The following is a 57,671-nucleotide window of genomic DNA, read 5'->3' on the forward strand; positions in this document are numbered from 1 at the left end:
GCTTTATGCTTTGGGGAAAGGTTCACATGGCTCAGTTCTCAGTGAAAATAATGCGCCTTAACGGCTCAGTTCTGGGTGCAAATCAACATACGCGACTCTACGGCGGCTTGTTTCAAACACGAGCCAAGCTTCCACCGGTGCCTGACCCAGCACATAAGGTGCCTGACCCAGCACATAAAAACGGCCAAAGCCACAAGATGTACAGATACGCGTTGGCATCGGCCAGGTCACGACAATGCCGGAAAAACCGCGTCAGGTGCGGTAAGGCGTGATGTCGTCAGCGGACAGCGCGTAACCGACCTCTGCCAGTTGGGTTTGTGTCGCGGCGGCGCCGAACATGCCTGTCACTGTGATCGGCGCAAACAGCCGGTCGGATTCGAACGGTCGTTCAGTCGTCACCAGCACAAGCTGGTTTGCAGGGGGCGGCGGCACATGAATGCAGGCGCCGACAAACGGAACCAGCATGAAAACCGTGACCCCCTGACCATCGAAATCCAATGGGATGATAAAACCGGACAGCCGCACAATGCGCCCGTTCCAATCCGACCGGATCCCTGACGACGCCGGCTGCTGGCTGGCCATCGCCGTTTCGTCATGCGGTCCGAATCCCTGAAGTGCGGGCGGGATGTAGTCTTGATTCTCCGGCACCAAATCCCGCCATTGCAGGTCCACGATGTCGTCCGCGCGCAACCCGGTCGCTCGCAAACCGGCCAGTCCAGCAAGTCCAAGGCACAGCCCGCGCCGGGTGATCGGCAGTGTCACCATTCGTAGATTTCGATGTTCAGGGCCGCCAGTTCGTAACCGATGTCGCCCAGATCGGTCGATCGCAGGTTGGTGGACATTTGCCCGGTGACCCAGATCGCGTCCCACAGGTTGTCGCTGGGCCATGGATTTTTGGCCGTCACGAACACCAGCTGGTTGGGCGGCGGCGGTGGCACATGGATGCAGGCACCGACATAAGGCACCAGCACAAATTCCGTGACACCATCGGCCACGGTTTCGAGCGGAATGATATAACCCGGCATCCGGATCACCTGACCATTCAGCGCGGTGTTCAGCTTGACGCCGTTTTCGTCAAAAATCGGGGACCACGTGTCGTTGACTTCGTCCTTTTCGCCGTCGGCGATGATTTCCGAATACGGCACGCCGGGCGGGATCAGATCATCCCATGTGATTTCACGATAGGGCTGCGCAAATCCGCGCGCGGGTGCCACGATGCCGGCGGCGGCCAAAAGCCCGAAGTGCCGGCGCGTCAATGTAAGGTTTTTCATCATATCCTCACCATCATGCCATCAGCGAGCGACAACCGATAGGCCCGTATTGCCGGAAACAGGCTAACAACAGCCGCAGCGACCATCACAATGCCGAGAACCCATGCCTCGCGCAATGTCGGCGGGGCAATCGGCAGCCAGATGCCGAACGCGGCATCGATCCAAGGCTGGCCCACAAACAAGCTGACATACAGTAATATCAGGCCCAGCGCCCCACCCAGGGCCGCCATCAACACAGCCTCTGTCACCAATAAGCCAAGGATCGTTGCGGGCCGCGCGCCCATCGCGCGCCAGATTGCCATTTCCCGGCGTCGTTCATTCAGACTGGAAAAGATCATCGCCATCATGCCGATCAGCGCGGTCACGACCACCAGCGCCGATACCCCGATCAGGGCGGTTTCCGCGATGCCCACGATCTGCCACAGTTCTTGCAGGGCGACACCGGGCAGCACGGCAAGCAACGGTTCTTCGGGATATTCGTTGATCCAGCGTTGCAGGCCAAAGATTTGCAATCGCGATTCCACACCGACAAGGGCGGCGGTAATTGCGGTCGGTGTCAGGTCCATCTGGCGGATGACATCGACCGGGGTGCTGCGACCGGTGTTGCCGCCGTTCTGCCAATCAACGTGAATGGCCTCTATCGCCTGCAGCGTGACGATCACGGTGCGGTCCACGGGCGTTCCCGTCTTTGCGATGATCCCCGCCACCCGGAACGGCTGATCCGTGTGGTCGGTAAACGACGCCAGCCCGTGCGACACGATGATCGGATCACCCACGGCATACCCCAGTGTCGCCGCCACATCGGCACCGATCACCGCGTCGTACAGGTCGTCCAGCCCATGGCCTTCGGCAATGTCCAATGACCGCCCGCCGCGATACTGGTAGTGGTCGAAAAACGCAGGCGTCGTTCCCATCACCCGGAACTGACGATGACTGTCCCCAAGCGAGATCGGGACAATCCAGTCCACCTGTGGCCGCGCGGCGATGTCCTGATAGCTTTCCCATGTCACGTTGTTGGTGGCATTGCCGATCCGGAAGACCGAATACAGCAACAGTTGCACCGACCCCGACCGCGCGCCCACGATCAGATCAGTGCCCGAAATCGTATCGGCAAAGCTGGCCCGCGCACCGGTGCGCACCTTTTCCACCCCCAGAAACAGCCCCACCGACAATGCGATGGCCAGAATGGTCATACCGACGGTCAGCGCGCGCGCCATCAGCGATTGGCTGGCAAGACGCAGGATCATGCGGCGGTCCTTTGGGTTTTGATGATCTCTTCCAGCCGGATGACGCGGTCGAACCGCTGGCCCAGCCGTTCGTCGTGACTGACCATCAACAGCGTGGACCCTGCCCTGGTCACCTGATCGAACAGAAGATCCAGAAAATTGCCCTGCGTCGCGGCGTCCAGCGCCGATGTCGGTTCATCCGCAACGATCAGCGCGGGCGCACCGATCAGCGCACGCGCCACGGCGACACGTTGCTGTTGCCCGACGCTGAGCCGTCCCGCCTGTGTCGTCAACACATCGACCGGCAGGCCAAGCGCCGCACACAGCCGGGCCGCCTCTGCACGGGGATCACCTGTGCGGGCGCGGCGCCCCGGCGCAAAGCGCAGGGGCAACAGAATGTTGTCGATCACGCGGGCATAGGGCAGCAGATTGAACTGCTGAAAAATCACGCCGATCCGTTCCGCACGAAGCCTGTCCCGCGCACCGGCCCGAAGGGCACCCAGATCGTTGCCGTCGACCATGACCTGCCCCGATTGCGCCGTAGCGATCCCGCAGACCAACGACAGCAGCGTCGATTTACCGGACCCGCTGGCCCCCAGCAGCAGCACGCTTTGCCCCTGCGCGATCTGGAACGCCGGGCAATTCAGCGTAAACCCGCCCTGCCCCGGCCAGGTAAATGTCACATCGGTCAGGGCAAGGGCGGGTACGGTCATGCGTCGTTCAACACCAGTTCTGCGGTATCACGGTCGATTTCGGCGGCACTGGCACCGGCATCGGTCACAAACTGCGCTTCGATTTCCTGCGCGTTCGGGAATTGATCGAAGAACGGCAGGCCGATGCGGGTCAATGCGGCAGGATCGCCGCAGTCAAAGCCATAGGTCGCATGAAATTCGGTGTGTTCAGCGCTGTCGGCGTTTTCAGCGTCGGCATTGTCATGATCGTCGTCGTGGTTATGCGCATCATCGCCATGGTCGTCATGGTGTTCATCGTCGTCAGCGTTCAAATTCACCGCGACATCGGTCAGGCGACATTGCGCCGCGTCGGGCAAAGACACGATATTTTCGGTGACCAGCATGGCGCGGAGCGCTTGTGCAATGGCGTCCTTGTCCGCGTCGCTGCTTGCCGCGTATTCAAAGCCGACGATGTTCACGCCGGGCGATGTAAGCTCGATTTCAAGCCTGTCCCCTTCGACCACCAGCGTCATGGTGCTGACACCATGCACATGGCTGTCCATTTCGCGGGTCTCCTGCGCCATCACGGGTGCTGCGGCCACAGCCGCCAGAATCGCGAGTCCATACGTTTTCATAATGATTCCCTTTATTCGTATCTGATCGTTGTTCAGAGGGCCAAGGCAACGCCTTTGCGCCGCATTGGCCCGATGTTCAAAGCTGAATGACCGTTAGAGACAATCCGCCAGAGCGGTCGCCAAATTCCGCAGCATGTCAGGATAGAGCGCGGCACCCGGTTCAAGGTCGGACCCCAACGGATCAAGCACACCGCTGCGCGCGGGAGACCCATCCATGACGGCGGCCATGATGCCAGGATTGAACTGTGGTTCTGACAGCACGCAGGTCACGTCTTGCTGTGCGACACGCGCCTGAATTTCAGCAACCCGCGACGGACTGGGATCGGTCGCGTCCGACACGGAAATCGCGCCCGATGACGGGAAGTCGAATGCGTTTTCAAAATATTGAAAGGCATCATGAAAGACGATGAACTGAGCGTCGCGCACAGGGGCCAGAATGGCGTCAATCTCTGCACGCAGGCTATCCAGTTCCTGCTGTCCCGCATCGGCGTTGGCGGTATAGGTCGCGGCATTTTCAGGGTCCGCATCAGACAAGGCCCGTGCGATCACATCCAGCCAGACCGACGCGTTGTCTGGGGATAGCCACGCATGCGGATCATGGTCGCCGTGATCGTGTTCGGCGTCGTCACTGGCGTGATCATCTGCGTGGTCGTCATGACCTGCGGCGTGATCATCTGCGTCGCCTGCATGATCGTCAGTATGTTCGGCGTCATGATCATCATGATCGGCGTGATCTTCGCTGTGTTCGGCAGTGTCGTCGTTTTCATGCGCGTGGACTTCGAACAGGGCACCCTCGCGGACGGGCAGTTCTGTCGTGCCCTCTGTTTCCAGCAGTTCGAACACAGCCGCATTGGTGGCCAGCGTGCCGATCGCGTCACCCAACCAAGGCGTCAGGTCTGCGCTGACCCAAAATACAAGGTCAGCCCCCTGCAATGCTGCGGCTTCTGACGGGCGCAGGCTGTATTCATGCGGGGTTGCACCGGGGGCCACGATCAACGACGGCGCACCGACACCATCCATGACGCGGGCCACCAGCGAATGAACCGGGGCGATATCGACCGCGACAGCGGGCGCATCCGCAAGCGCTGTTCCTGCCAGCAGCGCGGCCGCAGCAGTCAGGGGGGCAAGGTTTCTGGACAAGGGTGTCTCCATGTGATTATATAACGTTACAAATTTCTTACAGGAAATGTAATAACATGACAAGCGGCACGGGAACCGGATCTTTGTCCCCTACCGATCCAGTCGGGTTCGACACGCATGATCACGATGACTGCATCAGCACCGCCGTCGCGTCGGCGGAGGCGTTTTGCACAGGTAACAGCCTGCGGTTTACCCCGGTGCGCCGCAAGGCGCTTGAAATCCTGTTGCAGGAACATCGTGCACTGGGCGCTTATGAAATGCTGGACCGCTTGCGCGATGCGGGGTTCGGGTCACAGCCGCCCGTGGCCTACCGCGCGCTGGAATTTCTGGTGGCGAATGGCTTCGCCCACAAGATCGAACGCCTGAACGCCTTTATCGCCTGCGCCCATCCCGGCGCCAACCATTCCCCTGCCTTTCTGATCTGCCGGTCCTGTGACAACGTCGCAGAGGCACAATCCGCACCGGCCCGTGGCAGTCTGGGCGATGCCGCCCGCGCGGTCGGCTTTCAGATCGAACGCACCATGGTCGAAGCGGTGGGGCTGTGTCCCTCTTGCGCGAAATCGCCCACCCCATGAATCTGGTATCCGTTGAAAACATCAGCGTCGGCTACGGCGCGCAAAAGGTGTTGCGAAATGTATCCTTGGCCATCGCGCCGCGCGAGATCGTCACCATCGTCGGGCCGAACGGTTCCGGCAAGACAACGCTGCTGCGCGCCCTGATCGGTGCCGCACGCCCATCGCAGGGGCATATCCGCAAAAGAACCGGGTTGCGCGTCGGCTATGTGCCACAAAAGCTGCATATCGACCCGACGCTGCCCATCACCGTGGAACGGTTCCTGCGGCTGCCCGGTGGCATTGCACGCAGTGCCTGCGCACAGGCGTTGCGCCGCGCCGGTGTGCCGGACCTGTCGGGACGGCAGATGTCGGACCTGTCCGGGGGCCAGACGCAACGCGTCCTGCTGGCGCGCGCCCTGATCAACGAACCCGAACTGCTGCTGCTGGACGAGGCGACGCAAGGGTTGGATCAGCCCGGGTCAGCCGCATTCTACCGCCAGATCGAGGATGTGCGCCGGACCACCGGTTGTGCCATCCTGATGATCAGCCACGAATTGCACGTCGTGATGAGCGCGTCCGACAGGGTCATTTGCCTGAACGGTCATGTCTGCTGCGAAGGGACGCCCGACATCGTATCGGCAGCCCCCGAATATCGCGCGCTGTTCGGCACCGGGACGGGCGGCGCGCTGGCGCTGTATCGTCACGATCACGACCACGCCCATGACGACACCTGTGACCACGCCCACGGACATGATGCGCACGCGCATCCGACAAAGGCGGCTGAATGATGCTGGATGATTTCATGACCCGCGCCATGCTGGCGGGTGTCGGCGTGGCCTGTGCTGCCGCCCCGCTGGGCAGCTTTGTCGTTTGGCGGCGCATGGCCTATTTCGGGGATGCAACGGCGCATGCCGCGATCCTTGGCGTTGCGTTGTCGCTGGCGCTGAACCTGTCGATCTTTGCGGGCGCGGTCGCTGTTGCACTGATCATGGCGCTGACAGTGACGCTGCTGACCGGGCGCGGCTATGCAATGGATACGCTGCTGGGCGTCCTGGCCCATTCCGCATTGGCATTCGGGCTGGTGGCGGTGTCGTTCCTGTCGGGCGTCCGCATCGACCTGATGGCCTATCTGTTCGGTGACATTCTGGCCGTGTCGCGCGGGGATCTGGCCGTGATCTGGGCGGGTGCGGCACTTGTCGTCGGGTTGATCGCATGGCGTTGGTCCGCCCTGCTGACCGCCACCCTGAGCGAGGAACTGGCCTATGCCGACGGTATCGATCCGCGGCGCGAACAACTGGTTCTGACCGTGGCGCTGGCGATCACGGTGGCCGTCGCGATCAAGGTTGTGGGCGTCTTGCTGATTGCCGCCATGCTGATCATTCCCGCCGCCGCAGCGCGCCCGCTGTCGCGCACGCCCGAACAGATGGCGCTGATTGCGGCGCTGATCGGTGCGGCGGCGGCGGTCGTGGGGCTGCGGGCGGCCTATACGTTTGACACGCCTGCCGGGCCGTCCATCGTCTGCGTCGCAGCGGTCGTGTTTCTGGCGACCAGTCTTTTGCGGACGCTGCAAACACGGGATCGCAAACCACGCTAGGCATATCGTCTAGCGGGGCAAAGGTCGCGCGATGTCTGATGGCACCTTGCGCGGCGGGCTTGCATGGGGTGGCGAAAACGACAACAACTGCCGGACCTGACACGGCCAATGGCCGATCAACGCCTGACCAATGGACACCTGCCATGGCCAACCCGCTTTATGACGCATTGTTCGGCCGCCATGCAGGCAGGGACACACCGTTTCTGCATGTCCCCGATGGCAGCACGATCACGCATGACGCATTTCTGCGGCTTGCCGCGCGCTATGCCCATGCGATCACGGACGCGGGCCTGCGCCCCGGCGACAGGCTGGCGGCACAGATCGACAAATCACCACATGCCTTGGCCGTTTATGCCGCATGTGCCCAGTCCGGCGTTGTCTTTTTGCCATTGAACACCGACTACACACCCGCAGAGCTGGATTATTTCATCGGCAATTCCGGTGCCCGGCTGGTGCTGGGCACCACCCGCGCGGCGGACGCGCTGACACCGATCGCAACCGCCCATGACGCAACCTTGATGGCACTGGACGCGGATGGATCAGGCAATTTCGCCGCCGCCGCCGCCCACCGGCCCGAAAGCTTTCCCACGGCAAAACGCAGCGGCGACGATCTGGCGGCGTTGCTTTACACCTCTGGCACGACGGGGCGATCCAAAGGCGCAATGCTGAGCCAGGACAACCTGTTGTCGAATGCCCGTACCCTGACGGATTATTGGCGTTTTACGGCGGACGACGTGCTGCTGCATGCCCTGCCGATCTTTCACACGCACGGGCTGTTCGTCGCCACCAACATCACGCTGCTGGCGGGCGGCGCGATGATATTCTTGCCGGGGTTCGATCTGGACCGGATGATCGCTGAACTGCCGCGCGCCACGGCGCTGATGGGTGTTCCGACATTCTACACCCGGCTGCTGGATGATCCCCGGTTCGACGCGGATCTGGTGGCAAACATGCGGCTGTTCATTTCCGGCTCTGCCCCGTTGCTGACTGAGACGCACATGCATTTCGAACGCCGCACCGGGCACCGGATTCTGGAACGCTACGGCATGACCGAAACCAACATGAACACATCCAACCCCTATGATGGCGAACGGCGGGCGGGCACCGTGGGGTTCCCCCTGCCTGACGTCGCGCTGAAAATCACCGATCCCGCAACGGGCCAAACGCTGCCGCAGGGTGACATTGGCCAGATCGAGGTGCGTGGCCCCAATGTGTTCCAAGGCTACTGGCAAATGCCCGACAAGACGGCAGAGGAACTACGCCCCGACGGGTTTTTCATCACCGGCGATCTGGGGCAAATCGATGCCGACGGCTATGTGACCATCGTGGGCCGCAACAAGGATCTGATCATTTCGGGGGGATACAACGTCTATCCCAAAGAGGTCGAACAGGAACTGGATGCCCAGCCCGGCGTCCTGGAAAGTGCCGTGATCGGCGTGCCGCACCCCGATCTGGGCGAAGCCGTCGTTGGCGTGCTGGTCGCGCAACCGGGTCAAACCCTTGACCCTGACGCGATCCGTAATGCCATCGGGGACCGGCTGGCGCGTTACAAACACCCCAAGCGGTTGATCCCGGTGACAACGCTGCCGCGCAATACGATGGGCAAGGTGCAGAAAAACCTGCTGCGCACCCAACATGCAGATCTGTTCACCTGACGCCCCGCCCCGTCACCATATCAGGACATAATGCCATGCTGGACCCGATCCGGGACTGGGACGATGCCTTTGCCAATATGGCGCATATACCGGGGTCGGATCGTTTGCCCGACCAGTGGACACAGGCGGCAGCGGCCTACCGTGCCAGCGGCGTGCGGATCGATCAGGGTATCGCCTATGGCAATGCCGAACGCGCACGGCTTGATCTGATATGGCCTGATGGTCCGCCGCTAGGGTTGGCGGTGTTCGTGCATGGCGGCTACTGGATGCAGACCGACCGGCAGACATGGACCCATCTGGCGGCAGGCGCCGTGGCGCGCGGCTGGGCAGTCTGCCTGCCCGGCTACACACTTGCCCCTGACATAGCCATCGCAGGCATCACGCAACAGATTGGTGCAGCGATTGCCTGTGCTGCCGGGATGGTCACAGGGCCATTGCGGCTGGCGGGGCATTCTGCAGGCGGCCATCTGGTGACACGGATGATCTGCGACGATACCCCGCTGCCGCGCGCCGTGCTTGACCGGATTGCCGGGGTCGTGTCGATCAGCGGCGTCCACGATCTGCGCGCCCTGTGCCACACGCGGATGAACACGACATTGAAGCTTGATCAGGCCACAGCACAGGCCGAAAGCCCCGTGCTGCACCGCCCGGCCCGCGCTGTGCCATTGACCTGCTGGGTCGGTGGCGGCGAGCGGCCAGAGTTCATCCGCCAGTCGCGCCTGCTGGCGGCGATCTGGAACGGGCTGGACCTGCCGACGGATTGTATTCTGGACGGCAACCACGATCATTTCAGCGTATTGGATGGTCTTTGCACCCCTGACAGCGCGCTGGTGCGCCGCTGGTTGGCCGACGACACAGCCCCCACAGATACGCGAAAGGACACCGCATGACGACATTCGACGAAGATCTGTTCCTGAAGGGTCTGGAACGGCGCAGGGCCACACTGGGGGCCGACTATGTCGACCGCAATCTGGCGGCTGCCGATGATTTCACGCGCCCCTTTCAGGACGCGATGACCGCATGGTGCTGGGGGTTCGGCTGGGGCGACGACGTGATCGACGCCAAAACCCGCAGCATGATGAACCTGTCGATGATCGGCGCATTGGGCAAGATGCACGAATGGGAACTGCACTGTCGGGGGGCCATCGCCAACGGCGTGACCCGTGACGAGCTGCGTGCGATCATCCACGTGATCGGCATCTATTGCGGCGTGCCGCAAGCGCTGGAATGTTTCCGCGCCGCCCGCCGCGTGCTGGACGACATCCCGGCCAGTGACGCGCCCACACAAACGCCGCCTGACGCAACGGCGGACTGAACCGCGATGCATTGCGCCCATGCCGCTTCTGCGGTTTGCTGACCGCAGGTTTCGGGGGGGCACTGCAGGCATGACACAGGATACGCAAACGCTGGATCTAGATGCGGTCGAACGCTATCTGACAACGCATCTGCCCGGCTTTCAGGGGCCGGTGGCGGCTGAAAAGTTTCAGGTCGGCCAGTCCAATCCGACGTTTCGGCTGGATACGCCGAAACGGCGTTATGTGCTGCGGCGCAAACCCCCCGGCGTCTTGCTGAAATCGGCCCATGCGGTTGATCGCGAATTCAGGGTGCAGCGCGCGCTGGCCGATACCGATGTGCCGGTCGCGCAGGTGCATCTTTTGTGTCAGGATCCCGCAATCATCGGGTCCGATTTCTATGTGATGGACCATGTGGATGGGCGGAATTTCAACGAACCGACGCTGGACGGACTGACGCCGCCCGACAGGCGGGCGCTGATGGACGACTGGAACCGCGTGCTGGCTGCCCTTCACAACGTGGATATCAACGTGGTCGGGCTGGGCGACTACGGCCCGCCGGGCAATTATCTGGAACGCCAGATCGGGCGCTGGACGCAGCAGTACAAGGCGGCGGAAACAACCCCGCTGCCCGCAATGGATGCGTTGATCGCCGCGATGGCGGACCATCGTCCCGCCGACGACGGCCAACGCACGCTGGTCCACGGGGATTACCGTATCGACAACATGATGTTTGAACGGGACGGCACCCGTTGTCTGGCCGTGCTGGACTGGGAGCTGTCGACGACCGGCCACCCCTATGCCGACCTTGCTGCCGTTCTGATGCAATGGCAGATGCCCCCCGGCCCCGATACGCGTGGCCTGATGGGGGTGGACCGGGGCGCGCTTGGCCTGCCGTCGGACGACGAATTTGTTGCGCGATACTGCGAAGGCCGCGGGATCGCACGCATCGACAATCTGGGGTTCTACGTCGCCTTTTGCTTTTTCCGGATGGCCGCGATCCTGCAGGGTGTGTTCCGCCGGTCGCTGGATGGCAACGCGTCCAACCCCGAAGGCGGGCGGCGGGCAGAGCAACTGGTTCCGCAATTTGCCAAAGGCGGGCTAGCCGCGCTGGAAACCTAATCCTGCGTCGCGCCACGCGGCAAAACCACGCTCACTTGCAAACCGCCGGTCGCGCGGTTGGCCAGCGTCACGGTGCCGCCGTGGGACAGGATGATATTGCGCGCAATCGACAGGCCAAGACCCGCCCCGCCGGTATCTGCGCTGCGGCTGTCATCGCCCCGCACGAACGGATCGAACATCGCGTCCAGCCGGTCGGGTGCGATCCCCGGACCGTCATCCGTGATCGTGACCGTGACCAATTGCGCTGACGCATCGATGGCCACCGCTGCCGATCCCGCATAGCGCAGCGCGTTGTCGATCAGGTTGCCCAACGCACGGCCCAGCGCCACGGGACGCCCGCGCACCCGCACCGGGCCGGACGTGGTCAGCGTTGCACCGCGTTCGTCGGTCAGGCGGGTCAGCAGCGCCGACAGGTCCAGTGTCACGGTCTGTTCCGCCTCTGCCGATCCTTTGGCAAAGGCGACAAGACCGTCGGCCATCACTGTCATGTCGTTGAGCGTGCGGATCATCGGGGCCGCGTCGACGGGGTCCAGCATTTCGGCCCTGATCCGCAGCGACGTAATGGGCGTGCGCAGGTCGTGCCCGACGGCCCCCATCGTGCGCATCCGTTCCGCGTCGAAACGCGCGATGCTGGACTGCATCGCGTTAAAGGCCGCCGCGACCTGCCGCAACTCGCGCGCGCCCTGCTCTGGCACACGGGCGCTGCGGTCACCGCGCCCGGCGGCGCGTGTGGCCGCCGCCAGATGTGACAAGGGTCGCGTCAGTCGGCGCAGAAACAGCGCGCTGACCCCCAGCGTCGACACCAGCGACAGGCCCAGCAGCATAAAGAACATCCGGTCATCGAACCCCGGCGATCCCGGTGGCACGTTGCGGGTCGCAAGGTTCATCCACTGCCCCCCGCCACCGCCCAGACGGATCGAAATTGCAATGGCACCACCACGGCGGTGCATTCCGTCACGCCCGTCACGCCCCAGCGGCAGGATCGCGCCCCGCACATCACGGTCCGGCAACCGTTCCGACAACGCGCGGGTCAACGCCTGTGCCTGCGGTGCACGTGCCGCGATGTCACCGACCAGCGGGACAGGCGTGACGCTGACGCGTGAAAACCGGGTCGAGGCGTCGCTTGCGATTGTCATACGCGCGGCAGGTGGCACAGCCTCCAGTGCCGGAACCAGCGACAGGACGCGTTCGATTTCACGATCGACAATGGCTGCCCGGTCCATCTTGTCGCGGTCCATCGCCAGCAGGATCAATGCCGCGACATTGGCCGCGATCAGTGCTGTCGCCAGCAACAACAGAAACCGTCCCGCCAGACCGTCGGGGATCAGGCGCATCATACGGTGTCCACCGTGGCCACCAGACGGTAACCGCCGCCCCATTCCGTGACGATCAACGCAGGACGCGCAGGGTCGTCTTCCAATTTGCGGCGCAGGCGGCTGACAGCGTTGTCGATGGCGCGGTCATAGGCCTTTGTATCGCGGCCTGCGGTCAGGTCCAGCAGGCGCGACCGGTTCAGGACAGTGCCGGGATGATCCAGAAAGATGCCAAGCAACCGGTTTTCCCCCGATGTCAGACCAACGGCACGTCCGTCTTGATGGATTAGCGACAGTGCGCCGGGGTCGTGCACCCAGCCTGCGAACCGCCGCCGGTCGGTGGGCACCGCGGGCGCGGGTTCCGGCACACGGCGCAGCACCGCGCGGATGCGCGCCAGCAGCTCGCGCGGGTTGAACGGCTTTGTCATATAGTCGTCGGCGCCCATCTCCAGCCCGACAATCTGGTCGGTGCCATCGGCCATCGCGGTCAACAGGATGATCGGCGGCCCCTTATGTTCGACCAGCCAGCGGCACAGGCTTAGCCCGTCTTCGCCCGGCATCATGACGTCCAGCACCACCAGCGCGATCCGCGAGTCGTCCAGCACGCGGCGCGCGTCACCGGCATTTGCGGCCAGTTGCGTGCGAAATCCCTGTTTGCGCAGATATTGCCCCAGCGGCTCGCGGATATCGCGGGCATCGTCCACGATCAGGATCTGGGGCGTCTCTGCGTCGCGCATGGCTGTCATCCGGTCTGGGTTGCCCCGTGATAGCGGGCTTGGCATGTCCCGATCCAGTGCCGAGTCGATCATTTCGCACGAAGTTTGTCGCAAGATGTGTCAGCGTCCGATGTTGTGACAATTGGCGACAAAGACACCGGCGCGCTGACACACATCAATGGTCATGGGTCGGTAAATCAGGGTCAGCGCGGGACAGATCGTCCCGGCGGACATCGATCTTGAAAGGATCACGCGATGACACACACAAAACTTTTGCCGATGACATTTCTTGCCGTGGCCCTGGCGGCGAGTGGCGCGATGGTCGCCACCGCACAGGAAACCACACCCGATAGCCAGAGTGTGCAGACCGCCCCCGCCGCTGATGGCGTTCGTCACGCACGCCATGGCGGCGGTGGCAAAGCGGGCCACCGTGGGCGCATGGGTGGCGGTCGCGGCATGATGGGCGAAATCCTGATGCAGGCCGACGCCAACAGCGACGGCACGCTGACCGTGGACGAATTGCAGGCGTTCCGGGCGGCGCGTGTCGATGCCGCCGACACATCGGGCGACGGTAACCTGAACCTTGAAGAATTTCAGTCGCTTTACGCAGAAATGATGCGCAGCCGGATGGTTGACATGTTTCAGGAACTGGACGCCGACGGCGACGGGTCCGTCACTGCAGAGGAAATGGACACGCGCATGAACCTGATGACACGCCGGATGGATCGTGACGGTGACGGCACCATCGACATGGGGCGCCACAACGGCGGTTAAGTCTGTGCCGGGGCGGTGCCACGTGGCCCGCCCCAAACCGCGCTACAGACGGCGCAGCACCTCTTGCAGCAGGCGCTGTGCGATTGGTGTCAACGGACGGTCCGCAGTCTGCAAGACAAGGAACGGTGATACGGTGATCTCCTCTGCCACCTCTATGATGCCCAGACCGGAATTGCCCTGTGATAGCATCTGCGCCACTTCTTCGGTTTGCGGTGCAATCGCGTGAGAACTGGTAATCAGACTGAGCGCGACCAGCAGGGACGAGCTGTTGGTCACCCGGTCGGGCGTCGGCAGACCGCTTTCCAGAAAGCTGCGTTCCAATGCTGTACGGATCGGTGATCCCGGCTCTTGGATCACGAAATCATAAGCCAGTGTGTCGGCCAGACCGACCTTGCGCCCGGCCAGCGGGTGATCGCGCCCGGCCAACAGCAAAATACGTTCCGTGCGGCCGGAATGGGCGTGCAGATTACGCGGGTCGCGGTCGGCCCCGATCCGGGCAAGGACAAAATCAAAACGGCCTTCTTCCAATCCGCGCAACAGCACGACGGACGGCGCGACCTCGACCGTGGGCTGGATGTCGGGGGCGATATCACGCACCGCCAGCAATGCCGGCACCAACGCGCTGACCGCAGGCCCCGTGACAGAGCCCACCCGCACAGTCCCGGCCTGCCCGCCTTGCAGCTTTGCGATGTTGTCCGACAACGCATCGAATTCGGACAGGATCACGCGGGCATGGCGTAAAAACGCATCGCCCAAAGGCGTCGCCGACATGCCGCGCGGCAACCGTTCGAACAGCGCGCCACCAATTTCCGACTCGATATCGGCCAGCAGTCGGGACGCGGCTGGCTGGGACATGGCGACGGTTTCTGCCGCCAGTTGCAGTTTGCCGGTATCCTGAATCGCGCGGATCAGACGCAAATGGGCGGGCTTCAAACGACTGGCGAATTGGAATGACATACCGGACCCATATCATAATCTATATGCTTGTCGCACAAAAACGAATTGGAATGGTATCACAATTGTGCTTATCCCATCGGCAGTAATCTGCGGCGGGGAACGCCCAGATCCCGGGAGGAGAAAACGATGACCCTGAAATCTATCCTTGTCAGCACGGCACTGGTATCGACCTTGGCCACCGGCGCGATTGCCGAAGGTCTGGTTGGCATCGCAATGCCCACCAAATCATCCGCGCGTTGGATTTCCGACGGCGAGTCGATGGTGCAGCAGTTCGAAGAAGCAGGCTACGACACCATTTTGCAGTATGCCGAAGACGACATTCCAAACCAGTTGGCCCAGATCGAAAACATGATCACCAACGGCGTTGACGTGCTGGTGGTTGCGGCCATCGATGGCACGACCCTGTCGAATGCGCTGGAAAACGCCAGCTTTGCCGGGATCGAAGTCATTGCCTATGACCGCCTGATCCGTGACAGCGAGCATGTCAGCTATTACGCGACGTTCGACAACTTCCAGGTTGGTGTGCAGCAGGCCGAAACGCTGGTGTCGGGTCTGGAAGAACGCTTTGCCGATGCCGAAACGTGGAACGTTGAATTGTTCGGCGGTTCGCCCGACGACAACAACGCCTATTTCTTCTACGATGGTGCGATGTCGGTGCTGCAACCACTGATCGACGATGGCCGCGTCAACATCGTGTCGGGTCAGACCGGCATGGATACGGTTGGCACGCTGCGTTGGGACGGTGCTGTTGCCCAGTCCCGCATGGATAACCTGCTGTCCGCCCATTACACCGATGCACAGGTGCACGGTGTGCTGTCGCCCTACGATGGTCTGTCCATCGGTATCCTGTCTTCGCTCAAGGGTGTGGGTTACGGTTCCGGTGATACACCGATGCCGATCGTGACCGGCCAGGACGCAGAAGTCCCGTCGGTCAAATCGATCCTTGCTGATGAACAGTATTCGACGATCTTTAAGGACACCCGCGAACTGGCCCGCGTCACCGTAGGCATGGTAAATGCCGTGCTGGAAGGTAGCGAGCCAGAGATCAACGACACCGAAACCTATGACAACGGCGTCAAGGTCGTCCCGGCCTATCTGCTGGAACCGCTGAAGGTCACGAAGGACAACTGGGAAGAGCGTCTGATCGACACCGGTTACTACACGATGGACCAGATCCAGTAAAACATTGGCGCGGCGTCGTCTGACGCCGCCCACCGGCGGGCCGGTCCAACGTTTGGACAACGGCCCGCCGCCTCGGCATTCGCCGTCAATCCATTCAAGTATCAAGGATGTTGCCGTGCAGGACATGCTGCTGGAAATGCGATCTATCACCAAGACCTTTCCGGGTGTTAAGGCGCTGGACGAGGTATCGCTCAAGGTGCGCGCTGGCGAAATCCACGCGATCTGTGGCGAAAACGGTGCGGGCAAATCCACCTTGATGAAGGTGCTGTCCGGTGTTTATCCGGCGGGATCATACGAAGGCGAAATCCACTATGACGGCAGCGTCGCCGCGTTCCGCAACATTTCAGACAGTGAAAAACGCGGAATCATCATCATTCATCAGGAACTGGCGCTGGTCCCGTTGCTGTCGATTGCCGAAAACCTGTTTTTGGGCAACGAAAACGCCAACAAGGGCGTGATCGACTGGCGCGAAACCAACCACCGCACTGAATCATTGCTGCGCAAGGTCGGGTTGAGCGATGCGCCGACCACGCTGGTCGACAAGCTGGGCGTGGGCAAACAGCAACTGGTGGAAATCGCCAAGGCCCTTGCCAAGGACGTGCGCCTGCTGATCCTGGACGAACCGACGTCTGCCCTGTCGGAAAGCGACAGCCAGACCCTGCTGGATCTGATGCTGGAGCTGAAAGCCCAAGGCATCACCCAGATCATCATCAGCCATAAACTGAACGAAATCAGAAAGATCGCGGACACAGTTACCGTCATCCGCGACGGACAGTCGGTGTCCAGCTTCGATACGACCGACGGCATCACCGAAGATCGCATCGTGCGCGACATGGTCGGCCGGTCGATGGAAAACCGCTATCCCGTCCGCACGCCAAAGATCGGCGAGCGTATCATGCGCGTGACGAACTGGTCGGTGCATCACCCCGAACATGCCAACCGCCGCGTGATCCACGATATCGACTTTGACGTGCGCGCGGGTGAGGTCGTGGGAATCGCGGGCCTGATGGGGGCCGGGCGCACAGAACTTGCGATGTCGATCTTTGGTAAATCCTGGGGTCAGGGTATCAGCGGCCAGATCGAAATGAACGGCAAACCTGTGGATGTATCCACCGTCAGCCGCGCCATTGCCAACGGGCTGGCCTATGTGACCGAAGATCGCAAAAGCCTTGGCCTGATTCTGGATGACACCATCCAGCGCAACATCACATTGGCCAACCTGCGGGAAGTGTCGAACGGTGTCGTGCTGAACGAACATGCCGAAACGCGCGTGGCGGAAAAATACCGCACCGATCTGGCGATCCGCACGCCCGGCGTGTTCCAAAAGGTCGGCAACCTGTCGGGCGGCAACCAGCAAAAGGTCGTGCTGTCGAAATGGCTGTTCACCGCGCCAGAGGTGCTGATCCTGGATGAACCCACGCGCGGCATCGACGTCGGCGCGAAATACGAAATTTACGGCCTGATCAACGACCTTGCCGCAGCCGGTAAGGGCGTCGTGATGATCTCGTCCGAAATGCCTGAACTGCTGGGCATGTGCGACCGGATCTATGTCATGAATGAAGGCGCCTTTGTCGGCGAAATGCCGGCGAAAGAGGCCAGTCAAGAGCGAATTATGTCGCTTATCGTCAATCACTAGGGGGAGGCCCGCGGCATGACCATCGCCGAAGACAAATTGGAAAGCCCGCAAGGCCGGGGCGGCATCGGTGCCTATCTGGCAGCCAACTTGCGCGAATACGGGCTGCTATTCGCCCTGATTGCCATCATGGCGTTCTTTCAGGTGGTCACGGGCGGCACGTTGCTGCGTCCGATCAACCTGACCAACCTGTTGTTGCAGAACAGCTATATCATCATCATGGCGCTGGGGATGCTGATTGTCATCGTCGCGGGCCATATCGACCTGTCTGTCGGGTCGGTGATGGGGTTTGTGGGTGCCCTGGCGGCCGTGATGATCGTCAATTTGGAATTTTCCATCGGGGTCACGATGGTCGCCTGCATCATCGTCGGGGCCATTATCGGTGGCGCGCAGGGCTATTGGATCGCCTATTGGAAAATTCCGTCCTTCATCGTGACGCTGGCAGGGATGCTGGTATTTCGTGGTCTGTCATTGTGGCTGCTCGAAGGCCAATCCGTCGGCCCCTTTCCGCGCGAATTTCAGCTGATCGCAACCGGCTTCGTGCCCGATCTGCTGCCCGGTGGTGAAGCCTTGGCCGCCGTGCTGGATGTGCGCAACCTGAACATGCTGGCGCTGGCGACCGGGATCGTTGCCGCCGCATGGGTCATCTGGTCTGGGATGCGCCAACGCGCGCGCAACCAGTCCTACGGGATCGAAGACGAGCCGCGCGCCTTTTTCATCGCCCGGATCGCCATCATCTCGCTGACGCTGGTTTTCATTCTGTACAAACTGTCCACCTTCAGGGGACTGCCGAACGTGATGATCACGATGGGCGTGCTGACCGTGATCTATGCGTTTCTGACGGAACGCACCGTTGTCGGGCGCCGCATCTATGCGCTGGGTGGCAACGAAAAGGCCGCCAAGCTGTCGGGGATCAAAACCGAACGGTTGACGTTTCTGGCCTTTGTGAACATGGGCATCCTTGCAGCGATTGCCGGTCTGGTCTTTGCGGCTCGCCTGAACACGGCCACGCCAAAGGCCGGTTTCGCACTGGAACTTGACGTCATCGCTGCCGTGTTCATTGGCGGCGCATCCATGTCCGGTGGCGTCGGCAAGATCGTCGGCGCGGTCGTAGGTGCCTTTCTGATGGGGGTGCTGAACAACGGCATGTCGATCATGGGTATCGGCATTGATTACCAACAGATGATCAAGGGTCTGGTGCTTTTGGCTGCCGTGATCTTCGACGTCTACAATAAACAAAAGGGCTAACCGCATGACATTCGAACCCGCCCAATGGCCCCGCCGCCTGCGGTCGCAAGACTGGTACGAAGGTTCCAGCCGCGACGTGATCTATCACCGGGGCTGGATGAAAAATCAGGGCTATCCGCATGACAGCTTTGACGGGCGTCCGATCATCGGCATCCTGAACACGTGGTCGGACCTGACGCCCTGCAACGGGCACCTGCGTGAACTGGCCGAAAAGGTGCGCGCAGGTATTCTGGAAGCAGGTGGTTTCCCGGTCGAAGTGCCCGTGTTTTCGGCGTCCGAAAACACGTTCCGCCCAACCGCGATGATGTACCGCAATCTGGCTGCCATGGCGACGGAAGAGGCCATTCGCGGCCAGCCGATGGACGGCTGTGTTCTGTTGGTGGGCTGCGACAAGACCACGCCCAGCCTGATGATGGCCGCCGCATCCTGCGATCTGCCATCCATCGTGGTGACCGGCGGTCCGATGCTGAACGGCTATTTCCGTGGCGAACGCGTCGGGTCCGGCACGCACCTGTGGAAATTTTCCGAAGCCGTCAAAGCCGGAGAAATGAGCCCGGAGGATTTCCTTGAAGCAGAGGCGTCGATGTCGCGGTCCACGGGCACCTGCAACACGATGGGCACCGCCAGCACGATGGCCAGCATGGCCGAAGCACTGGGCATGTCCCTGTCGGGCAATGCGGCAATCCCTGCTGTCGACAGTCGCCGCCGCGTGATGGCGCAGATGTCGGGCCGCCGCATCGTGCAGATGGTCAAGGACGATCTGAAACCGTCCGACGTGATGACGAAACCCGCGTTTGAAAACGCGATCCGCACCAATGCCGCCATCGGCGGGTCGACCAATGCGGTTGTGCATCTGCTGGCGATGGCCGGACGTGTTGGGCTGGATCTGACGCTGGACGACTGGGACCGCTGCGGACGCGACGTGCCGACGATCGTCAACCTGATGCCGTCTGGCAAGTATCTGATGGAAGAATTCTATTACGCCGGTGGTCTGCCCGTCGTGCTGAAACGTCTGGGCGATGCGGATCTGCTGCACAAGGACGCGCTGACGGTGTCGGGTGGGCCGATCTGGGACGAGGTAAAGAACGTCCAGAACCACAACGAAGACGTGATCCTGCCCGCCGCAAAGGCACTGACCCAATCGGGTGGTATCGTGGTGCTGCGTGGCAACCTTGCCCCCAGCGGTGCGGTGCTGAAACCGTCCGCCGCGACGCCCGCGCTGATGCAGCACAAGGGCCGCGCCGTGGTGTTCGAAGATATCGACGACTACAAGGCGCGGATCAACGACGATGCGCTGGATATCGACGAAACCTGCGTCATGGTCCTGAAAAACTGCGGGCCAAAAGGCTATCCCGGCATGGCAGAGGTCGGCAACATGGGCCTGCCGCCCAAGATCCTGAAAAAAGGGATCACCGACATGGTCCGCATTTCCGATGCGCGCATGTCCGGCACCGCCTATGGCACTGTCGTCCTGCACACCTCGCCAGAGGCGGCGGCAGGTGGGCCGTTGGCTGTCGTGCAATCGGGCGACATGATCGAATTGGACGTGGCGAACCGCCGTCTGCATCTGGATATCTCTGATGCGGAACTGGCCGAACGGCTGGCGGCATGGGCCCCATCGCACGAAGTGGCGACATCCGGTTACCTGATGTTGCACCAGACCCATGTCGAAGGCGCCGACACGGGCGCCGATCTTGATTTCCTCAAAGGATGCCGCGGCGCACCCGTCGGAAAGGACAGCCATTGATGAAGATCGCACTCGTCGGGATCGGCAAGATCGCGTTGGATCAGCACGTGCCCGCCATTGCAGCCAGCCCCGATTGGGAACTGGCCGCCACGGTCAGTCGCCACGGGTCCGTCGACGGTGTCGACGCCTATACCGATCTGGGCGACATGCTGACGGCGCGTCCCGATATCCGGGTCGTGTCGCTGTGCCTGCCACCCGTCCCCCGCTATGCCTATGCGATGCAGGCGCTGGCGGCAGGCCGTCACGTGATGCTGGAAAAACCGCCCGGCGCCACGCTGGCCGAATGCCACGCCCTGACCGCCAAGGCGCGTGCCGACGGTCTGTCACTGTATGCGACATGGCATTCGCGGCAGGCCGATATGGTTGGCGCGGCCAAAAACTGGCTAGCGGACAAGACCCTGAAAAGCCTTCAGGTCACGTGGAAAGAAGACGTGCGCCGCTGGCACCCCGGTCAGGACTGGATCTGGGAACCGGGCGGGCTGGGCGTGTTCGATCCGGGCATCAATGCGCTGTCCATTGTGACCGAAATCCTGCCGCACGACATCCACGTCACCGGCGCCACACTGAAGGTGCCGGAAAATCGCCAGACCCCCATCGCCGTCGACATGACGTTCCACCATCCGCAGGGCGCGCAGGTCGGTGCTGTCTTTGACTGGCGGCAAGAGGGCGACCAGATCTGGACGATCGAGGCAGAGACCGATGCAGGAACCCTGTCGCTGACCGATGGCGGTGCCCGCATGCAGATCAACGGCGAAACCACGGGTACCGCAGCCCCGCTGGGCGGTGAATATCCACGTCTATATGCGCAGATGGCGCAGCTGGTCCATGCAGGCGGCGTTGATATGGACCTGCGGCCGATGACGTTGGTGGCCGATGCCTATACCTTGGGCCGCCGCACGACCGTCGCCGCTTTTGAATCCTGAAATAATGACGCGGTCCCACCGCAAGGAGACACGATGAAAACCCCATTGACCGGAATACTGCCCGTCGCCCCCACCCCGTTCCATGACAATGGCGCGGTGGACGAAGACGGGATGCGTCGCGTGCTGGACTGCATGATCGATCAAGGCGTCGATGCGATCTGCATTCTGGCCAATTATTCCGAACAATTCGTCCTGTCGGACGCCGAACGCGACGCGCTGACCCGCGTGTCGCTGGAACATGTTGCAGGCCGGGTGCCTGTCATTGTCACCGTCAGCCATTTCAGCACACAGATCGTCGTGGACCGCGCCCGTGCTGCCCGCGACATGGGTGCTGCGATGCTGATGATGATGCCGCCCTATCACGGTGTCGGCCTTGCCCCGGCAGAAGCGGGCGTTTTTGAACATTTTGCCGCTGTGTCTGACGCCATTGATATTCCGATCATGGTACAGGATGCACCGCTGTCTGGCGTCACGCTGCCTGTGCCGCTGCTGGTGCGCATGGCCCGCGAAATCGAGAACGTCAGTTATTTCAAGATGGAGATGCCATTTGCAGCCGATAAGCTGGCGGCCCTGATCGACGCGGGCGGCAGCGATATCGTCGGCCCCTTCGATGGCGAAGAAGCGGCGACGCTGCTGGCGGATCTGGATGCCGGCTGCACCGGCACCATGACGTCGGCGCTGCAACCCGAATTGATCCGGCCCATCGTGATGAACTATTTGGCAGGCGACATCGACGCGGCCCTGTCGGGCTGGCGCGATGCGCTGCCGCTGATCAACCACGAAAACCGCCAGTGTGGCCTGCGCGCCGCCAAGGTGGTGATGAAGGAAGGCGGCGTGATCGGGTCCGATCACGTGCGTCATCCGCTGAAACCCATGACACAACGCACCCGCGACCGCCTGCTGCAACTTGCGGCGGAACGTGACGTGATCGCGCTGCGTTGGGGCAAATAAGGAGAATTACAATGACTTACACACCACACGGCAAGCACCTGATCGCAGGTGAATGGGTCGGCAGCGATGATACGTTTACGTCCCAGCCTGTCACGGGTGACGCTGTCACCTATGCCTCTGGCGGCGCGGCAGAGGTCGACCGCGCGGTCACAGCCGCAGAGAATGCATTCACGACATATGGCTGGACCACGCGCGAGGATCGCGCGGCGTTTCTGAACACCATCGCTGACGAAATCGACGCCCGCGGCGATGATATTACGCGTCTGGGCTGCGCCGAAACCGGCCTGCCAGAAGCCCGCCTGCAAGGCGAGCGGGGCCGTACCACCGGCCAGTTGCGTATGTTCGCGGATCACATCCGCAAGGGCGATTACCTTGACCGCCGCCATGATGCGGCCCTGCCCGACCGCGCGCCACTGCCCCGCCCCGATCTGAAGATGGTGCAACGTCCCATCGGTCCGGTCGCGGTCTTTGGTGCGTCGAACTTTCCGTTGGCGTTTTCGACCGCAGGCGGCGACACCGCAGCGGCCCTGGCGGCAGGCTGTCCCGTCGTGGTCAAGGGCCACCCGGCCCACCCCGCGACAGGCGAAATCGTGGCCGATGCGATTCATGCCGCAATCCAGAAATGCGGGATGCCAGCCGGGACGTTTTCCCTGATCCAGGGCACGAGTCACAATCTGGGCGGTGCGCTGGTGAAACATCCGCTGATGCAGGCCGTCGGCTTTACCGGATCGCTGGGGGCCGGTCGTGCGCTATACGATCTGTGCGCCGCGCGCCCGACACCGATCCCGTTCTATGGCGAACTGGGATCGATCAACCCGGTGTTCGTCATGCCTGCCGCGCTGTCCGCACGCGGCGCCGATCTGGGCACCGCTTGGGCCGGGTCGCTGACCATGGGCGTCGGTCAGTTCTGCACCAATCCCGGCGTTGTCGTAGCGCAGGCCGGGGATGATCTGGAAAGCTTTGCACAGGCCGCGACCGATGCGCTGTCTGGCGCGGGTGAGGCGGTGATGCTGAGCGAAGGCATCGCCGACGCCTACCGCAAGGGGGTCGCACAGGTCGCAGCGGCGAATGGTGTGCAGGAACTTGTCGCCGCCACCTGCGACCGCCGGAACGCGTCGCCCGCGGTCTACCGCGTCAGTGCAGAAGACTGGCTGGCCAACGACAATCTGGCGGAAGAGGTCTTTGGTCCGTTGGGGATCATCGTGTCCGCCTCTGGTCCTGATCAGATGCTGGACATCGCGCGCCATCTGCACGGGCAATTGACCGCGACCTTGCAGATGGACGACGCCGATACCGAAGCGGCAAAGCCATTCGTGCCGGTGCTGGAACGCAAGGCGGGTCGTTTGCTGGTCAACGGGTTCCCCACCGGGGTCGAAGTTGCGGACGCAATGGTCCACAGCGGCCCCTACCCTGCGTCCACGAATTTTGGTGCGACATCAGTCGGCACGCTGGCGATCCGTCGCTTTACCCGGCCTGTCTGCTATCAGAACATGCCCGACGCGCTGTTGCCCGTCGATCTGTAAGCGCGTCAACACTGCAGGTACGAAAAACGCCGCCCTTCGGGGCGGCGTTTGGCGTTTTACGACCTTGCGTGGCTATTTGGCGTGGTGCGCGATGCCATCCGCATCGAACAGGTGCAACTGGGTGGTGTCGAAATCCAGATGCACCGTGTCGCCCGACCGGATCTGTGACCGCCCGCTGTCCAGCGCGACCAGCGCGCTGCCGTCATCCAGATGCAAATGCACCAATGTGCGATCGCCCAGCCGTTCCACGACCGCCGCCTTGCCCGTCGTCGCGGCAGGTGTCTGGCTGACCTGTACCGCCTCTGGCCGGATGCCCAGTTCATAGGTGCCGGGCGGCAGGTCGATCTGCAACGCGACTTTGGACCCGTTGCCCAACGTGGCCACCTGCTGCTCCCCCTCGCCCGATAGTTCGGCCTTGATGAAATTCATGCCCGGACTGCCGACAAACCCCGCCACGAACCGCGACGCGGGTTTCAGGTAGACGTCCATCGGCGAACCGATTTGTTCGATACGGCAGTTGTTCAGGATCACGATACGGTCAGCCAGCGTCATCGCTTCCGTCTGGTCGTGGGTGACGTAGATCATCGTGGATTGCATACGCTGGTGCAGTTCGGCCAGTTCGACCCGCGTGCGGACCCGCAGGGCTGCATCAAGGTTCGACAGCGGTTCGTCGAACAGGAACGCCGCGGGTTCCTTGACGATGGCGCGCCCGATGGCGACCCGCTGGCGCTGACCGCCCGAAAGCTGCGCCGGGCGCCGGTCCAGCAGCGCATCCATTTCCAGGATACGCGCCGCATCCTGCACCCGGCGCGCGATCTGCGCCTTGTCCATGCGGATGTTTTTCAGGCCGAACGCCATGTTGTCGCGCACGGTCATATGCGGGTAAAGCGCATAGTTCTGGAACACCATCGCCACGTCGCGCTGACCGGGGGCCAGATGTTCGGACCGTTTGCCGCCGATGGTCAGGCTGCCTTCGTCGATGGTTTCCAGCCCTGCAATCATGCGCAGCAACGTCGATTTTCCGGACCCCGATGGCCCAAGGAACACGACAAATTCACCCGATGGCACATCAAGCGATATGCCGTCGATGACCCTGACGCCGCCAAAGGACTTTGACACGGAATTGAGCACAATATCAGACATCGTCTGCCCCTTTGGTCGTTGGCTGGGCGGTCATCCCTTGATTCCCGCGCTCAGCGTGATGGCCTGCGTGACGCGACGCTGGAACAGCAGATAGGCCAGTGCCACGGGCACGCCCGCCAAGACCGCTGCCGACAGCTGCCGCGCATAATAGACACCGAAAGCATCGAACACCTGCGTGATGCCCACGGTGATCGTCATCATTTCCGTCCGTGTGACGGCCAGAAACGGCCACAGGAACGCGTTCCAGGCCCAGATAAAGGTCACGATGGACAGGGCCGTGGTCACGCCCCAGTTCATCGGGATGTAGATCTTGAACAGCACGTTCCATTCGCTGGCGTTGTCCATTGCCGCAGCTTCACGGTAATCCTTTGGCACCTGATCGAAGAACTGTTTGTAGACGATGATGATGACCGGGTGGATCAACTGCGGCAGGATGATCCCGGCCCAGCTGTTCAGCAGGCTCATGTTCGCCATCAGCACGAAATGGTTGATGATCAGCACCTGCGTCGGGACCATGAAACTGGCCAGGATCAGCCACCACAGGACCGTGCGGCCCGGAAATCGTAGTTGCGACAGGGCATATCCCGCGAACATGGACGTCGAAACCGTCAGGACCGTCACACCCAGCGATGTCACGATGGAATTGATATACCATGTGCCGATCTGCGTCTCGGTCAGCGCGAACCAGTAATGTTCAAAGGTCAGGGTGTCGGGCCACAGTTCGATGTAGGGGCGCACGACCTCGTTCTCGGGCTTCAGCGAACTGATGATCCCCCAATACAGCGGGAACGCCCAGATCACTGCGATCACAACGGTCAGGACAGTCACGATACCGCCCGCCCAGTTGATGCGTTTGATGGTGTTCGGTGTCATTTGCGTCGCTCCGACATGCGCATCAGTTGAAAGTTCAGCGCCGCGATGATGATGACCATGATGAACAGCACCACGGCGATGGCCGCCGCCCGGCCACCCTGATTGTTCACAAAAGCGCGCTGAAAGATGTAGTAAACCATGACAAGGTTATCGTTCGGGCGTCCGCCCTGACTGAACAGATAGACCTGATCGAAAATCTTGAGCTGCAGGATCAACTGGATCGTCAGCACCAGCGCCGTGATCGGCCACAGCAGCGGCCATGTGATATGCCGAAAGGTCCGCCAGCCCGACGTGTTGTCCAGCGATGCGGCCTCGTAGATGTCCTGCGGTATGGCACGCAGTCCGGCCAGAAACAGCAGCACGGAAAAACCGCAGGTCCACCAGATCGTGACAAAGGCCACGGCAGGCATGAACCATGTGCTGGTCTGGAACACCGGCACGCGGTCGATCCCCAATGTATCAAGGACGTGCATGGCGATCCCGAACTGGAAATTCATCGTCCAGTCCCAGATGCGGTAAACCACGGACACCGGCAGGATGTAGGGCAGGAAAAACAGCGCAAGCACCAGCGACTGGATGCGCCCCGACAACCGCGTGACACCCATCGCGATGCCAAGTGCGACAAACGTTCCGGGAATGACGGTCAGCACAACAAAATAGACGGTGTTCCAAAAAGCGGTATCAAAACGCCGATCGCTTGGCAGCCGGGTATAGTTATCAACCCCGACATATGTCCCCGCACCGATCAGCGGCGCGTCCTGAAACGACAACAGGAACATGTCGATGGTCGGATAGACAAAGATCAGCCCGTAAATCGCGACAAAGGGCGCGACCAGAATATAGCCGATCAGCCATTCTTTCTTGGTATTCCGCAGCACAACGCAATCCCTTTTTACCCCAAATTGACCGGGGCGCGCGTATCACGCCCGCCCCGGTCGATCCGCCAGCTTACATGTCGTTGAGTTCGAGAACGATTTCCTCGACCGCTTCGGCCGGGTCCATTTCGCCGTTCAACGTCGGGACAAAGTAGGTCGACATCACGTCAAACATCGGACCGGCGACACCTGCCATCGGCGTCTTGGGGTCGTAGATCATGTTTGCGGTCAGCGACGAATAGGTCGCATTGGGTTCCATGGATTGGTATTCGTCCATCGCGGTGATGTTGCTGTTCGCCGGGATGTGGCCTGCGGTCGCCCAGAACAAAGAGTTCTTCGACATCCACGACATCACTTCCAGCACCGCCGCGCGCTTTTCTTCGGTCATGTCGTTGCCTTCGGGAATGGCAAAGACATGGCTGTCCGAATAGGTCGCGGGACGGTCAAAGATCACCGGCAGTTCCACAGCACCCCATTCGAACAGGTTACCGTTTTCCTGAAGGTCGATCATTGTCGGGACTTCCCAGACACCGTTGATCATCATGGCCGCTTCACCGTTGGTGAACAGCGCGACCGTGGCCGGATAATCGGTATAGGTCGATTGCAGGCCTTCGTTCGTCCATTCCTGCAAGACCGACAGTGCGTTTTCCAGCTTGGCGGGATTGTCACCGGCCAGGAATTCGCCGTCGGTCATCAATTCCCCGTCCTGCTGACCCATCAGCGAATAAATGGTGCGGAACATGAAATTGCCGTCCGCCGTCACCGATGCCAGCGGGAAGTTCACGGCATCGCTTTCTTTGAGCGTTTGAAGCGTTTCGGTAAAGCCTTCACGCGAATCAAGACCCATCGGCACGCCGTCTTCGGTCAGCAGGCCAGCTTCGGCCAGGATGTCTTTGTTGTAGTACAGGACGATGGGGTGCGTATCCAACGGCACGCCATACTGTGCGCCGTCCGCCGTGACAGAATCCCAGATCGACGGGGCAAAGTCATCCTCGCCCAGACCCATCGCGGCGAAATCGTCTGCCGTCAATTCCTGCAACAGGTTCTGCTGGACCCCCAGCGGGATACGACTGGCGTGATAGGTCATCACGTCGGGCGCTTCTCCTACCGCGACAGAGGTCTGCACTTTGGTATAGAACGGCACGCCCCATTCCAGCGTCGTGCCGTCGATGACGATTTCGCCTTCGTGTTCGGCGTTGAAATCGGAAATCATCTGTTTCATGCGCACGCCGTCACCGCCGGCAAGAAAATCCCACCAAACGACAGTTTCCTGCGCCTGCGCTGTGGACGCCACGATGCTGGCCGCCACGATTGCTACGAACTTATTCATGTTATTTCCTCCCATGTGTTGGCCCTCCCAGACCGTCTTTAAAGCTACACGCTCAGGCGATTCGCACCAAGATAATACTGATACGTACCCGACATATGGATATGAACGTCAAAGCTGAACATTGAACATCGAATAGCTGTAGGGCGGCAAGGTCAGCGTCAGCTTGCCGTCGTCCAGCCGCGCGCCGTCACCGTTTTTCGGCGTCACAGTGTTCGGTGCCGCCTGCGTGTTCACAGCGTTCAGATCGTCGTGTTTGATCAGCGTATGCGTGACCGATTTGACCGTTCCAAACCCATCAATGGCGACGTCGACATCCAGCGCTTCATCGCCATGACGGTTGATCGCAAAGAACGTCAGCGTTCCGGCATCCGCATTGTGCACGCCAGAAATGTCCAGATAGGACACATTACTGGCGACGTCCGACGCATAGCCCGCGCAGTCGACATCCAGCCGCAGCGCCGTGCCACGCCCGTGCGCCGATGCAAACTGGAACGGATAGAAAATCGTCTGCCGCCACGCGTCCCCGTTAGGCGCGGTCATGATAGGGGCGATCACATTGACCAACTGTGCAATGCAGGCCACCCGCACCACATCGGACCGACGGATAAACGTGTTCAGGATGCAACCGACCTGCAGCACGTCTTCAAAGTTGTAGACATCTTCCAACAGGGGCGGCGCAAACGGCCAGTCCCAAGTGGACAGCTTTTCCATGTCGTCCTTGCGGTTGTGATACCAGACGTTCCATTCGTCGAACGAGATTTTGACGTCGTTCTTGGCGCGGTTCTTTGACTTGATGAAATCAATGACGCCCGAAATCGTGCCGATGTAGCTGTCCAGCTTTTCAGGCAGGGCCAGATATTCCGCCGTGTTCTTTTCATAGTTTTCGAAATACATATGCAGCGAAATCAGATCGACGTTTTCATAGGTGTGTTCCAGCACCGTCGATTCCCACTGGGGATAGGTCGACATGCCCGGCCCCGACGATCCGCAAACCACCAGTTCAAGGTCTTTTTGATACCCGCGCATCGCTTTGGCGACTTCGTTCGCAAGATGCCCATATTGATCGGCTGTCTTGTGGCCAACCTGCCAGGGGCCATCCATTTCGTTCCCCAGACACCATGTTTTCACGTTCCACGGCTCCGCGCGGCCATTGTCGCGGCGCAGGTCCGACCAATAGGTGCCGCCCGGATGGTTGACATATTCCAGAAAAGCCCGCGCTTCATCCAGCCCGCGCGAGCCTAGGTTCACGGCCAGCATCATTTCGGTGTTGGCTTTTTCGGCCCAGTCCGCGAATTCGTGAATGCCAACCTGATTGGATTCACTGGTACGCCAGGCCAGATCCAGACGCGTCGGGCGCTGGTCCTTTGGGCCGATCCCGTCTTCCCAGTTGTAGGCGGACACGAAATTGCCGCCAGGATAGCGACAGATCGGTGTATCCAGTTCGCGCACCAGTTCCAGCACGTCCTGACGCATCCCTGTGTCGTCCGCCTGCGGATGGCCCGGTTCGTAAATTCCGGTATAGACCGCCCGCCCCATATGTTCGAGGAACGAACCGTAAAGCCGCTTGTCGATATCCGCGATAATATAGCGCGCGTGCGCTGTGACCTTGGCCTTCATGACCTCTCCCCCCTGTTCATACCCGTATATCAGATTTATACCGGACTTATGGGTATCCTTATCCTTCGGGGGCCACCTGTCAATGACGAAGTTCAGGTGCGCAGACGCATGACGATCTCTTGGTCATAGTTGCCGAAACCACGGCCAAAGATGTTGATGCCGCCGGGATGATCGGCATCAGGGCGCACGCCGATCCGCATCCGGATGGACCGATGATCGTCGATGCCAAGATCATCGAGCGTGACGTCGGACACCCGCACACCATCAACGAAACTGCCTGTTCCGTTGATGCGCCAGTTCTTTAGCTTGCCATATTGCGACCCGCTCAGCTTCCACCAGTCTGGGGTGAATACACCGCGCTTGTCGCCAAAATCACCAGGAGAGGTCCAGGTAGCGACGTCGATCCCGTTGACCGACAGGGAAATATCGGACGGCCAGTCGGCGCTGGTGCCCGGCACCTCTGATGACAGTTCCAGCGAAAATTCCAGCGCGCTGGGTTTCTGGCCCGAAATCTTGAGGTTGTTGGGAAACTGGTATTCGACAAACCCCCGCGTGAACCACAAAAGCCCAGCTTTCATGCGGTCGGGTTCCAGAAATGTATCGGGCACGTCCAGCAGACCGATCACACCGTCGGGGCTGCACAGGCCGCAGGGGGCAGACACCTCGCACCGGGTATATAGCCCGATCGGCATCGACACCTCGACACTGTTGTCTTCGCGTTCGGCTTGTAAGTCATTGAATGCAATCAGGATTTCAGAAAACATCGACCGGCATATCTTTTGGCTGCCCTTGCGAGCCTTTTCTGTATGCGTCTTGACCAGATTGACCTTTTCCAGAATCTGCAGGTTTGCAGAAATCGTCGACTGTGGCAGCGACAACTCCTCTGCGATCCGGTTGACGTTCAGCGGTCCCTTGGTTTCCAAAAGCCGGATGATCCGCACCCGCACCTCACTGGCCAGCCCCTTGATGACGTCGAGTTGGTTCACAGGGTCGAGAACCAAGAATTTATTCGGCATGAACAGTCTAACCCTATTGTGTGGTTAGATGCGTATCAGAATATCGGGTATGGAAAAACGAAAATCTTTCGCCGTGCAGTGACCGCCGCGCAGGATGATTGAATCCGCGCGGATCAGCGCTGCTGCAAATAATCTTCGGCCACATATCCAGTCAGGCTGCGATGATCGCGCAACGCGACGTTGCACCAGCGCTGACCCAGTTCGGTGACGCAGTCGCGCCGCGTCAGCGCGGTCCCGTCGGGAATCCCGACGATCACCGCATAACCCAGACCCGGCCCTGCACGCAGCTTCAGCAGATCATCTGATCCGACGCCGCGGACGACCGTGGATGCGCCGGACATTGCGCAGCCTGCCAATAGCAGGGCCATAAAACCGACGATGGCTGCATTTCTAAACATGGGTGCGCCCTTTGGTTGTTTGTTCTTATGTGTCAGCCGCAACGGGCAAGCGCAACACGCGCGCCCCATGACGTCGGGCGCTGTGGCCGATACGTCGTGGATGTTGCAGCCTGCCGGTCCAGAAACCATTATCGCTGAACAGCACAACGATAGCGTCATCCACACCGGGTTTTTTATAGGAATCGATCACATGGGCAGCATTCTTCTTCGCGATCTGGACACGGACGGCGTCTTGCGCCTGACGCTGAACGACCCCGGCAAACGCAATGCCCTGTCCGAAGCGATGCTGACAGCGCTGGGGGATGCAGTCACGCAGGCCGGAACGGATACGGCCGTGCGGGTTATTGTGCTGGCGGCCAATGGTCCCGCGTTCTGCGCGGGTCACGACCTGAAAGAGATGACCGCCGGACGGCAAGGACCGGACCGGGGGCGCGCCTATTTCACACGGGTCATGACGCAATGTTCCGGGGTGATGCAGGCCATCGTGAATTGCCCGAAACCCGTCATCGCCGAAGTCACCGGCGTTGCCACAGCCGCTGGCTGCCAGTTAGTCGCAAGCTGCGATCTGGCCGTCGCCGCCGACACCGCAAGGTTCAGCACGCCGGGGGTGCATATCGGGCTGTTCTGTTCCACCCCGATGGTGGCCCTGTCGCGGAATGTGGCAGCTAAACACGCGATGGAAATGCTGCTGACAGGCGATATGGTCCCTGCCCCGCGTGCGGCTGAAATGGGCCTGATCAATCAGGCCGTCCCGGTGGATGATCTGCACAAAACGGTGATGGATATGGCACGCAAGATCGCGTCGAAATCCGCCATGACGCTCGCAACCGGTAAGCGCGCTTTTTATGCCCAGCGCGACATGGATCTCGCGGATGCCTATGCCTATGCAAGTCAGGTGATGGTGGACAATATGCTGGCCCACGACGCCGAAGAGGGAATCGGTGCCTTTATCGAAAAACGCGCGCCGCGCTGGCAGGATTCCTGAACGATGACAAACCCTTATAACATCGACCTTGACCGCAATCCGGCCAATCACCAGCCGCTGACCCCGCTTGGGTTTCTGGAACGTGCCGCCAGCGTGTTTCCGGATCATGTGGCCATCGTGCACGGCCCGCTACGGCATGATTATGCCAAGTTCTATCGGCGGTCGCGGCAGTTGGCGTCCGCGTTGACCCAGTCAGGCATTGCGCGTGGCGATACCGTATCCGCGTTGCTGGCGAATACGCCCGCGATGCTGGAATGCCATTACGGCGTGCCGATGTGCGGTGCGGTGCTGCATTCGATCAACACACGGCTGGATGCGGCCATCATCGCGTTCCAGCTGGATCACGCCCGATCGCGGCTGGTCATCGTGGACCGCGAATTTCTGCCGCTGTTGCAGGATGCGTTGCAGATCGCGACCTGCACCCCCACCGTGATCCAGTATGACGATCCGATGTTTACCGATGCCCCTGCCCCCACTGATGCGGGTTTCACGGACTATGACGCTTTTGTCGCGTCGGGTGATCCCGATTTTGCATGGCTGATGCCGCAGGACGAATGGGACGCCATTTCGATCAACTACACCTCTGGCACAACAGGCGACCCCAAAGGCGTCGTATCGCACCACCGTGGCGCCTATCTGCTGGCGCAGGGCAATGCGCTGACCATGTCGATGCGCAAACATGCGGTGTATCTTTGGACCTTGCCAATGTTCCATTGCAACGGCTGGTGCTTTCCGTGGACGTTGTCCGCGATCATCGGCACGCATGTCTGTCTGCGACAGGTCCGCGCCGAACCGATTTGGGCGGCATTGGCCGACGAAGGTGTCACCCACCTGTGCGGTGCACCCATCGTGATGTCGCTGATGATTTCCGCCCCCGCGGCGGTAAAGCGCGATCTGGATCATGCGGTGCAGTTTCTGACCGCTGCCGCTCCGCCCCCCGAAAAACTGCTGGCCGACATGAAAACCGCAGGCTTTGACGTCACGCACCTGTACGGGCTGACCGAAACCTATGGGCCTGCCGTGGTCAACGACTGGCATGACGATTGGTCCAGTCTGGATTCGGCCGCACAGGCCCGGCTGAAGGCACGACAAGGCGTGCGTTATCTGCCGCTGGAAGGTCTGGACGTGCTGGACCCCGACACCATGATCCCCGTGCCCCGCGATGGCACCACAATGGGAGAGGTCATGTTTCGCGGCAACGTCGTGATGAAAGGCTATTTTCGTAACCCGACGGCCACGCAAACAGCTTTTGCGGGTGGCTGGTTTCATTCCGGCGATCTGGGGGTCATCCATCCCGACGGCTACATCCAGCTCAAAGACCGGTCCAAGGACGTGATCATTTCGGGCGGCGAAAACATCTCCTCTATCGAGGTCGAGGAGGTGCTTTATGCCCATCCCGCCGTGGCTGTGGTGGCCGTTGTCGCAATGCCGCATGACCGCTGGGGCGAAACGCCCTGCGCCTTTGTCGAATGTGCCGATGGGGTGCAGGTGGATGCCGATGACTTGCGGGACTGGTGCCGGGACCGGCTGGCGCGGTACAAGGTGCCAGCGACCTTTGTGTTTGCGCCGATCCCGCGCACATCGACGGGCAAAATCCAGAAATTCGTTCTACGCGAACAGGCACGCGTCATGGCGGGCGAATGATATGCCGCACTGACGCGCCGCGCGGTTCACCAGCGCAACAGGATGCTGCCAGCGACAGCCCCGACAACGGCGACCCCGATGATCGCAAGGCTATACCAAATGCCGTAAAATAAGGCAGAGTTTTCAACGCAGTAAAGCGAATAGATCGTGGTCGCAAAGCCTGCCGCAGCCAGTCCCCCCACCGCGCCGCATGTTGCGGGGTGTTCCGGCGCACCGCGTCGCAGGGCCAGCAGGATCAGGGCAAGGATCGGGGCCGACAACAGCGGGATCGACAGCAGGCAGGTCGTGATGGATTTCCCCATGATCGCCATCTGCCATCCCGCGCTGGGTGTGACGATCAGGGTCGCCAGCATATAAATTGCCAGCACGGCGGGCACCAGCCAGATCGCGCGGCCTGCCCGACTGCGCCCCGCCGGACGCGCCTTGGCCAAGGTCAAAGCCAAGGCCGCCAGCCCCAACGCCAGTGGCAGCACCGATTTGGCAAACAAGGATACGTCCTGAAGGATCACACCGGGGTCGGACCGGATACCCCAGAACAGCCCGAACGATGCAAGCGCCGCGACACAGCCGCCGCCCAGTGCCAACAGAACACCGTTGGTCAGTTGACCCTGTCGCACAGGCGTCAGTTCAGACCCCAAGCCGGTAATCAGATCATCCGTATTCATTTTCTGGCCTTCTTCTTGTTCTGGGTCTTGTTTTGGGTCGATTGTTGCCTGTCATGCGTCACCAGTGCGGTCAGCCGTCCCAGCGCACGATGCAACGCCACGCGGATGGCACCGGGGGTCATCCCCACTTGATCGCCAACCTCTTCGGCGGTTGACCCATGCAGCTTGATCTGGCGGACGATCGTGGCCGATGTGGTGTCCAGTTGATCCAGCAGGCGTTCCAGATCGCCCACGACGGTTGGATCATGCACTGTGTCGTCCGGGTATTCAGTTTCCGCACCATCAAAAGCCACCAGACGGCTGCGCCCGGTCTTGCGCAGCGCATCGACGGTTTTGTACCGCGCAATCGCATAAACCCACGCCGTTGCCGGTTCCGTGTCGCGCCACGTGTGCCGTTTTTCATGGATGGCAATCAGGACGTTTTGCAAGATGTCTTCGCATTCGCTGTTCTGGCCGCCACTGCGCGCGACAATGACGCCACGCAGGACAGGCGCGATTTCTTTCAAAAAGACGACATAGGCTTTGCGGTCGCCACCATTGGCTTTGCGCAGCAGCTCCGACCACCGGATGTCTTTTGTCGATCTCATGTTGTCCAATTCGCCACGCCCACCGCTTTCGTTACACCGCCCCCGAAAGAAAAATCATGCAAAGCGGACAGGGACGAAAACAAAATCAGTTTTATGTCAGGACTTCACGAAAACGCGAGCCTTGTAACGGAACCGCAGGCCACGGCGAATTGCCTAGCATCGGACGCCAACACGGTGCCGACTGCCAACAGGAGAATTTGAAATGACAAGCAAGACAACCACCCTCGCCCTTGCCATCTTTGGCGCATGTGCCGCCGTGACCAGCGCCAGCGCGCAGGACATGGAAAAATGTTTCGGCGTGGCACTTGCAGGCGAAAACGGGTGTGCCGCTGGCCCCGGCACGACCTGCGCCGGCACGTCGACCATCGATTATCAGGGCAACGCATGGTCGCTGGTCCCCGCAGGCACCTGTGAAGATATGGCTGTTCCCGCCGCTGCTGACGGCACCGAGCGTATGGGTTCGCTGGAAGAGCTGGACCGCGACATCCCGGCCTGATCCACGTCCGCACCGCGTGGCCCTGTCCGCGCGGTGCATCCCATACCGCAAAAAGGAGCCATCCCATGACACAGCTTCCGGATACTGTCGGAATCGGTTTCAAGCGCAGTCATTACGATGCGTTGCGGACGACCCCGAACAGGTTGGGTTTTATCGAAGTTCATGCCGAAAATTACATGGGCGACGGCGGCCCGCCGCATGCCCAATTGGACGCATTGCGCCGTGACTATGCGCTATCGGTCCACGGTGTCGGCCTGTCCATTGGTGGCGCAGGCCCGCTTGATACCGACCATCTGGCCCGCCTGAAGCGTGTGTGTGACCGCTATGACCCCGAAAGCTTTTCCGAGCATCTGGCATGGTCCAGCCATAACGATGCGTTCCTGAACGATCTGTTGCCGTTACCCTATGACGATCAGACACTTGCGACGGTCTGCGACCATATCGACAGGTTACAGGACGTCATCGGTCGCCGGATGCTGCTGGAAAACCCGTCGACCTATGTGACATTCGAAAGCTCGACCCTTGCGGAAACCGATTTCCTGCACGCCATCGTGGGCCGGACCGGCTGCGGTCTGCTGCTGGACGTGAACAATGTCTTTGTCAGTTGCACCAATCACCGGGCCGATCCACGCGCCTATCTGGCAGACTTCCCACTCGCGGCGGTCGGTGAAATCCATCTGGGCGGTCACGATGCCGAAGATTTGCCATCCGGCCCGCTGCTGATCGATTCCCATGGCGCTGCGGTGGCAGATCCTGTCTGGACGCTTTACGCCGAAACGGTCGCCATGACAGGCCCGCGCCCGACGTTGATCGAATGGGACAATGATGTGCCGGACCTGCCCGTTCTGCTGGCAGAGGCTGACCGCGCCGCGACCATTCTGGACGGGGTGCGCCATGCCCGGGCATCTTGAAACACAGACCGCTTTCCGTGCGGCACTCAATAGCCGGGATTTGCCACCCGGCATCACCGCAGTCGGTGATCTGGACCGCCGGTTTTCCGTTTATCGCAACACGGTTGCGCATACTTTGTCAGACGCATTGGCCCAGCGGTTTCCGGCCGTTCAGCGCATCGTGGGCAAGGCATTTTTTCGCCAGACCGCGCGGATCTTCGTGGCGGACAACCCACCGCGTTCGCCGGTTTTGCAAGATTACGGCACAGAATTTCCGGCGTTTCTGGCAGATTTCCCGCCTGCCGCATCGCTGCCCTATCTGGCGGATGTCGCCTTGATCGAAATGGCTCGCGGTCAGGCATATCACGCCGCCGATGCCGAGCCGCTTTCCCCGGCCGCGGTCATGTCCCGCATCGGTGCCGCGCCCGACACGGCGCAAGTGACGCTCCATCCGTCGGTGCGGATGGTCAGTTCACCACATGCGGCTGTGTCGATCTGGCGGATGAACCAACCGGGTGCCGCGGCGACACCGCCACCACCGGGTCCGGAAACCGCACTGATCTTTCGGCGAGACGATGCATCCGTCGTCCTGCCCATCCCGCCGGATATCGCGCGCACCGTCACGCAGATGCAATCCGGCACGCCGCTGGGTGCCCTTGGTCATGTTGCTGATGCCGACACTGTCGGAACCGCGTTTTCAACGCTTTTGCAAAACCGGCTGATCGTCGGCCTTTGCCACATCTAGGAAAGAGAACCCCATGTCACAGACCATCGCCCATTCCCGTGCCGATTCACGCCTTGCCGGGTTGCGCCGCATGGTCCGTATGGTGAACGACATGTTCGGACGCCTGCCTTGGGCTGTGCCTGCCCTGATGGCGCGACTGATCCCGGCATGGGTCTTTTGGGCGTCCGCCCGCACAAAGGTTGACGGGTTCGCCATCGCGGACAGCACGTGGTGGCTGTTTGAAAATGAATACGCACTGCCGATCATTCCCGCCGCCGCTGCCGCCGTTCTGGCCACAGTGGCAGAGCATGTCTTTGCCGTTACGCTGGCACTTGGGTTTTTTACACGCCTGCCAGCGGCAGCTTTGTTGGGCATGACAATCGTCATTCAGGTGTTCGTCTACCCAACCGCATGGGTGACGCATGGGCTGTGGGCGGCCTGTTTTCTTGTGATCGTCGCGCGTGGACCCGGATGGCTTTCGCTGGATCGCCTGCTGCGGCTGGATCGCTGACAAACCTGTCACGGGATGCGACCTGCGGTCACGGTGGCCGCCCGTTATTGCAGGCCGCGGTGACTGGCCAATATGCGTCATATCCCCGCCAGCAGTGGAATAATCGGTGCCGAGGACGGAACCCGCATTTTTCAGGGCGCGTTTGTCGCCATTGAAAGGTGTTGTGATGAAAAAAGAAAACGGCGCACTGACGGACGTCATCGACGAGCTGAAAAAGGCGTCGCAAGGCGCGGATCATGTCCAGGTCGGGCACCTGATCGACGCGCTGGATTATCGCGGCTACGGTCCGGCATTGGCAGCCCTGCCGTTGATGGAACTGACGCCCATCGGGGGCATTCCCGGTTTTCCAACACTGCTGGCGCTGACGCTTGCCATTTTGGTGATCCGGCTTTTGCTGGGGTATGAACATTTCTGGGCGCCAGACTGGCTGCGGCGACGCACGCTTGATTCCGGCAGGGTCATAAAGTCCGTTGAATGGCTAAAACCGATCTCGCAGCGGATCGATGCAAAGCTGCACAAACGCTTTTCAGTCTTCGCGGGCGCGGCTGGCCGCCGGGCGGCCTGCTTCGTGATCTTGGGGCTTCTTCTGACCGTGCCACCGCTTGAGGTCGTGCCGTTTGCGACATCTGGCCCGATGATCGTGATCGCCACCTTCGGTCTTGGACTGCTTTATTGCGACGGCTTGCTGATGTTGCTGGGCTTTATCGGTGCGGGCGTCGCACTTGCCGGTGGTATGTGGGGTTTGCTTGCGTCAGGTGGATCATAACATCCATGGCGCTGCCTGCTTGCGAATACCAATGGCGGAGTCGGTTTCCAATTACTTTAAACTGACGCAAGAATACAAAAACTCGCTGGAACAAATATTGAATCAGTCCCGTTTCTTTTCCAACCGAAGCAACAGGAGAAACAACATGACACGACTGACAACTTCAACGCTCGCCCTCGCACTTGCTGCCAGTTCTGCAGGGATCGCACATGCCGAAACGCACATGATGTCGGAACCCGGCACATATAGCGGTGTCGTCGACAACGAATTGAGCAATCAGTTCATCCGCGCCGAAAGCATCATTGGCGCAGATATCCATACACAGTATATGGAATACGACGAAACCGCCTGGGCCGAAACCAGCTATTACAATGAAATAGATTCCGATTGGGAAGAAATTGGCGAAGTGTCCGATATCGTCATTTCCCGCGACGGCCAGATTGTCGGCGTCATTGCCGAAGTCGGCGGCTGGCTTGATATCGGTGATGCTGACGTCGTGATCGACATCGCTGATTTGAAAACGGTTGGTGGCACCGTCGACAACAACTTTGGCGACCTGTCTTTCGTCACACCACTGTCGGAAGAACAGCTTGAATCCCGTCAAGAAGTCGACAGCGGCTGGTGGTAAACCCGGCACACGGCGGCCTGCGCTTGCGCAGGCCGCCGTTTCAGCAGCGTCGCTGGCATCAATCGTAACGCAGTTCCGTCGCCTTACCGCGAAAAATGTAATACGACAGGACTGTATAACCAAGGATCGCAGGCAGCACGAACAGCGTGCCGACAAGGATGATCAACAGGCTTTCCGGTGCGGATGCGGCTTCGTAGATCGTGATCTGTTCGGGCACGACATAGGGGTAGAACGAATAGGCCATACCCCCAAAGGCCAGCACGAAAAGGGCTGTCGCGGACACGAACGGCGACCAGGCCCAGCGGTCGTTTTCACGTGGCAGACGCCGTAATTTCCACCACAGAAAACCGATCAATGTCGCTGACAGCACGGGAAATGGCAGCAGATACAACATCTGCGGCATGCCGAACCACTTGTCGAAAATCCGTGCACTGACAAACGGTGTTGCAAGCGAAATTGCACCGATCCCCATGATCAGGCCCCAGATACCGCCTTTTGCCCACCGGATCGCATGGGATTGCAATGCGCCATCGGTCTTCAGTATCAGCCACGTCGCCCCGATAAAGCTGTAGCCAACGGTCAGAAACACGGCCGTCAGCATGGCAAACGCCACATTGGACCGCGTCCATTCCAATCCCATGACATACATGCCCAGCATAAACCCCTGCGACAGGGCCGCCAACAGCGACCCGGCAAAGAATGACGCGTTCCACATGTTCTTTTGGCGCGGCGGCGCCTTGGCCCGCAATTCGAACGACACACCCCGCAGGATCAGACCGATCAGCATAAAAAACACCGGCAGATACAGGGATGTCAGAATGAGCCCATGTGCGGGCGGAAAGGCCACCAAAAGTATCCCGATCGCCAGCACGAGCCATGTTTCGTTTGCATCCCAGAACGGCCCGATCGAGGCGACCAGCATGTCTTTTTCACGGGCATCGGCCAGCGGCATCAGCAGACCGACGCCCAGATCGAAACCGTCCAGCACGACATAAATCAGGATCGACAGGCCCATCAGCGCCGCGAATGTCCACGGCAGCCAGACGGCAGGGTCCGAAAAAAGCGACATGGTCATTCTCCCGGCTGCAACATGGCAGGTGCGGCGGCGCCGGCTGTCGGGTAATCGCGCGTTGGCAGCCGATCACCATGCGTCGCCTTGCGTGCAAGATAGGTGATGACCCCGATATAGGCGATGATCAGTGCGGCATAGATCACGAGGTAGCCCACCAGCGTCGTCCAGACCATGCCAGAGGACACGTCGCTGACGGCGTCTTTTGTCGCCAGCACGCCCTGCACCAGCCACGGCTGGCGACCGATTTCGGTCGTGTACCACCCGGCGAGTGTTGCGATCCAACCGCTGAAACTCATCCCGGCAAAGACGTACAATGCCAGTTTCGGCATGTTGCCCGCCCCATAGCGCCGCAGCAGAACAAGCCCGCCCCAAGACAGCGCCAGCATGGCCATGCCGGTGCCCACCATCACGCGAAATCCATAAAAGACGGGTGCGACACGCGGATGCATGATCTCTCCGTCTTCGCTGACGAAATCGTTCAGGCCGGGCACGACGCCGTCCGCCGAATGTTTCAGGATCAACGACGCACCGTTGGGGATCGCGACCTCGAAATCATTGCTGCGCGTTTGCTGGTTCGGGACGGCAAACAGCACCAGCGGGACGTTCGGTCCGGTTTCCCAGTTGCCTTCCATCGCGGCGACCTTGGCGGGTTGGTATTCCAGCGTATTCAGACCGTGCATGTCACCGGCAAGGATTTGCAGCGGGATCAGGCCAGCGCCGGCAATGATACCGACCCGCAGCGTTGATTTCACCGCCTCACTGCGGTCTCCCCACAGCAGACGCAAGGCCGAGACACCTGCGATCAGAAAAGCCACGGTCAGGCCAGATGCCAGCATCATGTGGACAAAGCGGTAGGGCATCGACGGGTTAAAGATGATCTGCAACCAATCGGTCGCATGCACCACACCGTCGCGCAATTCAAAGCCCTGCGGCGTGTGCATCCATGAATTGAGCACGATAATCCAGAACGTCGACATGGTCGTGCCAAAGGCCACCAGAAACGTCGCCATCGTATGCACCCAGGGTTTCACCCGCGATGCACCGAACAGCATGATCCCCAGAAACACCGCTTCAAGAAAAAAGGCGGTCATGATCTCATACGCCAAAAGCGGCCCTGCGACGTTTCCGACCGTTTCCATGAACCCCGGCCAGTTGGTGCCGAACTGAAACGACATCGTGATCCCCGACACGACACCCATGGCAAAGCTCAGGGCAAATATCTTTACCCAGAACATATAGGCGTCCATCCATTTTCGGTCCCCGGTCGCGTTGAACCGCAGCTTGAAAAACAGCAGCATCCAGCCCAGCGCAATCGTCATTGTGGGGAAAAGGATATGGAACGAAATGTTCGCGCCAAACTGAATACGGGAGAGAAGAAGGGTGTCCACCGAAGGCTCCGAAATTAAACCAGTATATGAAGTCTGTGCACCGGATATATGACTGGCACCAGATAACTGCATCGTGATGCGACAATTCGCGCTGGACCCTGATGCACAGGGTGGAACTGGACCTGCGTGGCGTTGCACCCAAGGGGCGCATGTCATCGTGCCACATTGAAAAACCTGATTTTTCCATCAATTTCGCACCACATCAAACCAAGGCGGAATAGATGACAGACTGGACCCCGACCCGCGCCGAGGGCGAAAAACGTCTTGCAGCCTTTACCCCCCGCATGGGGCGACGCTATGCCAATGGGCGCAACACAGATCACGGATCCGGTGCCCACAAGGCGGTGTCGGTGCTGTCACCGTATATCCGGCGCAGGCTGGTGTTGGAATCCGATGTGGTGGCCGCCGCATTGGCCGCACACGGACCAGAGGCGGCCGAAAAGTTCGTGCAGGAAGTCATCTGGCGCGGCTATTTCAAGGGTTGGCTGGAACGCCGCCCGCACGTCTGGGACAGCTATGTCACCGGGCTGGACGCCGATCTGGCCACCCTTGACCGCGACCGTCGCCTGCGCCGCGACGTCGTCCGCGCCATGGCGGGCCAAACGGGTCTGGCGTGCTTCGATGCCTGGGCCAGTGAGCTTGTGGACACCGGATATTTACACAACCACGCACGGATGTGGTTCGCGTCGATCTGGATTTTCACGCTGCAACTGCCGTGGCGGTTGGGGGCCGATTTCTTTTACCGTCATCTGCTCGATGGCGATGCGGCGTCGAACACGCTGGGCTGGCGCTGGGTTGCGGGGCTACACACGCGCGGCAAACCCTATCCAGCCGACGCGCTAAACATCACCACTTTTACGGCCGGTCGGTTCACCCCGCGCCGCAGCGATCTGGCAGAGGTGACCGAAGGGCTGGAGGCATCAGAGCCTGACGGCCTGCCGTCTGTTCTGCCGCTTCGGGTGTTCACGCCACCGCAACCCGGCAGGCCAACCGCCTTGCTGATCACGGATGAGGACTGCCGGGTCGAGGATTTCAACCTCCAGACGCTGGATATCCGCACCGCGGCGACGCTGGCCACCAGCCACCTGCGATCCCCCCTTCCTGTTTCCGATCTGGTTTCAGGGTTCGAGGCTGGCGCGCTTGCCGATACCGCCATGCGGTCGGGTGTTGCATCCGTGGCGTTGCGCGCGGACGACCCGGACAGCCTTGCCGCATGGGCCGCAGACGCGGGTGCCACCCAGATCGTGACGCCATATGTCACACGCGGCCCGTTGTACGATTGGCTGGGTCAGGCTGCACCATCCCTCGCCAAGCACGGGATGACATTGTGCGAATGGCGGCGCGATTGGGACGCTGCGATCTGGCCGCACAGCACGGCCGGGTTTTTCAAGGTTAAAAAGAACATTCCCCATATCCTTGATCAGGTCGTGCCCGGATGACGCTGGATGACCCCCGCATCGCCCGACTGCTGACGTTGATCCGCGCGGCATTACGCCCGCCCGCAGGTGCGGGGCGGATTGCACTGGCCCTGACGCTTGGAACGCTGTGCCATGCAGTTTTCGCGCTGGGGGTTCTGGCCATGATCGTGGCGATGTTCTTTGGCCTGAGCGAAAGTCTGGGCCACGTGCCGTGGCCGTGGGCATTGCTGGCCAATGCCGCATTGATCGTCCAGTTTCCACTGACCCATTCGGCACTGCTGACCGGGCCCGGTGGGCGGTTTCTGGCCCGGTTGATCCCCGGACCGCATGCCCAAACGCTGGCCACGACGACCTATGCGACCATCGCGTCAGTGCAACTTTTGGCGCTGTTCACGCTCTGGACGCCGACGGGCATCGTCTGGTGGCGGGCAGAGGGGGCGATGTTCTGGGCGATCTCGGCAGCCTATGCCGCAAGCTGGCTGATCCTGCTGAAGGCCAGTTTCGACGCGGGCGCAGAGGTGCAATCCGGTGCGCTTGGCTGGATGTCGCTTTTGGCGCGCAAACGGCCAGTGTTCCCCGACATGCCGACACAGGGGCTGTTTCGCCTGATCCGCCAGCCGATCTATGTGGCCTTTGCGCTTACGCTATGGACGCCGCCGGTCTGGACGCCGGATCAACTGGCGCTGGCGATCAGCTTTACCGCCTATTGCCTGCTGGCCCCGCGCCTGAAAGAACGCCGCTTTGCCACCCGCTATGGCCCCCGTTTCAGCCAGTATCGCAGAACGGTGCCCTATGCCGTGCCCCGTCTGACCCATCCCAAGGACCAGCCAGATGCGCAATGACCTGACGATTTACGACACCGTGGCGGACCATTGGTGGTCCGACGATATCCGCTGGGTGCGCACGCTGAAGAACCTTGTGCCCGGACGGCTGGCCTGGTTTGACCGACAGATCGACTGGCAGGGCAAAACGGTGATGGATCTGGGCTGCGCCGGGGGGTTCATGGCCGAAGCGTTGGCACAGCGCGGGGCCACTGTGACCGGCATCGACCCCGCCACCGAAGCGATCAACGCCGCCCGTGCCCACGCCCGCGAAACTGGTTTGCACATCGGATACGATGTCGGCGTCGGAGAGGCGCTGCCGTATGACGATGCCAGCTTTGATGCCGTCGTCTGCGTCGATGTGCTGGAACACGTGGCGGACCTGCCCAAGGTTCTGGCCGAGGTCACCCGCACGCTACGCCCCGGCGGCATGTTCCTGTTCGACACCATCAACCGCAACCCTGTGGCCCGGCTGGCCACGATCACGATCGCCGAAGACGTGCTGCGCCTGCTGCCGCGCGGCACGCATGATCCGGCAATGTTCATCAAGCCCGCAGAATTGCGCGCAGTGATGCAGGGCGTTGGATTGGTGCCGGGTGCGACCACCGGTCTGGGGCCACGCGGCGTCAACCGGCGGTTGGACCTGATTTTTGGCCCGCTGCCCTTTACCACGATCCTGTACATGGGGAGCGCGCGAAAACCATCCGCCTGACGCGTCGCCTGATGGACCTGCCCTGCGAAATTGCAGGCCTACCCCGTTCCCCGGCTGTCCGTCGGGGTAAGAGACAGAACTGATTTCCGAGATGACTTGAGACGGATTTTACGATTCCGGATCAGGGAAAACACCAGCGCTTTGAAACCTTCGGTCGCGCCGACGATGCGCGTTGCCCGATCGGCATTGGTTCCCTTTAACGCCCCTGCCCCCTTGTTGTGATAGAGTTGCAGCAGCGACGCGCTGGAAATCAGCGACAAATGCGTAAAGGCCTGTGGAAAGTTGCCAAGGAAGGCCCCGGTTTTACGGTCCACTTCTTCCGCGTATAGACCCACGTCGTTTGCCCGCGACAGAAGCTGCTCGAACAGATCACTGGCCTCTTCTGCCCGACCGACCAACAGTAACGCCTCGACAAGCCAAAAACTGGTAATGAAAAAAGCGCCCTCGTCACCATCAAGGCCGTCGGTTCCGCGGTAACGGTCAACAAGGTCGTCAGCGCGCAATTCCCGCTCGACCTCTTTCACCGTTCTTTCAAGCAGTTCGGGTGAGAGTGGCAGACCCAGAAGCGGGATCTGAAGAAGTGCTGCGTCCATTGTTTTGGCCCCGTAGGATTGAACCAGATGCGGAGGATTCCCGGTGCAGCCCTTGTCGATCATCTCTTGCAGGATCAGGTCACGGTTTTCGCGCCAGTGCGGTTTGTCACCAAAAAGACGGATGGCCCTGTCAAGCGTCACCCACGCCATCGCCTTGCCTTGGGTAAAGTGCCGCGGCTCGGTGCGCATTTCCCAGATGCCATGATCCGGAATCTGCCATGTCTTGCAGACATGATCCGCAACCGCGCACATCAGTGCCCGATCGTCCGCGTTCAGCCGCGACCCAAGGGCGGCGCGCAGATCGGCCCAATCGAGCAGTTCGCCAAAGATGTCGAGCTGGCGCTGATCGGCGGCTTCATTCCCGACGCGGACCGGTCGGCTGTCGCGGTATCCCGAAAGATGCGAGAGGCATTTTTCATCGAGGAACGGTTTACCGTCGATCCCATACATGATCCGAAGTGTGGACCCTTCACGCAGGCAAAACCGCGACAGAAAATCCGAAAACCGGGACGCTTCGGCGCTGTAGCCGAGGACCGAGAGCGAAAATAACGCAAAGGTTGCATCCCTGACCCAGCAAAAGCGGTAGTCCCAGTTTCGTTGCCCCCCTATTTTCTCTGGCAAGGACGTCGTGGGCGCAGCCACGATCGCACCCGTTGGCGCGTAGGTAAGCAGTTTCAACGCCAGTGCGCTACGCAAGACCACGTCATGATAAGGACCTATGTAACGCGAATATTCACACCACTCTGTCCAATAGGCGTGCGTGACATCATAAAGCAGGTCGGACTGATCCCTTGGGTCCATGAGCGGCGGGACGCTTGTCATCACACTTGTCTGAATTTCACCGTTCTGAAGAACGACCCGAACCGAAGCGCCGTCTTGCTCAAGCTGCGCCTCTCCGTCGCACCACAGCGTGGTCCCGTTCGCGCAGTCGATCCGGCCATCTTTCAATTCCAGATCCAGCGGCTCTGTCGAAAATGCCGATCCTCGGGGGCAGAAGCGGACTGTCAAATCGACATGGCCGGACGTGCAGCGCATCCGGCGCACGACCCAGCCAGGCGCGTTGAGCGTGACGTAGTCGTGAACCTTTGCCGTGCGCGTGCGACCGACCGGCATGAAATCAATCAGTTCAAGGGTGCCTGTCTCGGTTTCGAACTGGGTGCGCAGGATGTTCGTCCGTTTGATGTAGCCCCGTGATATCCGTATCACGCCTTTCGGCTCCACGCTCCAGCGTCCACCGCTGTCAGCATCAAGCAAGCCAAAAAAGATCGGGTCCGCGTCAAAGCGAAGTGGCGTGCACCAGTCGATGCTGCCTGCGCTCGAAACCAGAGCGGCTCCGTGGCAATCACCGATTAACGCATAGTCCTCGATCGGTCGTTGCCGCTCTTGTTCAGTCAAGCAGTGATCCTTTTCGTCATTTAATGAAGAGAATACACATATAGACGGGAATGAAATCAGGGCGACATTTATGCGTCAAAAATTCGTTATGACGCCCAGACATTCATGATCGACGCCGCAGCCCCCAGATCGGCAAAGGCCACCCTGTCGCGGTCATGACCCGTCACCGTTGGCCTTTACCGCGGCCTGAAACCCACGTTCGCGTTCGGGCCATGTGCTTTTAATAAAGGCCAGCACGGCGGCAATTTCGCCGTCGCTCAGGATGCCTTCGAACGCGGGCATGTCGCTTTCATAGCCCGGAACGATGGCACTGACGCCCAGCTTCGTGATCGTGAACAACTGCCGGTCGGCATGGTGCCACGTGTGACCGCTGGCATCATGCGGCGGCGCGGGCATGCGACCGTTTTCGTTCCGGCTGCGCCAGTCCGGCTGACCTTCAAGGTTGGCCCCATGACAGGACGCGCAATTGGCGGCGTATAGATCCTGGCCAAGCGCGATCTGTTCACCCGTCACCGGCGCACCCATAAAGGTCAGCCCCTCTGGGGTGTCCGCTGGCTCAGCCGGCACGGCCCAGGCCACCACGCCTGCGACCAGTACGATAGCGCCCCCAACGATCCCCAGTGTGATGGCAAGGTGCCTTTTCATGATTGATGTTCCTTTCTCATAAATCCGCAACAGGCGCGACCGGACCCGCTCATCCGTCCGAGCCGTCTGTCGTCAAGCACCCGGATCATATGGCGGTCCACGCGGGGCGCAGGGACATTGCAACGCCATCCGCAGCGCTACGGGCCGGAAAGCCGCGACGCGACAGCCCCGCCACCTGTCGCGCGGCAACGATCCGGCCTGTGGGACATACGGCTTGCATCAGCCACTCTTTGTTTGTGACGACACAGACAGGCCTTCGAGGATCGGACAATCTGGCCGGTGATCGCCCGCGCAACTCTCGCTCAGGTGACCGAGCGCGGTGCGCATCGCCTTCAGTTCGGCGATTTTCACGTCGATCAGCGCCAGATGATGCTGCGCGATCTGTTTTACATCCGCGCTGGCGCGGTCCTTGTCTTCGTACAAAGCCAGAAGAGCACGGCAATCTTCAATGGTGAAGCCAAGCGATCTGGCGCGTCCGATAAACCCCAGCTTGTGCACGTCGCTATCGTTGAAACGGCGATACGCGTTGTCATCGCGTGCCGGATTTACCAGACCGATATCTTCGTAATAGCGTATCGTCTTGGCGGGCAGTTTCGTGATCCGCGCGATATCCCCGATATTCATGGCGAGTCTCCTATTCTGCCGGGGCGGGTTGCGCTGTGCGCGTATTCCTTGATGCGCTGGCGCGTTTGCCTTCGTCCATCGCAGGGCGCAACCGGCGCAGACGCAGCGCGTTCGTCAGCACAAAGACAGAGCTGAGCGCCATCGCCCCTGCCGCCAGAACTGGCGACAGGAGCAGCCCGAAGGCCGGGTAAAGCACACCCGCCGCCACCGGGATAAGCGCGGTATTGTAGCCAAAGGCCCAGAACAGGTTCTGCCGGATGTTGCGCATCGTATGGCGGGACACCTGAACCGCGTTCACAACGCCGCGCAGGTCGCCCGACATCAGCACAACGTCGGCGGATTCGATGGCCACGTCAGTCCCGGTGCCGATGGCAATGCCCACATCCGCATGGGCCAGTGCAGGCGCATCATTGATGCCGTCACCGACAAAAGCCACACGCGCCCCACCCTCGCGCAACATGTCAAGCGCGGCCACCTTGCCATCCGGCAGCACACCCGCGATCACCGTATCGATCCCGACCTCATGCGCGATGGCTGCGGCTGTTTCGCGCTTGTCGCCGGTAATCATCGCCACGCGCAGGCCCATGCTGCGCAGGGCGCGGATCGCTTGGGCGCTGGTGGATTTGACCGGATCGGCCACGGCAATGACGGCGGCAACCCGCCCGTCAATCGCGGCATAAAGCGCGGTGCGGCCCCTTGCAGCAAGGTCAGCCTCCGCCTTGGTCAGGCCGCCGGGGTCCAGCCCCTCGCGCGCCATCAAACGGTCCGCCCCGACCAACACGTCATGTCCCGATACACGGGCCCGCACACCGTAGCCAGTGATCGATTCGAATTGGTCCGCTTCAGCGCGCCCGACCCCTTCGGACTGTGCTGCACGAACAATCGCCTCGGCAACGGGATGCTCGGACTGGCTCTCGACCGCGGCGATCAACGACAGTACTTCGTTGCGCGCAAACCCGTCGGCCAGCACCAGATCGGTCATTTCAGGGCGTCCCTCTGTCACCGTGCCCGTCTTGTCGAGCGCGACAACATCGACAGAGGCCAGCGCCTGCAGCGCGTCGCCCTTGCGAAACAGCACACCCATTTCCGCAGCGCGCCCGGTGCCCACCATGATCGAGGTTGGCGTCGCAAGCCCCATGGCGCAGGGACAGGCGATGATCAGCACCGACACCCCGGCCACAAGCGCCATCGTCACGGCGGGGTCAGGCCCGACCGTCAGCCATATCGCCACGGTGATCGCGGCCACGGTCATGACGACCGGCACGAACCACAAGGTGATCCTGTCAACCAACCCCTGTATCGGCAATTTGGCGCCCTGCGCCTCTTCGACCATGCGGATAATCTGCGCCAGCGTCGTATCCGCGCCCACCCGCGTCGCGCGGATGTGCAGGCTGCCCGATCCGTTGACCGTGCCGCCTGTCACCGCATCGCCCGCGGCCTTGGCCACTGGCACGGGTTCACCGGTGATCATGCTCTCGTCAACATAGGCTTCGCCGCTCAGAACCTCGCCGTCCAGCGCAATGCGTTCGCCGGGGCGCACCAGCAGGGTGTCGCCAACAACAACGTCGTCAATATCGACATCCGCTGCCGCGCCATCGCGGATCACCCGCGCGGTGCGGGCCTGCATCCCCAGCAGCCGTGCAATCGCCGCGCCGGTCCGGCCCTTGGCGCGGGCTTCGAGCCAGCGACCCAGAAGGATCAGCACGACGATCACCGCAGCCGCCTCGAAATAGACGGCGCGCACGGTCTGTGGCAAAAGCCCCGGTAGAAAGGTCGCCACCACCGAATAGCTCCAGGCCGCGCCCGTGCCGACCGCGACCAGACTGTTCATGTCCGGTGCCCCGCGCAGCAGCGCGGGAATGCCCTTGGCAAAGAACACCCGCCCCGGCCCCGCAAGGATGATCGTCGTCAGTACGAATTGGATATACCAGCTTGCCTGATGTCCGATCGTCCCTGCGATCAGGTCATGCACGCCGGGGATCAGATGACTGCCCATTTCGATCACAAAGACCGGCAGCGCAAGCAGCGCCGCGATCAGGGTCTTGCGGGCAATCAGGCGGGCGTCTTCTTCCTTGCGGGCCACCGCCGACAGGCCCTCGTCCGTCTCCGCAAGCTTTGCTGGATAGCCAGCCGTGCGTGTCACGGCCAAAATACTCTGCGGGGTCACAGCTCCGTCGGCAATCGTCACCACCGCGCTTTCAGAGGCGAGGTTCACGTTGACGTCCAGAACGCCGGGCAGCGCGCCAATCGCGCGATCCACCCGGCCGACACAGGATGCACAGGACATCGACGTCAGGATCAGCTTTACGGTCCGTCTGCGCAGGGGATAGCCAAGGTCCGCAAGCGCCGTGGCGATCTGACTGAAATCGGCATCTTTCGTGATATCGAATTGCGCGGATTCGCTGGCAAGGTTGACCGAAACGTTTTTAACCCCGTTCACATCCGTCAGCGTTCTTTCGACCCGACCCACACAAGACGCGCAGGTCATGCCCTCAATAGCGATCTTTATGTGCTGCGTGTCCATGATTCCGACCTTCCATGTTGCGAGGTTCTCTCTCACATAGGGGTTCCTGTAACTGGAAGGTCAAGACGGCACGGAAAATACTTTGGCGCGCGGACCAGATAGGCTTCGACCTTCTCTTGGTGTCTATGCGGGCGCCGCAATCGCATCGGTGGCGGAACTGGCCAATCCACGCCTCTGCCACACATGACATGCGATGCGCGATGATCCTGCCGCACCGCATGGGGTCGAAAGTCCCCGAAAGCAGCAAACTTATTGAACCAGAAACTCTTTGGTAAGCCCGTGGCGGTTCACAAAGAGCAGTGGCGCCAACAGCGATCACACGTTCAAAACCGGCCTTGCTCTGTTCAAGCGATCCGAAGCCAACCCTTTAGCTTGCTTCCAAGGCTTTGCGGCGGGGACTGCGGGTCTCCTTGCTTTGCAGCGACCACGTTCTGGTTTGCGCGGCCTTTTTGTGCCGCAACGGCGGCGACGCTTCCAAAGGCCGCGATTTGAATGATCTTGGCCGTCTCGCTCGGTGCTGCCATTTCATAGCGCGCAAAGAGCAATTCAGCCTCGTCTGCCGGAACCAGGGACCCGGTCATTGGATCAAAGACCAACCCGTCGCTGAGTGCCGCATTGCGGTTGCCCTTTCCGCCGCCTTTGGTCGGGGTTTTGTCATCAACAGGCTCTGAAACCGGCGTCGATGGTTCTTCAACCGTATCAGTGGGCGCGGGTTCCACGATCGCAATGCGTTCGCCAGCGTCGATTTCACCGGACATGATCGTAAGCTCGTTATGCTCGAATCCCAGCAGGTGACCGATTTCGTGACGCAGCACCGACAAAAGATCGACGCCTTGCACCGTCCCTTCGAATTCGTCGTCGGTTTCGGGATCGGGATCAAGATACCAACCCACTCCCGCTGCATCGACATCGATCTGGATGACGCCGTCCTGCGTGGCGCTGGCCAGCGTATTACCGGTGAGGTCCACCACCGCGAAGCTAGCCGAGATCGCGGCCAGCTCGGCTTCGGTGACAAGACCGCTTTCGGCCCAGTCAGCCAGTGCCGCGTCAAAGATCGCAGCGACATCATCCGTGGTCAGGCTGCGCGTCGTCGTCACTTGGCTGTCAGAAACAGTGGCATCAGTTGACCCTGTCTGGTCGCTTGTGGCCAAGGACGTCTCGGACTGGTCCACGGACACGGCTTCTGCGTCGTCGTAGGGCGCCGATGTCTGCAAGGTCGCGCCACCAAGACGCATGGTGTCGGCGAATGCATCATCGTTGGTCGCGACCCGCAAATTGTCAAACGCCACCATGCCGTCCAGAACGATGACACCGAACTGACCGTCTACTGTGACGGCGTTAAAGGCGTAATCACCCAGCTTCACACCGTCCACGCGGATTTCCATGCCTGCGCCTTTGAAGGTCACTTGCAGGTTGTGCCCCGTCTTGCCGGTCAGAACGACGTTCTGGCTGTGATCGATGACGATGCCGTCGTCGGACGTGGCATGACCGACAATGATACGACCAAAGGCCGCATCCAGGGCCACGAATTTATAGTTTTCAGCATCGTAGCTGTCGAAAATCAGCCCGCCTTGGCCCGATCCGTCGATATCGACGGCAAGTTCAAGATAGCTGTTGGCGGCAATCTGGCTGCCAAGATCAATCAGGTTGATCGCAGGCTGCAAGCCCTGTGCGATGCCGGCCAGCGTGCCACCCTGCTGGGCCCAGTCGCCGGATTGAACCGTCTGGGTCAGCTCGTCGACCACGCCTTCGAAATCGTCCGTTTCATCCAGCGTCCATTCGGGCGGTAGAATCTGCACCTTGAAGTTGTCAAAGGTGCCGCGACTGCCATCCATCGCAATACCCACCATTCCGGCATTCATCGGAATGATCTCGCCCGCAATATCGTAGCGTGGATCGTAATCGTGGGTGAACCAGTTCACCCCTTCGACCACCAAGGTGACGTTGTTGTCGTTGACCGCGACCAGCACATCGTAATTTGCACCCGGCTTGATCCGAACCGGCTTTTTCGACTGTACGGTATAGTGCCAGCCAGCGGCGTCGACATAACCCATTTCGATCTTGTTGGTGGACACGTTGATGCCCGCAAACTTGAAATCCTGATCGGAATAATAGTCGAAAATGATGTAACCGTTGGCTTTCCATCCGCCTGTCGGCTTGTCGAGATTAAAGGTCGTCTGCACCTCGTAGTAGCGCGGCAGGTAGCGGTCCACGATCATCACTGCGGTTGCGGTGGATGCGCCATCGTCGGCGGTTACGGCCATGCGGCCCCCGGTGGGCGTGAAGGCCCCGGTATCGGTGGCAAATCCGTTGCCCTTGCGATCGTTGAAATCTGCCGTGCGCAACACGTCCCGCGCGCCGCCGGGGATGTTGCCCGCCTGCGGATCGCTTGGCGCACCTGTCTGGTCCTGCCACAGCCCCTTGTCACGCTGAGTCACCAGACCCAGTTCACCGTCTGGGTCGCCCATAAAGCCCGCTACGTTGGAATAGCGCGAGCGCGAGTTGCTTTGCCCGGTATCCGCCGTGCGCGTCATGTCGACGCCGTCGCTGGCCGCCTGCGCCCAGAGGAAGTCGAACAGTGCGGGCGGAACCTGACGGCTGACCGTCGCGATCCCAAACGGGGCGAACGGCACGATGTATGAATTGAATTCGCCCACCCAGTCAATCAGGCGGTCGCCACCGGTGTTGCCGATCAGGATATCCAGCCCGGCGCCACCATAGATGCGGTCCTCGTACGACACATGCGTATCGGTGCTGTCGTTGCGACCGCTGTAGGCGTCATAGTTGGCACCGTTCGGATTGGCGCCGCCCATCACGTCGTCACCGTTCATCAGGTCGTTGCCGAAGCCACCGTAGATGTGGTCGCGCCCGGTGCCACCGACCAGCCAGTCGTTACCAACGTCGCCAAAGATGCGATCGTCACCGTCGCTTTCACGGGCCACCATCTCGCCGATCGGCGTGCCGTTGTTTTCAAAATCGATATAGCCCAGTTCTGTGCGGCCTTCGTTGTCAGCGAGGTTAAGGAAGAACTGCTTATAGTCCAATGGGTTGTCATCGCCCTTCCAGACTGTGCCATCGTCTGCGAACAGGATCACCCGGCGTGGATCATATTCGTCATACAGCAGGAATTCACCAAGCCGCGTGCGGATGTTCTGGGGGTCGTTCCACGGATCGGTGTCCGCGCCAAAGTTCAGAATATTGCCCCGTTCGGGGTTCCAAGGACGCGAGAAGTCAGTTCGCACCAAGCCGTCGGGGATGGCGTCGCCGTCGTCCAGATAAAGCTGAACATAGCTTTCCGTCAAAGCCTCTCCGCCAGCGATGGCGTCGTCGCCAGATCCACCGTGGATAAAGTCGTCGCCCAGACCGCCAAAGATCACATCATCCGCAAACATCGGGTTATGCGCATTCGGATCAGCCTGAAGGGCGCTGTCGGGATCGACGTTATACGGCGTCAAATCGACGGATTTCAGCAGCTCGCCCGCGACGTTGATTGTCTCGGTCTGCACCCGTCCCGGCGAATAGATGAATTCGTTGATGACGTTGCCCTGGCTTGTGCGGCTGTCAGGATCGGTCGCCAGCAGCTTGAACACGCCATAAAGGCTTTCGGCAAAAGCACTGCCGTAGTCCTGCCCGCGCTCCAGTGCGGTGTTGCGGCTGGTCATGATCCGACCGTCGTCGCCGACGATCCCGTCGATACCGGTGCCGCCGGAAATCCAGTCGCTGCCCCAGTTGCCGTAGATGTCGTCGTTGTCCGCATCACCAAAGCCGATATCCGCACCGCCGCCAAGGTAGATCACGTCGTCGCCGGTCTCGCCGTGGACCTCGTCGTTGCCGAACACGTCGTTGTTCCAGCCATCAAGTTGCAGGTCGGGCCCAGCGGGGGTGTAGTCTAGCAGGCTGACGCCGCGCACGATGATCTTTTCATCTGCGTTATAGGCGTCAGTGTCGTAAGCAAAGTGCAGGTAATCCTGCGCCCCTCCCGTCAAACTCTGGACGTCCGTGCCGTTCACACCGACAAGGCGGACGATGTTGCCATTGTCAGCCACGATGACATCCGCATCGTGCGCGTGTCGGTTGTGTTGTGCTGCCGGATCGCCGGGCAGGTCGTCGTCGTTGCGGTCGATTTGCACACCGGTACCGCCAAAGATCATGTCTTTGCCATCTGGCCGCATATTTCTGTCGGTCAGGCTGAAAAAGCTGGACGATCCGCCGATCAGGTCATCCTGTCCCAGCCCACCGAATATGACGTCACAGCCGCCGCCGCCTTCGATATAGTCTTCTCCGTCCTGCGTTAGATCGGTCGCGACGATATCCACGGCAATCACCGTCAGCGGGCCAATCGGATCGTGATCGCCCTGTGGGTCGCGGGCCGCGCCGACGCGGCGGGTGTCCACGTCCACACCGTCGATCAGCGCCTGAATTTCGGCAGCGTCCAGGATCGTGCCCTGAACAGTACCGTCACCCTGGATGACATCGTTGCCCAACTGACCAAATATCTGATCGTTACCTTGGCCACCGGCGATGTAGTCATTTCCAAAGCTGCCCGCCCCAACGCGACCCGCTGCCATTTCCATCGTATGCTGCAACGCGTAGTCGATGGTATATTCGTTCCACCAGCTTGGCCCGTTCGGATCGCGGTAGTCGCGCGCAATCGGTTTGTCTTTCTCGTTTAGCGAAACCATAAGCACGCCGCTTGTGTCCTCGCCAGCGACCTCTTCACCGTAACCGGCAGAGGTGGCGCGGTCACTGCGCGAATACATCAGTGTTCCCGCAAGTGTCTGATACCGCAGGCTGGCAATATCGTCCGTCAGGTTCGTGTCACCGGCAGGACCCATCCGCGTCAGCGTCACGTTGTCGCCAAAGATCAGGTCATCGCCCGCACCGCCGTCGATGATGTCATGTCCGGCGCCACCGATCAGGATGTCTTCCATGCCACCCGCGATCAGGATATCGTCACCACCATTCTGCAGCTCGACCGCCTCGATCACCAAAACGGACTCTAGCAGGGTCGTCTGGATCTTTTGTAGAATCTGGACACCAGCAGGTGCACCCACGTCGGGCAGGTTCGGGTCCTGCACGTTTTGCGTGACGACCCCATGATCGCCAAAGATGATATCGGGCGTCATGTCGAACCCGGTCGCACCGCTGCCGTCGCCGATGATCGTATCCCGACCGGCAGTCAGATGATCCAGCACCTTCGACGCAACCGGCGAGAAGGTCGATTCAGTCCGCGGAAAGTTCTTGATCGCCGTGGGTTCGGGACTGTTGTCCGACGTGGCGATATCCAGCGCGCGGGTGAAGATGTTCACATTCACGCCGCTGTCGCCATAAATGTGGTCCACGCCCCGCTGACCGATGATCGTATCATCGCCAGAGCCACCTGCCAGATGGTCACCGACCTGGCTGCCGATCAACAGATCGTTGCCCGGACCGCCGTAGGCCACCAACCCGACGGTCACCACCTTGCCATCCGCATCGCGCGGCAGCCCGTCAGCGCCATAGGTCACATCGGCGAAAAGACCGCTGGCATCGATGACATCGTTGCCAAAGTTCTTGAACCAGTTTGCGACCGGAAAAATCCACTCGTCGTCCTCGTTTTCGGCATCGGGAAGCTCTGGGAACGGGTCGAACGGCTTTTCACCCAATTCGATACCCAGCGGATTGCTCGGCTCGCCGCTGTACCACATGCCGTCCTGGCTGGTGTCACCATAGATGACCAACGGGCTGTCGGGCCCGGCCCCGCCTGTGACGACAAAATGGTCGCCGCCGATGCTGGCGCCGGTCGAGGTGGTGATATCGGTGCGCGTCAGCGTCACCGTCACCGGGCCATCGTCACAGGGATCAAGTGCGGCATTGCCGACAGTCAGAACATTGCCATTGATGGCAGTGATTTCGAACTGTCCCGGCTGCCCGGCGATTTCGATAAAGTCACCGGCGACAAATCCGGTCCAATCGGTTCCATCGGTCCGAACCAGACGATCCACGCGAATGTCCACGTTTTCGACCAGTGTTGTCGTAACGGTCGCCGTCGCCAAGCTTAGATCGGCATCAACGGCACCGCCGGTGCCCCAATCAATCGCCCCGCCTGCCAGCGGATCGGACAGGACAAGCTGCGCATCCCTGCCCCAGCTCGTAAAGCCGTCTGCGATGCCGTAATCCGACGCTGTCGCATCGCGTATTTCCAGAATTTGGCGTGTATGGCTTTCGCCCGCCAGCTGGACCAGCTGGCCAACCGCGAACCGATTATCGGCAAAGCTGCGCCCGTCCAAACGGGTCGCGATGTTTTCACCGTCGACCGTCCGCAAATCAAAGCTGCCGCTGGTATCGACAACCAGATTGCCACCGCCGTGCAGAACGGTCAGCCCCCCGTGTGCGCCCTGAACCCAGAAGAAATCAGTCAGGGTGGCAGGCAGGTCGTTCAGATCGTCACCCTTGACGGTCAAGATCAGCCCGTCGTCGGAAATATCGACGATCCGCAGTTCGGACCTGTTGTCGCCAATACCGATTTGCAGCAGATGACCGGCAAGAAATCCGGACTCCGCCCAGTTGCCCGCGGATCGCGTGATCAGCCCACCGCTGATGCTGACTGTCACCTCTTCAAGAACCGGTTTATCTGTCGCGACCAGTTTGGCCTCGCCCGTTATCGCGGGGAAGTCGTTGCCCGACAGGATCAGCAGCGAATTGTCGCTGGGGTCGCGGTAGGGTTCGTCGGTTTCGGGGTTGATGATTGGCGTCGTGCCGTCAGCTTCGAAGTATTCGATCGCGTCTTCGATGCCGATGATGGTCCAGCTTTGGCCCGCCACGCCTTCGATGGTCACGGTCTGCCCGACAAGAAAGCCTTCGGCTTTCCAGTTGAAACCCTCTCGGCTGATCACCTGGGCGTTCTTGAATTCGGGATTCTGGGTGTAGAGGAAATTGTAGTTGCCGTCGCTCCACCCGTTGATAAAGGTAAATTCGTTTTGCGCTGACACGAATTCAGCCGGGTTCAGCGTACCGAGTACGTCAAGATAGTCGTTGCCTTCGCCCATCATGAAATTGAACACTTCGATGGTGCTGTCCGCGCCATCCGTGCCCACGCCAGATACGCCAAAATTGACCTTTCCAAAGCTTAGACCGCCTGCATAGACCAAATCCTGCGGGACAGCGCCCTCGGTGCCTTCGCCAAAGATCGGGCCGCTCACGTCCGGAAAGACAAGGTCATCGG

General features: G+C 60.7%; 52 protein-coding genes (1 of these 52 running past the window's edge). 26 read left to right on the top strand and 26 right to left on the bottom strand.

Going from position 1 to position 57,671, the window contains the following annotated elements; genetic code table 11:
- Positions 1 to 252: 252 nt before the first annotated feature.
- The 6 genes from GZH79_RS11235 to GZH79_RS11260 all read right to left on the bottom strand — a co-directional run bounded on the left by GZH79_RS11235 (position 253) and on the right by GZH79_RS11260 (position 4,943).
- The gene (locus tag GZH79_RS11235) at positions 253 to 765 is read right to left on the bottom strand and encodes a DUF3299 domain-containing protein (RefSeq protein WP_211643883.1); all 513 of its coding nucleotides are present in this window, start codon (positions 763 to 765) and stop codon (positions 253 to 255) included.
- On the bottom strand, positions 759 to 1,274 hold the full coding sequence (locus GZH79_RS11240) for a DUF3299 domain-containing protein (RefSeq protein ID WP_211643884.1): 516 nt from the start codon (positions 1,272 to 1,274) through the stop codon (positions 759 to 761). Before GZH79_RS11240 ends, GZH79_RS11235 begins: the two co-directional genes overlap by 7 nt.
- Positions 1,271 to 2,518, bottom strand: coding sequence for an ABC transporter permease (locus tag GZH79_RS11245; protein WP_211643885.1), 1,248 nt, complete (start codon positions 2,516 to 2,518; stop codon positions 1,271 to 1,273). The genes GZH79_RS11240 and GZH79_RS11245 overlap by 4 nt, the downstream gene beginning before the upstream one ends.
- Positions 2,515 to 3,210, bottom strand: a complete 696-nt coding sequence (locus tag GZH79_RS11250; protein ID WP_211643886.1) for an ABC transporter ATP-binding protein — start codon at positions 3,208 to 3,210, stop codon at positions 2,515 to 2,517. The genes GZH79_RS11245 and GZH79_RS11250 overlap by 4 nt, the downstream gene beginning before the upstream one ends.
- Positions 3,207 to 3,803 carry a DUF2796 domain-containing protein gene (locus GZH79_RS11255; RefSeq protein ID WP_211643887.1) on the bottom strand — a complete coding sequence of 199 codons (597 nt, stop codon included), beginning with the start codon at positions 3,801 to 3,803 and terminating at the stop codon, positions 3,207 to 3,209. The genes GZH79_RS11250 and GZH79_RS11255 overlap by 4 nt, the downstream gene beginning before the upstream one ends.
- A gap of 93 nt (positions 3,804 to 3,896) precedes the next feature.
- Entirely contained in the window at positions 3,897 to 4,943 is a 1,047-nt protein-coding gene (locus GZH79_RS11260; RefSeq protein WP_249219132.1) for a zinc ABC transporter substrate-binding protein, read from the bottom strand.
- Positions 4,944 to 4,999: 56 nt separating this feature from the next.
- Between GZH79_RS11260 and GZH79_RS11265 the strand changes: the two genes are divergently transcribed.
- The 7 genes from GZH79_RS11265 (at position 5,000) to GZH79_RS11295 (ending at position 11,160) form a co-directional block, all read left to right on the top strand.
- The gene (locus GZH79_RS11265; RefSeq protein WP_211643889.1) at positions 5,000 to 5,518 is read left to right on the top strand and encodes a transcriptional repressor; all 519 of its coding nucleotides are present in this window, start codon (positions 5,000 to 5,002) and stop codon (positions 5,516 to 5,518) included.
- The gene (locus tag GZH79_RS11270; protein WP_211643890.1) at positions 5,515 to 6,285 is read left to right on the top strand and encodes a metal ABC transporter ATP-binding protein; all 771 of its coding nucleotides are present in this window, start codon (positions 5,515 to 5,517) and stop codon (positions 6,283 to 6,285) included. The genes GZH79_RS11265 and GZH79_RS11270 overlap by 4 nt, the downstream gene beginning before the upstream one ends.
- A complete protein-coding gene (locus GZH79_RS11275) occupies positions 6,285 to 7,091 on the top strand; it encodes a metal ABC transporter permease (protein ID WP_211644017.1) in 807 nt (268 codons plus the stop codon). The genes GZH79_RS11270 and GZH79_RS11275 overlap by 1 nt, the downstream gene beginning before the upstream one ends.
- A gap of 143 nt (positions 7,092 to 7,234) precedes the next feature.
- Positions 7,235 to 8,746 carry a malonyl-CoA synthase gene (locus tag GZH79_RS11280; RefSeq protein ID WP_211643891.1) on the top strand — a complete coding sequence of 504 codons (1,512 nt, stop codon included), beginning with the start codon at positions 7,235 to 7,237 and terminating at the stop codon, positions 8,744 to 8,746.
- A 35-nt stretch (positions 8,747 to 8,781) separates the two neighbouring features.
- Positions 8,782 to 9,636 (top strand): alpha/beta hydrolase, encoded by an 855-nt coding sequence (locus GZH79_RS11285; protein ID WP_211643892.1) that lies wholly within the window; start codon positions 8,782 to 8,784, stop codon positions 9,634 to 9,636.
- The gene (locus GZH79_RS11290; protein WP_211643893.1) at positions 9,633 to 10,061 is read left to right on the top strand and encodes a carboxymuconolactone decarboxylase family protein; all 429 of its coding nucleotides are present in this window, start codon (positions 9,633 to 9,635) and stop codon (positions 10,059 to 10,061) included. The genes GZH79_RS11285 and GZH79_RS11290 overlap by 4 nt, the downstream gene beginning before the upstream one ends.
- Positions 10,062 to 10,131: 70 nt before the next feature.
- A complete protein-coding gene (locus tag GZH79_RS11295) occupies positions 10,132 to 11,160 on the top strand; it encodes a phosphotransferase family protein (RefSeq protein WP_211643894.1) in 1,029 nt (342 codons plus the stop codon).
- Here the strand turns inward: GZH79_RS11295 and GZH79_RS11300 are convergent.
- Together GZH79_RS11300 and GZH79_RS11305 are read right to left on the bottom strand one after the other, a co-directional pair.
- Positions 11,157 to 12,497 (bottom strand): ATP-binding protein, encoded by a 1,341-nt coding sequence (locus GZH79_RS11300; protein ID WP_211643895.1) that lies wholly within the window; start codon positions 12,495 to 12,497, stop codon positions 11,157 to 11,159. The two genes, GZH79_RS11295 and GZH79_RS11300, sit on opposite strands and share 4 nt — an antisense overlap.
- Positions 12,494 to 13,210, bottom strand: a complete 717-nt coding sequence (locus tag GZH79_RS11305) for a response regulator (protein WP_211643896.1) — start codon at positions 13,208 to 13,210, stop codon at positions 12,494 to 12,496. The genes GZH79_RS11300 and GZH79_RS11305 overlap by 4 nt, the downstream gene beginning before the upstream one ends.
- Positions 13,211 to 13,444: 234 nt before the next feature.
- On the opposite strand from GZH79_RS11305, the gene GZH79_RS11310 reads away from it, so the two are divergent.
- The gene (locus GZH79_RS11310) at positions 13,445 to 13,963 is read left to right on the top strand and encodes a hypothetical protein (protein WP_211643897.1); all 519 of its coding nucleotides are present in this window, start codon (positions 13,445 to 13,447) and stop codon (positions 13,961 to 13,963) included.
- A gap of 42 nt (positions 13,964 to 14,005) precedes the next feature.
- Here the strand turns inward: GZH79_RS11310 and GZH79_RS11315 are convergent, their stop codons facing one another.
- On the bottom strand, positions 14,006 to 14,920 hold the full coding sequence (locus GZH79_RS11315) for a LysR family transcriptional regulator (protein WP_211643898.1): 915 nt from the start codon (positions 14,918 to 14,920) through the stop codon (positions 14,006 to 14,008).
- Between the two features lie 126 nt (positions 14,921 to 15,046).
- On the opposite strand from GZH79_RS11315, the gene chvE reads away from it, so the two are divergent.
- From chvE to GZH79_RS11350, 7 genes are all read left to right on the top strand, one after another.
- Positions 15,047 to 16,102: a multiple monosaccharide ABC transporter substrate-binding protein gene (chvE, locus tag GZH79_RS11320; protein ID WP_283094804.1), complete on the top strand. Its 1,056-nt coding sequence runs from the start codon at positions 15,047 to 15,049 to the stop codon at positions 16,100 to 16,102.
- A 124-nt stretch (positions 16,103 to 16,226) separates the two neighbouring features.
- Entirely contained in the window at positions 16,227 to 17,738 is a 1,512-nt protein-coding gene (mmsA, locus tag GZH79_RS11325) for a multiple monosaccharide ABC transporter ATP-binding protein (protein ID WP_249219141.1), read from the top strand.
- Between the two features lie 15 nt (positions 17,739 to 17,753).
- Positions 17,754 to 18,983, top strand: coding sequence for a multiple monosaccharide ABC transporter permease (gene mmsB, locus GZH79_RS11330; protein WP_211643900.1), 1,230 nt, complete (start codon positions 17,754 to 17,756; stop codon positions 18,981 to 18,983).
- 4 nt (positions 18,984 to 18,987) lie between these two features.
- Positions 18,988 to 20,730, top strand: a complete 1,743-nt coding sequence (gene araD, locus GZH79_RS11335) for an L-arabinonate dehydratase (protein ID WP_211643901.1) — start codon at positions 18,988 to 18,990, stop codon at positions 20,728 to 20,730.
- Positions 20,730 to 21,653, top strand: a complete 924-nt coding sequence (locus GZH79_RS11340) for a Gfo/Idh/MocA family oxidoreductase (protein WP_211643902.1) — start codon at positions 20,730 to 20,732, stop codon at positions 21,651 to 21,653. The genes araD and GZH79_RS11340 overlap by 1 nt, the downstream gene beginning before the upstream one ends.
- Before the next feature lie 33 nt (positions 21,654 to 21,686).
- On the top strand, positions 21,687 to 22,604 hold the full coding sequence (locus GZH79_RS11345; protein ID WP_211643903.1) for a dihydrodipicolinate synthase family protein: 918 nt from the start codon (positions 21,687 to 21,689) through the stop codon (positions 22,602 to 22,604).
- A gap of 11 nt (positions 22,605 to 22,615) precedes the next feature.
- The gene (locus GZH79_RS11350; RefSeq protein ID WP_211643904.1) at positions 22,616 to 24,127 is read left to right on the top strand and encodes an aldehyde dehydrogenase (NADP(+)); all 1,512 of its coding nucleotides are present in this window, start codon (positions 22,616 to 22,618) and stop codon (positions 24,125 to 24,127) included.
- Positions 24,128 to 24,199: 72 nt separating this feature from the next.
- Here GZH79_RS11350 and ugpC read toward each other — a convergent pair whose 3' ends face one another.
- From ugpC to GZH79_RS11385, 7 genes are all read right to left on the bottom strand, one after another.
- Complete coding sequence (gene ugpC, locus GZH79_RS11355) at positions 24,200 to 25,270, bottom strand: sn-glycerol-3-phosphate ABC transporter ATP-binding protein UgpC (protein ID WP_211643905.1); 1,071 nt, start codon at positions 25,268 to 25,270, stop codon at positions 24,200 to 24,202.
- A gap of 30 nt (positions 25,271 to 25,300) precedes the next feature.
- Positions 25,301 to 26,143, bottom strand: coding sequence for a carbohydrate ABC transporter permease (locus GZH79_RS11360; RefSeq protein WP_211643906.1), 843 nt, complete (start codon positions 26,141 to 26,143; stop codon positions 25,301 to 25,303).
- Positions 26,140 to 27,021, bottom strand: coding sequence for a sugar ABC transporter permease (locus GZH79_RS11365; protein ID WP_349291190.1), 882 nt, complete (start codon positions 27,019 to 27,021; stop codon positions 26,140 to 26,142). Before GZH79_RS11365 ends, GZH79_RS11360 begins: the two co-directional genes overlap by 4 nt.
- Positions 27,022 to 27,091: 70 nt before the next feature.
- Positions 27,092 to 28,348 (bottom strand): extracellular solute-binding protein, encoded by a 1,257-nt coding sequence (locus tag GZH79_RS11370; protein WP_249219133.1) that lies wholly within the window; start codon positions 28,346 to 28,348, stop codon positions 27,092 to 27,094.
- Positions 28,349 to 28,456: 108 nt separating this feature from the next.
- Complete coding sequence (locus tag GZH79_RS11375) at positions 28,457 to 29,965, bottom strand: alpha-N-arabinofuranosidase (protein ID WP_211643908.1); 1,509 nt, start codon at positions 29,963 to 29,965, stop codon at positions 28,457 to 28,459.
- Positions 29,966 to 30,057: 92 nt separating this feature from the next.
- Positions 30,058 to 30,981, bottom strand: coding sequence for a helix-turn-helix domain-containing protein (locus GZH79_RS11380; protein ID WP_211643909.1), 924 nt, complete (start codon positions 30,979 to 30,981; stop codon positions 30,058 to 30,060).
- A 113-nt stretch (positions 30,982 to 31,094) separates the two neighbouring features.
- Complete coding sequence (locus GZH79_RS11385) at positions 31,095 to 31,322, bottom strand: SH3 domain-containing protein (RefSeq protein ID WP_249219142.1); 228 nt, start codon at positions 31,320 to 31,322, stop codon at positions 31,095 to 31,097.
- Between the two features lie 247 nt (positions 31,323 to 31,569).
- Here GZH79_RS11385 and GZH79_RS11390 point away from each other — a divergent pair, with 247 nt between their 5' ends.
- Entirely contained in the window at positions 31,570 to 32,364 is a 795-nt protein-coding gene (locus tag GZH79_RS11390) for an enoyl-CoA hydratase (protein ID WP_211643911.1), read from the top strand.
- A gap of 3 nt (positions 32,365 to 32,367) precedes the next feature.
- Positions 32,368 to 34,008: an acyl-CoA synthetase gene (locus GZH79_RS11395; RefSeq protein WP_211643912.1), complete on the top strand. Its 1,641-nt coding sequence runs from the start codon at positions 32,368 to 32,370 to the stop codon at positions 34,006 to 34,008.
- Positions 34,009 to 34,034: 26 nt separating this feature from the next.
- Here the strand turns inward: GZH79_RS11395 and GZH79_RS11400 are convergent, their stop codons facing one another.
- Both GZH79_RS11400 and GZH79_RS11405 read right to left on the bottom strand, forming a co-directional pair.
- Positions 34,035 to 34,673 (bottom strand): DUF1109 domain-containing protein, encoded by a 639-nt coding sequence (locus GZH79_RS11400; protein ID WP_211643913.1) that lies wholly within the window; start codon positions 34,671 to 34,673, stop codon positions 34,035 to 34,037.
- Positions 34,670 to 35,260 carry a sigma factor gene (locus GZH79_RS11405; protein ID WP_211643914.1) on the bottom strand — a complete coding sequence of 197 codons (591 nt, stop codon included), beginning with the start codon at positions 35,258 to 35,260 and terminating at the stop codon, positions 34,670 to 34,672. The genes GZH79_RS11400 and GZH79_RS11405 overlap by 4 nt, the downstream gene beginning before the upstream one ends.
- Before the next feature lie 202 nt (positions 35,261 to 35,462).
- Here GZH79_RS11405 and GZH79_RS11410 point away from each other — a divergent pair, with 202 nt between their 5' ends.
- The 6 genes from GZH79_RS11410 (at position 35,463) to GZH79_RS11435 (ending at position 39,275) form a co-directional block, all read left to right on the top strand.
- Positions 35,463 to 35,756, top strand: a complete 294-nt coding sequence (locus GZH79_RS11410) for a DUF2282 domain-containing protein (protein WP_211643915.1) — start codon at positions 35,463 to 35,465, stop codon at positions 35,754 to 35,756.
- 65 nt (positions 35,757 to 35,821) lie between these two features.
- Entirely contained in the window at positions 35,822 to 36,667 is an 846-nt protein-coding gene (locus GZH79_RS11415; RefSeq protein WP_211643916.1) for a DUF692 domain-containing protein, read from the top strand.
- Positions 36,651 to 37,391: a DNA-binding domain-containing protein gene (locus GZH79_RS11420; protein ID WP_211643917.1), complete on the top strand. Its 741-nt coding sequence runs from the start codon at positions 36,651 to 36,653 to the stop codon at positions 37,389 to 37,391. The genes GZH79_RS11415 and GZH79_RS11420 overlap by 17 nt, the downstream gene beginning before the upstream one ends.
- A 13-nt stretch (positions 37,392 to 37,404) precedes the next feature.
- Positions 37,405 to 37,881, top strand: coding sequence for a DoxX family protein (locus GZH79_RS11425; RefSeq protein WP_249219134.1), 477 nt, complete (start codon positions 37,405 to 37,407; stop codon positions 37,879 to 37,881).
- Positions 37,882 to 38,047: 166 nt separating this feature from the next.
- Positions 38,048 to 38,647: an exopolysaccharide biosynthesis protein gene (locus tag GZH79_RS11430; RefSeq protein ID WP_211643918.1), complete on the top strand. Its 600-nt coding sequence runs from the start codon at positions 38,048 to 38,050 to the stop codon at positions 38,645 to 38,647.
- A gap of 145 nt (positions 38,648 to 38,792) precedes the next feature.
- Positions 38,793 to 39,275 carry a PRC-barrel domain-containing protein gene (locus tag GZH79_RS11435; protein ID WP_211643919.1) on the top strand — a complete coding sequence of 161 codons (483 nt, stop codon included), beginning with the start codon at positions 38,793 to 38,795 and terminating at the stop codon, positions 39,273 to 39,275.
- A 58-nt stretch (positions 39,276 to 39,333) separates the two neighbouring features.
- Here the strand turns inward: GZH79_RS11435 and GZH79_RS11440 are convergent, their stop codons facing one another.
- The gene (locus GZH79_RS11440) at positions 39,334 to 40,344 is read right to left on the bottom strand and encodes a cytochrome d ubiquinol oxidase subunit II (protein WP_211643920.1); all 1,011 of its coding nucleotides are present in this window, start codon (positions 40,342 to 40,344) and stop codon (positions 39,334 to 39,336) included.
- 2 nt (positions 40,345 to 40,346) lie between these two features.
- Complete coding sequence (locus tag GZH79_RS11445) at positions 40,347 to 41,735, bottom strand: cytochrome ubiquinol oxidase subunit I (RefSeq protein ID WP_349291191.1); 1,389 nt, start codon at positions 41,733 to 41,735, stop codon at positions 40,347 to 40,349.
- A gap of 221 nt (positions 41,736 to 41,956) precedes the next feature.
- Between GZH79_RS11445 and GZH79_RS11450 the strand changes: the two genes are divergently transcribed.
- Genes GZH79_RS11450 through ubiG form a run of 3 tightly spaced genes read left to right on the top strand, consistent with a single transcriptional unit; the run spans position 41,957 to position 44,686 of the window.
- A complete protein-coding gene (locus GZH79_RS11450; RefSeq protein ID WP_211643922.1) occupies positions 41,957 to 43,174 on the top strand; it encodes an FAD-binding domain-containing protein in 1,218 nt (405 codons plus the stop codon).
- On the top strand, positions 43,171 to 43,995 hold the full coding sequence (locus tag GZH79_RS11455) for an isoprenylcysteine carboxylmethyltransferase family protein (protein WP_211643923.1): 825 nt from the start codon (positions 43,171 to 43,173) through the stop codon (positions 43,993 to 43,995). Before GZH79_RS11450 ends, GZH79_RS11455 begins: the two co-directional genes overlap by 4 nt.
- Complete coding sequence (gene ubiG, locus GZH79_RS11460) at positions 43,985 to 44,686, top strand: bifunctional 2-polyprenyl-6-hydroxyphenol methylase/3-demethylubiquinol 3-O-methyltransferase UbiG (protein ID WP_211643924.1); 702 nt, start codon at positions 43,985 to 43,987, stop codon at positions 44,684 to 44,686. Before GZH79_RS11455 ends, ubiG begins: the two co-directional genes overlap by 11 nt.
- Before the next feature lie 38 nt (positions 44,687 to 44,724).
- Here ubiG and GZH79_RS11465 read toward each other — a convergent pair whose 3' ends face one another.
- The 6 genes from GZH79_RS11465 to GZH79_RS11485 all read right to left on the bottom strand — a co-directional run.
- Complete coding sequence (locus GZH79_RS11465; protein WP_211643925.1) at positions 44,725 to 46,674, bottom strand: glycoside hydrolase family 15 protein; 1,950 nt, start codon at positions 46,672 to 46,674, stop codon at positions 44,725 to 44,727.
- A 153-nt stretch (positions 46,675 to 46,827) separates the two neighbouring features.
- Positions 46,828 to 47,319 carry a cytochrome c gene (locus GZH79_RS11470; protein WP_211643926.1) on the bottom strand — a complete coding sequence of 164 codons (492 nt, stop codon included), beginning with the start codon at positions 47,317 to 47,319 and terminating at the stop codon, positions 46,828 to 46,830.
- 85 nt (positions 47,320 to 47,404) lie between these two features.
- The gene (locus tag GZH79_RS19245; protein ID WP_283094805.1) at positions 47,405 to 47,539 is read right to left on the bottom strand and encodes a hypothetical protein; all 135 of its coding nucleotides are present in this window, start codon (positions 47,537 to 47,539) and stop codon (positions 47,405 to 47,407) included.
- Entirely contained in the window at positions 47,539 to 47,943 is a 405-nt protein-coding gene (gene cueR / locus GZH79_RS11475; protein ID WP_211643927.1) for a Cu(I)-responsive transcriptional regulator, read from the bottom strand. The genes GZH79_RS19245 and cueR overlap by 1 nt, the downstream gene beginning before the upstream one ends.
- 10 nt (positions 47,944 to 47,953) lie before the next feature.
- A complete protein-coding gene (locus tag GZH79_RS11480) occupies positions 47,954 to 50,467 on the bottom strand; it encodes a heavy metal translocating P-type ATPase (RefSeq protein WP_211643928.1) in 2,514 nt (837 codons plus the stop codon).
- Between the two features lie 344 nt (positions 50,468 to 50,811).
- On the bottom strand, positions 50,812 to 57,671 hold the final stretch of the coding sequence (locus GZH79_RS11485; protein WP_211643929.1) for an LEPR-XLL domain-containing protein. 22,117 nt of this gene lie beyond the right edge of the window; only the last 6,860 of its 28,977 coding nucleotides appear in the window; the start codon falls outside the window, past its right edge; the stop codon is at positions 50,812 to 50,814.

Origin of the sequence: Loktanella sp. SALINAS62, assembly GCF_018263905.1 — a bacterium.
Lineage (GTDB): Bacteria > Pseudomonadota > Alphaproteobacteria > Rhodobacterales > Rhodobacteraceae > Loktanella.

What these genes read in the sequence shown, in the direction of transcription:
- GZH79_RS11420 (WP_211643917.1), top strand. Translation starts at nt 36,651, where the DNA reads ATGCCCGGGCATCTTGAAACACAGACCGCTTTCCGTGCGGCACTCAAT.
- GZH79_RS11405 (WP_211643914.1), bottom strand. Translation starts at nt 35,260, where the DNA reads ATGAGATCGACAAAAGACATCCGGTGGTCGGAGCTGCTGCGCAAAGCC.
- GZH79_RS11250 (WP_211643886.1), bottom strand. Translation starts at nt 3,210, where the DNA reads ATGACCGTACCCGCCCTTGCCCTGACCGATGTGACATTTACCTGGCCG.
- GZH79_RS11360 (WP_211643906.1), bottom strand. Translation starts at nt 26,143, where the DNA reads ATGACACCGAACACCATCAAACGCATCAACTGGGCGGGCGGTATCGTG.
- GZH79_RS11395 (WP_211643912.1), top strand. Translation starts at nt 32,368, where the DNA reads ATGACAAACCCTTATAACATCGACCTTGACCGCAATCCGGCCAATCAC.
- GZH79_RS11470 (WP_211643926.1), bottom strand. Translation starts at nt 47,319, where the DNA reads ATGAAAAGGCACCTTGCCATCACACTGGGGATCGTTGGGGGCGCTATC.
- chvE (WP_283094804.1), top strand. Translation starts at nt 15,047, where the DNA reads ATGACCCTGAAATCTATCCTTGTCAGCACGGCACTGGTATCGACCTTG.
- GZH79_RS11350 (WP_211643904.1), top strand. Translation starts at nt 22,616, where the DNA reads ATGACTTACACACCACACGGCAAGCACCTGATCGCAGGTGAATGGGTC.
- ubiG (WP_211643924.1), top strand. Translation starts at nt 43,985, where the DNA reads ATGCGCAATGACCTGACGATTTACGACACCGTGGCGGACCATTGGTGG.
- GZH79_RS11280 (WP_211643891.1), top strand. Translation starts at nt 7,235, where the DNA reads ATGGCCAACCCGCTTTATGACGCATTGTTCGGCCGCCATGCAGGCAGG.
- GZH79_RS11245 (WP_211643885.1), bottom strand. Translation starts at nt 2,518, where the DNA reads ATGATCCTGCGTCTTGCCAGCCAATCGCTGATGGCGCGCGCGCTGACC.
- GZH79_RS11310 (WP_211643897.1), top strand. Translation starts at nt 13,445, where the DNA reads ATGACACACACAAAACTTTTGCCGATGACATTTCTTGCCGTGGCCCTG.
- mmsB (WP_211643900.1), top strand. Translation starts at nt 17,754, where the DNA reads ATGACCATCGCCGAAGACAAATTGGAAAGCCCGCAAGGCCGGGGCGGC.
- ugpC (WP_211643905.1), bottom strand. Translation starts at nt 25,270, where the DNA reads ATGTCTGATATTGTGCTCAATTCCGTGTCAAAGTCCTTTGGCGGCGTC.
- GZH79_RS11270 (WP_211643890.1), top strand. Translation starts at nt 5,515, where the DNA reads ATGAATCTGGTATCCGTTGAAAACATCAGCGTCGGCTACGGCGCGCAA.
- GZH79_RS11240 (WP_211643884.1), bottom strand. Translation starts at nt 1,274, where the DNA reads ATGATGAAAAACCTTACATTGACGCGCCGGCACTTCGGGCTTTTGGCC.
- GZH79_RS11455 (WP_211643923.1), top strand. Translation starts at nt 43,171, where the DNA reads ATGACGCTGGATGACCCCCGCATCGCCCGACTGCTGACGTTGATCCGC.
- GZH79_RS11345 (WP_211643903.1), top strand. Translation starts at nt 21,687, where the DNA reads ATGAAAACCCCATTGACCGGAATACTGCCCGTCGCCCCCACCCCGTTC.
- GZH79_RS11375 (WP_211643908.1), bottom strand. Translation starts at nt 29,965, where the DNA reads ATGAAGGCCAAGGTCACAGCGCACGCGCGCTATATTATCGCGGATATC.
- GZH79_RS11340 (WP_211643902.1), top strand. Translation starts at nt 20,730, where the DNA reads ATGAAGATCGCACTCGTCGGGATCGGCAAGATCGCGTTGGATCAGCAC.
- cueR (WP_211643927.1), bottom strand. Translation starts at nt 47,943, where the DNA reads ATGAATATCGGGGATATCGCGCGGATCACGAAACTGCCCGCCAAGACG.
- GZH79_RS11480 (WP_211643928.1), bottom strand. Translation starts at nt 50,467, where the DNA reads ATGGACACGCAGCACATAAAGATCGCTATTGAGGGCATGACCTGCGCG.
- GZH79_RS11235 (WP_211643883.1), bottom strand. Translation starts at nt 765, where the DNA reads ATGGTGACACTGCCGATCACCCGGCGCGGGCTGTGCCTTGGACTTGCT.
- GZH79_RS11290 (WP_211643893.1), top strand. Translation starts at nt 9,633, where the DNA reads ATGACGACATTCGACGAAGATCTGTTCCTGAAGGGTCTGGAACGGCGC.
- GZH79_RS11305 (WP_211643896.1), bottom strand. Translation starts at nt 13,210, where the DNA reads ATGCGCGACGCAGAGACGCCCCAGATCCTGATCGTGGACGATGCCCGC.
- GZH79_RS11430 (WP_211643918.1), top strand. Translation starts at nt 38,048, where the DNA reads ATGAAAAAAGAAAACGGCGCACTGACGGACGTCATCGACGAGCTGAAA.
- GZH79_RS11440 (WP_211643920.1), bottom strand. Translation starts at nt 40,344, where the DNA reads ATGTCGCTTTTTTCGGACCCTGCCGTCTGGCTGCCGTGGACATTCGCG.
- GZH79_RS11425 (WP_249219134.1), top strand. Translation starts at nt 37,405, where the DNA reads ATGTCACAGACCATCGCCCATTCCCGTGCCGATTCACGCCTTGCCGGG.
- GZH79_RS11400 (WP_211643913.1), bottom strand. Translation starts at nt 34,673, where the DNA reads ATGAATACGGATGATCTGATTACCGGCTTGGGGTCTGAACTGACGCCT.
- GZH79_RS11390 (WP_211643911.1), top strand. Translation starts at nt 31,570, where the DNA reads ATGGGCAGCATTCTTCTTCGCGATCTGGACACGGACGGCGTCTTGCGC.
- GZH79_RS11415 (WP_211643916.1), top strand. Translation starts at nt 35,822, where the DNA reads ATGACACAGCTTCCGGATACTGTCGGAATCGGTTTCAAGCGCAGTCAT.
- GZH79_RS19245 (WP_283094805.1), bottom strand. Translation starts at nt 47,539, where the DNA reads ATGCAAGCCGTATGTCCCACAGGCCGGATCGTTGCCGCGCGACAGGTG.
- GZH79_RS11370 (WP_249219133.1), bottom strand. Translation starts at nt 28,348, where the DNA reads ATGAATAAGTTCGTAGCAATCGTGGCGGCCAGCATCGTGGCGTCCACA.
- GZH79_RS11255 (WP_211643887.1), bottom strand. Translation starts at nt 3,803, where the DNA reads ATGAAAACGTATGGACTCGCGATTCTGGCGGCTGTGGCCGCAGCACCC.
- GZH79_RS11385 (WP_249219142.1), bottom strand. Translation starts at nt 31,322, where the DNA reads ATGTCCGGCGCATCCACGGTCGTCCGCGGCGTCGGATCAGATGATCTG.
- GZH79_RS11380 (WP_211643909.1), bottom strand. Translation starts at nt 30,981, where the DNA reads ATGCCGAATAAATTCTTGGTTCTCGACCCTGTGAACCAACTCGACGTC.
- GZH79_RS11300 (WP_211643895.1), bottom strand. Translation starts at nt 12,497, where the DNA reads ATGATGCGCCTGATCCCCGACGGTCTGGCGGGACGGTTTCTGTTGTTG.
- GZH79_RS11275 (WP_211644017.1), top strand. Translation starts at nt 6,285, where the DNA reads ATGCTGGATGATTTCATGACCCGCGCCATGCTGGCGGGTGTCGGCGTG.
- GZH79_RS11265 (WP_211643889.1), top strand. Translation starts at nt 5,000, where the DNA reads ATGACAAGCGGCACGGGAACCGGATCTTTGTCCCCTACCGATCCAGTC.
- GZH79_RS11285 (WP_211643892.1), top strand. Translation starts at nt 8,782, where the DNA reads ATGCTGGACCCGATCCGGGACTGGGACGATGCCTTTGCCAATATGGCG.
- GZH79_RS11295 (WP_211643894.1), top strand. Translation starts at nt 10,132, where the DNA reads ATGACACAGGATACGCAAACGCTGGATCTAGATGCGGTCGAACGCTAT.
- mmsA (WP_249219141.1), top strand. Translation starts at nt 16,227, where the DNA reads ATGCTGCTGGAAATGCGATCTATCACCAAGACCTTTCCGGGTGTTAAG.
- GZH79_RS11315 (WP_211643898.1), bottom strand. Translation starts at nt 14,920, where the DNA reads ATGTCATTCCAATTCGCCAGTCGTTTGAAGCCCGCCCATTTGCGTCTG.
- GZH79_RS11450 (WP_211643922.1), top strand. Translation starts at nt 41,957, where the DNA reads ATGACAGACTGGACCCCGACCCGCGCCGAGGGCGAAAAACGTCTTGCA.
- GZH79_RS11435 (WP_211643919.1), top strand. Translation starts at nt 38,793, where the DNA reads ATGACACGACTGACAACTTCAACGCTCGCCCTCGCACTTGCTGCCAGT.
- araD (WP_211643901.1), top strand. Translation starts at nt 18,988, where the DNA reads ATGACATTCGAACCCGCCCAATGGCCCCGCCGCCTGCGGTCGCAAGAC.
- GZH79_RS11410 (WP_211643915.1), top strand. Translation starts at nt 35,463, where the DNA reads ATGACAAGCAAGACAACCACCCTCGCCCTTGCCATCTTTGGCGCATGT.